The organism is Coleofasciculus sp. D1-CHI-01, assembly GCF_040218875.1.
In the GTDB taxonomy this organism is placed as follows: domain Bacteria; phylum Cyanobacteriota; class Cyanobacteriia; order Cyanobacteriales; family Coleofasciculaceae; genus Coleofasciculus.
In genome coordinates, this window is record NZ_JAVJQP010000135.1 from 1 (window position 1) to 48,794 (window position 48,794).

The following is a 48,794-nucleotide window of genomic DNA, read 5'->3' on the forward strand; positions in this document are numbered from 1 at the left end:
TATCCACCGTAACCCACCAAAATCTGCTGTCTTCATCTCCTTTGTTCACAGATGAACCCCTTCAGATATTCAAGTGAACATGGCACATCAAAGAGATAATCGCCCCAAAAGAAATAAGGATAAGGGGTTGACGCGATCGCGAAATTTAGGTATTATTTCATCATGGGAAAATATGCCGACCTGTAGGGTGGGTTAGGTGGGAATCAATTAACCCAACCAATCCTTTAATTCGCTATCCACAGTAACCTACCAAAATCTGCTGTATTCATCTCCTTTGTTCACAGATGAACCCCTTCAGATATGCAGGTGAACATTATCCATCAAAGGGATAATCGCCCCGAAAGAAATAAGGATAAGGGCTTGACGCGATCGCGGATTTCAGGTATTATTTCATCATGGGAAAATATGCCGACCTGTAGGGTGGGTTAGGTGGGAATCAATTAACCCAACCAATCCTTTAATCCGCTATCCACAGTAACCTACCAAAATCTACTGTATTCATCTCCTTTGTTCACAGATGAACCCCTTCAGATATTCAGGTGAACATGGCACATCAAAGGGATAATTGCCCCAAAAGAAAAAGAATTAGGGCTTGACGCGATCGCGCATTTTAGGTACTATTTCATCATGGGAAAATGTGCCGACCTGTAGACCCCTCTTAACCGGAACCCGTAACTCGCCCCTACAGAGTTAAAAAACACAGAACACATCACACATAATGTCATCGAAAATAACCAGACATGCATGATGGAAGGGTGTAGAGAGGGGAATAACCAAGAACATTTATTCCTTATTCGCAATTTCAATAAAATCTTCAATCGTCTTAATCGTGGGATCACCCGCTAAATACCCAATCCCCCGATGTAGATGAAGGCGAAACTGAGTAGTCAGAGTATCCTTATCACACCCTAAACCATCATTATGACAGCGTTGTTTCAGCGCAATTAACAAAATATCAGCCGATTCGCCACCAAACACCCGCCATGTCATTTCCACATTCGAGTCAGCCGGAATCGGGACAGGTGAAGGTTGAGTCGGTTCCGCCAGAGAACGGCAAAACGCCCAGCGGCAAAGAATATTCCACTGATCAATTTTAGTGTAGCGTTTGAGCTTGGTTAGTTGGTCTTTGGCTGATTTGGAGAGTTTAAAGCGTTCAATTTCCATTTTTCAGGGAACAGGGAATAGGGAACAGGGAACACCTCGACTTCGCTCGGTGTGTCACAGAGAACAGGGAATAGACAATTCATCATATCAAAATGACCACCGCAATTCCATTCACCTCAAATGAAATGACTACAGGCGATCGCTCTGTTGGCAATAACCACGATTCACAACATACCCCGTTACTCTTTCTCCTTCGCTACTGACACATCTGTAGCTTGACTCAATGTCGTTTTGGCTCAACTTGTCAAGTTTTGATAACTTCAACTATTCCTTCCTCCCCAAAATGTTCAAATTTTCCAATCAGAGTCTTGTCTCAACAAAACGTTATAATTGCTCGTTTTTGACCCCTTTTCCCGAATAATCTACTAATTTTCAGGGGTTACGGCGATTGTGAGTAAAATGTGCGGTTTTCAGGTATAGTATTTATGGTGGGTTTTTTGTAAGTTTCAATCATCTAGACAAAGCTAAAACCATTGAATTATCGTGGAACTTTGTATAATTTCTAGTTTTTGCCTCACTGCCAATGTTCCCTTGAACGCATGTATTTTTTTAAACTTACGATAAAAATCATGACCAAGACTTGACAAAAACACAGATTACAAAGTTACAACAGCTTGGTTGACGCCTATTACCAGGGGTCAAAATAAGGCGCGTGGGTGAGATTAATGAATGATGTTAAAAAAATTACCGTTAAGTCCAACCGGATGGCGAAATTTACTGATTGCCGTAATCATACTGGGGATAGTTTTCCGCGTCTATAACCTCGATCGCAAGGTTTACTGGTACGATGAGACAATGACCTCGATGCGAATCTCTGGGTATACCCAAACCGAAGTTATCCAGCAGGCATTCGACGGTGAGGTGATTCCAGTTGCAGCCTTCTTAGAGCGGTATCAGTATCCCACGCCAGAAAAAGATCTCAATGACACGATTAACGCCTTAGCCGGAAATCCCGAACATTCGCCCCTCTATTATCTAATGGCACGGTTCTGGTTGCAACGCTTTGGTCATTCCGTTGTCACCATTCGCCTCTTATCCGTATTAATCAGTTTCCTGGCATTTCCTTGTATGTACTGGTTATGTTGGGAACTCTTCGGATTATCGACAGTAAGTTGGGTTGGTGTTGCCATTATAGCGATTTCCCCGTTCCATGTCTTGTACGCCCAAGAAGCACGCGAATATAGTTTGTGGACAGTGACTATTCTATTATCAAGTGCGGCATTATTGCGAGCCATTCGATTAAAAAGCTTACCGAGTTGGGGAATTTACGGAATAACTGTGGCGCTGGGACTTTATACTCACCCCTTTTCCGCCTTCGTTTCTATTGGACATGGTATTTATGTTTTAGTCACTGAAGGATTTCGTTGGAGTCGCCAACTAACGAAGTATTTATTATCATCTCTAGTCGGGCTACTCCTATTTTTACCCTGGTTAGGGATTGTGATTAGCCATTTCCCCAAATTCGTAGACAATACCGCCTCGGTTAACTTGAATCGAGAAGGATTTTTACCCTTATTTTGGGGATTAAATCTGAGTCGAATTTTCTTTGATGTGAATCAAGGAACCAGCCCATTTAGTCCACTGCATTATCTGAGTGCTTTATTAGCTGGCTATGCGCTATACTACCTTTACCGCAAAGCCCCCCTCAACGCTTGGGTGTTTATTATCACCTTAATTGGGGTTACCGGAATCGCCCTAATTGGACCCGATGTCATTTTAGGCGGGCGTCGTTCTAGTATTACCCGATACGCCGTTCCCAGTTATTTAGGAATTCAGATAGCAGTAGCGTACTTGCTCACCGCCAAAACCACCGCAATCAACGGTGAGACAAAGCATCTAAAGCGCTGGCAATACGGCGCGATCGCACTCTTATTTTGTGGTATTATCTCCTGTATCGTCAGCGCCCAATTTCCGGTATGGTGGCACAAAAGTCATAGTAAAAGTCGATATAATCCCCAAGTGGCTGAAATTGTCAATCAAGCCAAAAATCCCCTCGTGGTTAGTGATAAAATTCCGGGAATTATGTTTTCTCTCAGTCATTCCCTGCATCCAGACGTTCATCTCCAGATGGTTCTCCCCCCTGGAATTCCCCAAATTCCCAATCAATTTTCCCCCATCTTTGTCTATCGACCCACAGAACCCTTGAAACAAGGAATTCAAACCAATCATCAACTAACCGAAGAACCCAACTCCAAATCCTGGTTATGGAGAGTAGAATAGTTTGTTTGTAGTTGCGCTTTAGCGCCCTAATCCTTTGCCCCCATTCCCTCAAAGTCTAGCCAAAAAATATTATAAGTTAAATCGTACCCCCTTAAGGCTAGTAAACAATGCCTAACATCAAACTCATTGGGTGTCGTTCCTCAACCCAACCTACAACATGATTCACCATGGATACTTTAATTATCATCATCACCGCTTTAATCGTATTTGCCCTCGGCGCATCTATCGGCAGCTTTCTCAACGTCGTCGTTTATCGCCTACCCGCCAACTTATCCATCCTGTTCCCCCCCTCCCGTTGTCCGCATTGCTTACACAAACTCGGCAAACGAGAGAACATCCCCATCCTCGGTTGGCTCTGGTTAAAAGGGCGCTGTCGTCATTGTCGTAGTCGCATCTCTTGGCGTTATCCCCTAGTCGAAGCCATCACCGGATGCTTATTTTTATTAGTTTTTTTACACTATAGCTTAAGCATAGAAACCTTTGGGTATTGGACATTTTTAAGCTGGTTATTAGCCCTATCCTTAATTGATCTCGACACCATGACACTCCCCAACTCCCTCACCCAGTCCGGATTAGTTGCAGGTATAGTCTTTCAAGGCGCATTCGCTTTTTTCCCAACCGCTCAACTTTCCGAGATATCGGCTCAACTCATGACCGGAATTGGCGGTGCAGTGTTGGGAATTTGGTTATTTGACATCATCACCCTAGTCGGTTCTATCATCTTTGGGCAAACCGCCATGGGCGGAGGAGATGCCAAACTAGCCGCAATGATGGGGGCTTGGTTGGGATGGAAATATTTACTATTAGCTGGGTTTTTAGCCTGTGCAGTCGGCGCATTTGCTGGCGGCGGTGCTATGGCGATGGGTTGGCTGAATCGGCGACAACCGATGCCCTTTGGACCATTTCTAGCTTTAGGTGCAGGATTGACAGTTTTTTGGGGAGAAGCTATTTTATCAGCTTATCTGCGGTTATTTTTTCCCTTATCATTTGCCGTTTAAGAAGTAGGGCTTGCTGAATAAGTATAGGGGTGAGGAAAGGGAATAGGGAACACCTCGGACTTCGGCGTGAGCGCGGCAACTGAGCCTGTCGAAGTTCAGTCGAACGCTTCGCTCAGTAACACGCTCAGTAACCCGCTCGGTGTGTAACAGGGAACAGTAATGATTTGTCCCGTTTGCCGAATAGAGAAAGAGTAGAGTATAAATAACGGGCAGAATCATTGAATTTACCATTTTAATTCTTTCTTAAGAGTCTTTTCTCATCCCATGGTATTGGCAGAATTTTTCATTCCCCACGGACATTGCTACCTCTGGAAGCCAGAATTAGTTGGGTTACACCTAATCTCTGATTTTCTCACCGCATTGGCATATTTCTCCATTCCCCTAACGCTAACTTATTTTGTCACCAAGAGAAGCGATGTCCCATTTAACTGGATTTTCTGGTTATTTAGTGGGTTCATCATTGCCTGTGGTACGACCCATATTATGGAAATCTGGACGCTTTGGCATCCGAATTACTGGTTATCGGGTGAGATAAAAGCCGTGACTGCCCTAATTTCGGTGGTAACCGCAGCAGAACTTGTCCGACTACTTCCCCAAGCCCTGACAATCCCCAGCACCGCCCAACTCGAAGCCGAAATTAAAGAACGTCAAAAAGCCCAAGCGGAACTCTTGAAGGAAAAAACCCACCTTGCCCAAGCTCAAAAAGTTGCCCATGTGGGCAGTTGGGAATTTGATTTAGCCACCCAAAACATTACTTGGTCTGATGAAACCTTTCGCATTTATGGACTCTCTCCAGGACAACCCACACCCACCCTAAGAGAACATCGACAAAAAATTCATGCCAATGATAGAAAAGCTTGGAAAAAAACAGTTCACCAACTCGTTCGGGGGAAATCGTGCCAACTAGAATTTCGTATCCTGCACCCTGATGGGTTTATCCGCCATCTTTTCGCCCAAGGAGAACCGATTTTCAATGCCCAGGGTCAGGTGCATAAACTATTCGGTACTCTACTAGATATCAGCGATCGCGTCGCAGCGCAACAACGGGAACGGTTATTCGGGGCAATTGCCTTACGCATTCACCAATCCTTAGACTTGGATGAAATTCTTGACACCACCGTCACCGAGGTGCGACAGTTCCTAGAAACAGACCGAGTGTTGATTTACCGCTTCAATCCAGACTGGAGTGGGCAGATTGTCGTCGAGTCAGTGGGGGAACCCTGGACAGCCGTTCTGAATACAACTCTAGATGATCCCTGTTTTGGCAAAGACTACGCTCAACTTTATCAGCAAGGTCGAGTTAGTGCGATCGCTAATATTTATACCGCAGGTTTACATCCTTGTCATCTCCAGTTACTTACACCCTTCCAAGTCATCGCCAACTTAGTCGTGCCAATTATTTTAGGTGACAAACTTTGGGGATTATTAATCGTCCATCACTGTCGTAGTCAACGGCACTGGCAATCCTACGAAATCGAGCTATTACAGCAATTAGCCACCCAAGTCGCGATCGCACTCCAACAATCGGAGCTATATTCTAAAGTACAGGCGGAACTCATCGAGCGGCAACGCATAGAAAAAGAACTACGAGTCAGCGAACAACGATATCGTTCCGTCGTCACCGCCATGTCTGAGGGCATTCTACTCCAGCAAGCCGACGGTCAGATTATTGCTTGTAATCTCAGTGCTGAAAACATTTTAGGACGTTCTGCTCAACAGATACTCGGACAAATCGGGATGAACTGGGGGGGACAAATCATTCAGGAAGATGGTTCTCCCTTCCCCAGCCAAAACCATCCCGCGATGGTAACCTTACGCACAGGAAAACCCCAAGTAAGAGTAATTATGGGAATTTCCCCACCCGAAGCATCACTCCTACCTTGTCCAGTGAACGACTCACCTGTTGCTGGAAACAAGGCAAAAAGCGGAGGGCTGAAATTACGACACAAGGAGCAAATATGCCAAGAACAAAGACATGATATCACCTGGATTAGCATGAATTCTCAACCTCTGTTTAATCCCGGAGACAGCCAACCCTACGCCGTTGTCACCTCATTTTCCGACATCACCGAGAGCAAACGTTCCCAAGAAGCCTTGCACTTAATCACCCAGCAAGAACGAGAAAGAGCCTTGCAACTCGAACAAGCCTTGCAGGAACTCCAACGCACCCAAGCCCAACTGGTACAAAATGAAAAAATGGTTAGTTTGGGGCAACTCGTGGCAGGGGTGGCACACGAAATCAACAACCCCACCAGCTTCATCTACGGCAACATCACTCCCGCCTCCGACTATACTCAAGACTTACTGCACCTGATTCAACTCTATGGCAAACACTATCCCGAACCCGTTGCCGAGATTGCCGAATACATAGATTATATTGACCTAGAATTTATTGCCACTGATTTCCCCAAACTTCTCGCCTCAATGCAAGAAGGCGCTCGTCGCATCAGTGAAATTGTCCAATCCTTACGCCACTTTTCCCGACTTGATGAAGCCGAGTGCAAGCAGGTGAATCTCCATCAAGGCATCGATAGCACTCTGCTAATTTTAAAACATCGACTGACCCAACAGGGAAATCGTCCTCCGATTAAACTGGTTAAAGACTATGGTCAACTGCCGTTAGTCAAATGTTATCCGGGTCAACTCAATCAAGTGTTTATGAATATTCTAAGCAATGCCATTGATGCCCTTGACGAAGCTCATAATCCTGCCTATTTATCAGGACTTCCTTCAGCCAACAGAGGAAATAGCAATCACCTATCCCCAATAAATAATCACCCCTCACCGATGATTTTGATTCACACAGAATTCGTTGAACCCAATTCGGTAATTATTCGTATTGCTGACAACGGTGCTGGCATCAAGGCAGAGGTTCAATCTCGAATATTTGATCCGTTCTTTACGACCAAACCTGTCGGTCAAGGAACTGGTTTAGGATTGTCGATTAGCTATCAGATTGTTGTAGATAAACACGGGGGACAGCTTCAATGTCATTCCCATCATCCTCAAGGAACAGAGTTTGTAATTAAGCTACCTGTCAATAAGTCATAATGACTTAGTAATCTCACCCGTTTCTCGGCTGGATCAGGTGCAAAATCTGAGATAAGTAGTCAGACAAAAGAAAACGGTACTGTATTAAGTTTTGTACATCAACCTCAAACCCTTACTGTTCCCTGTGAGACACCGAGCGAAGTCGAGGTGTTCCCTAATCTCAACCGTTCACGTTAATTGTGTCCATCTACTTAACTGTAGTTTTTTTGTAGTATAATACATAAATCTGTAATCGGGAAATACCCAGAAGGATAACTCTATGTCTGAACAGACACTGAGGAAATCAATGAATTTAGACTCATTAGGCTGGAGTGAATTTTTTGCCAACAGCCTCAATCCCCAATGGCAAGAAAGCTACACCATTGGTCGAATTGCCCTAGAGTACAAAAATACTTATCGTCTCTACACCGAACAAGGCGAACTTTCAGCAAAAGTTATCGGCAAACTGCGCTACCAAGCAACTGGACGCCAAGACTTCCCGGCTGTAGGGGATTGGGTGGTGATTCGCCTCACCAATGAAGGTAAACAGGCGATAATTCATGGCATTTTGCCCCGGAAAAGTCAATTTTCGCGGAAAACCGTTGGCACAAAAACCGAAGTCCAAATTATTGCCACCAATATCGATACGATATTTTTGGTCTCTGGTTTGGATGAGGATTTTAATCTGCGGCGCATTGAACGCTACCTGCTTCTGGTGTGGGAAAGCGGCGCGAATCCTGTAATTGTCCTCAATAAAGCGGATTTAGGCGAGGATATTGCTGAAAAGCGAGAGGCTGTTGAAGCGATCGCTTTTGGTGTACCTGTGATTATTTTAAGTGCAGTCAAAAATCAGGGATTAGAATCCCTAACACCTTACCTAAAACCCGGACAAACTGTTGCTTTACTCGGCTCCTCAGGCGTCGGCAAATCGACGTTGGTGAACCAGTTAATTGGTCAAGTCGTGCAAGCGGTTGGAGAAGTCCGTTCGGGCGATTGTAAAGGGCGACATACCACTACCCATCGCCAATTGATTCCCCTGCCTTCAGGAGGTTTGCTGATCGATACTCCAGGGATGCGGGAACTTCAGATCTGGGCAGACGAGGAAAGTTTAGCCGATACCTTTACCGATATCGACACCTTAGCCCAGCACTGTCGTTTTCGTAATTGTAAACACCAAGACGAACCCGGTTGTGCTGTGCAACAAGCCTTGGAAAATGGCATCCTTGATGAGCAGCGTTTCCTGAATTATCAAAAACTGCAAAAAGAACTTCACTATTTAGCCAGGAAACAAGACCAAAAAGCCTCCTTAGCCGAGAAGGAAAAGTGGAAAAAAATCACTAAAGCCCTGAGGAATCAACACAAACACTGATGCCAAATCGCAGAACATCATAGCGCCCATTTAGGGGCGGGTTTGACAACTATCGCTTCTGGTTTACCCAGATGCGACTAAACCCGCCCCGACTTTCCTTAAAAAAAGAGATCACTCTATTGACAATAATTTCTGCTAGTATCATGAGCGAGGTGACGTTTAGCTGAAGTCGCCTGTTAACTCACAGCCGAAGCGTCTAATAAAGTAGCCTAATCTCAAAATTACAACTATCGTTAGACAGAAAAAAAGATCCTTCTCAGGTTAGATGAATTGTGCCAATTTTCAGCCAAGACTATGAATGGACTATAAATAGCCGACCTCAGAATAAATTGGTGTGTCTAATGTGACATTGAATGGGGACACCTAGGATGGAATCCCGGCAAGTCCGCTCAAGAAGTTCTTTGGGGATATCGAGCCTGAATCAATGTGTTTATTTATACCCATTTCAATTAGACTATCGGCATTTTAACAAGGAGTTAGACGTTCATGGAAAACGCTAAAAATATCAACGATAACTTAACCGTAGCCACCAATCAGGTGACGCCGGAGCAATTGCAACAAGCGGCTCAAGAGGGGGTGAAATCGGTATTGAATCTGCGATCGCGTGAGGAAGAGGGGTTCGCTAGCGATGAAAAGCAGCAAGCCGCCGCCGCCGGATTGCACTATGTCAATATCCCCGTTAAACCCGACGCCCTAACCGAGGAACTGGCAAGCCAAGTTCTCCAACAAATCGAGGAACTGCCCAAGCCAGCCGTAATTCACTGCAAGAGTGGGTTACGTTCCGGGATGATGGCATTAATGTATGTGGCAACTCGCGAAGGAATGACCGCAGAACAAGCCATGGAAAAAGGCAAAAGCATGGGCTTTGATTGTGAGAAATCCCCTCCAATGAAAGAATTCTTCAAAAATTATATTTCACAGCATTCACAAGGGAGTTAATCCTGAATCGGAGAAAGAATCATGGCATTAGTTTTAGAACAAATTAACACCGAAGGATTGGCGCAGCTATCCTATATAGTGGGAGACGATAAAGCGGGTGTCGCCGCCGTTATTGATCCGCGCCGCGACGTCGATATCTATTTGCAAATTGCGAGATCGCGGGGTGTGAGAATTACCCATATTCTGGAAACCCATATCCACGCCGACTTTGTATCCGGCGCATCGGAACTTCAAGCCCGTACTGGCGCAACAATTTACGGCGGGAAGAGTAAAGATTATCAATTCCAGATACAGCAACTGAGTGAGGGAGACGAGTTACAACTGGGTACAGTTACCCTCCGCACCCTGCATACGCCGGGACATACGCCAGAACATATCTGTGTATTAATTCATGATGCTCACCAGGGGAAAGAACCCTTTGGCGTACTCACAGGAGACACGCTGTTTAATCTAGATGTTGGGCGTCCCGATTTAGTCGGTACAGGAACCGAGAAAAAACAGGCGGCGCAACTGTATCATTCATTATTCGACAAACTCGTCCCATTAGGCGATCGCGTCGAAGTTTATCCCTGTCATGGTGCGGGTTCAGCCTGCGGTAAATCCATAGGCGATCGACGACAGAGTACAATCGGCAATGAACGGATTTTTAGTGACGCCTATAAACAGCGAACCGAAGCCGAATTTGTCGAGTGGATTTTGAGCGATATGCCAGAACCCCCCACTCACTATTCCCGCTTAAAGAAAGTGAACGCTAAAGGGGCACCGATTAAAGGGTGCGTGCCAACATTGCAACCCTTATCTCCTCAAGAATTCCAACAGAAAATGGCAGATGAAAACACCATTGTCATTGATACCCGTTCCATGCTGGCATTTGGCGGCGGACATATTCCGGGTGCGATTAACATTGCCCTGCAATCTGCCTTTCCTACCTGGATGGGTTGGATGATTGAACCCGAAAAAACGCTGTTATTAGTCGTAGAAAGTGCGCGGGATTTATCGCTTGTTACAGAACAGTTATTCCGTGTGGGTTACGATAAATTAGCCGGATATCTCCATAATGGGATGAAAAGTTGGCAGAATGCGGGGCTACCCTTGCAGCACCTGGGTGAGTGGACGGTGCATGAGTTGAATCAGCACAAGGAAGACTCAAAGCTGACGGTGTTAGATGTGCGAACCGATAAAGAATTTCACAGTGGCTGCATCCCTGGCGCTGAACATATTTATGTCCCTCATCTTGAAGAAAAACTGGATAAGTTAGATAAAAATAAAACCGTAGCTACCTACTGTGGGAGTGGATATCGGGCATCTATTGCTGCCAGTTTGCTGCAAAAGCATGGGTTTAAGAAAGTTATCAATATTCCCGGTTCATGGAGTGCCTGGAAGAGTGCAGATTTACCTGTGAAACAACCAGCATAAATGAATTAGGATTAGGCAAACAAAACGGTAGGGGTGCACGCTCCGTGCGCCCGATTTAACGATGCCATCTATTCCTTAATTTTAGTAGTTGTAGGTTGGGTTAACATAGGAAACCCAATAAAGTTAAGAGTCATTATCTGAAATATTGATTAAAGAATACACCGCTCAGTTAACATCGGTGGGTTGCGGCGGATACTCCATTAAATGATTATCGCTTCGATTTAGATGCCGCCTAACCCACCCTACGTTACTTGCTTCCCCTGCTTCCCCTGCTTCAAGAACTCCCTACCCCCACCACAAGACTTATTCAGCAGCCCCTATTTAGGCTGGGCAAGAGTGATATATTAACAATCGGTGGTCAATTTGAATTGAAGCCGAGAGGGAATCATCTTGACAGAAGAACAAAAGCTGATTGAAAAACTACAACGCATTGAATCCTTATTTGCAGGTGCAACTACAACGGGGGAAAAAGTGGCGGCGGCGAACGCCCTAGACCGTATCCGCGAAAAGCTCACCGATGTGCAAAAGCTTGATCCGCCGGTGGAATACAAATTCACATTGACGGATATGTGGTCAAAGAAGCTATTTTTAGCGTTATTACGTCGTTACGGGATTGAACCCTATCGCTATTATCGGCAAAAATATACCACAGTAATGGCTCGTGTTCCGGTTAGCTTTGTGAATGAAACCCTGTGGCCCGAATTTCAGGAGTTGGATGAGACGCTGCGTTCCTATTTAGAGGAGGTCACAAATCGCGTGATTTCCACGAGTATTTATGCGGATAGTTCGGAAGCTGAAGTTCGGCAGGGACGTTTAAAATGTACAGAATTTAACGAGTAATGGAGATAATTATGATTAGGCAAAGGCTAAGGAGAGACAATTTTAAATCCTGTCGTTTCTAGGATTACCTCAGAACCTTTACGGACAATAAGTCTTGTTGAACTCTCCGCTGTTTCAGGACGATCTGGATTATCGATTGGTTGTTCAACGTATTCGCGGGAGTCCTCGCCCTCAACTCTCGTAGGGCGAGGAGGGATAGCGGGATGCCGGAAGAATGGAGGCATCCAACTCTTTTTACGCTACGCATAAGCCATTATTTCTCCTGATTAACTTGATCTTGCTGGGTACAAATTGCCCAATACGTTTCCAGGTGTAGTCGCAAACGGAAACATTTTTGGTCTTTTTGGTATCGGTGAATCCGCTGACATAGCCAATGTAGACTTTCCCAGCTTTCTCTGCTCTGACCAAATCACCAATTCTCACTCCAAAAGGGGTAATCGTTCCGCCCTTGCGCTTCCTTGCCCCCGACTTATCCGGTACTTCAAAGTGTAATTGACGGCGGAAGAACCCATACTCCTTCCCCCGCTTCACTGCACCGAGGCGGGTGATGATTTTAAATGGGGAGGGGGTCACGTTAACGTTACCCTTATGGGTGTAACCGTGGGAGTTAGAGCCAGTAAATGGGACATACTTGATCAAGTACCCGCAAGCCAACGTCACCCCATCAACCGCGTGGGTTTCCGGTTTAGCTATGGACTTGTTAACCAAGTCCTTCTCTAACCCTAGTTGGGTTCGGAGTTGGGATGTGCCGTTTCCATCCTTTTGCCAACCGTGCCGGACATAGACGGGGGCAATTTTTTCCATTTGGGATATTGCCCAATTCTGACCCGTCATCACCGGAGAGAAGCCCTTGCCCGACTTGGCACGTTTACGTTTAGTTTGGTCGATGTCGGCTCTAACTCGCTCATACCCAATGGCAGTTACCGGGAATATCGCCGCCAATTCTTTGACTACCCTTAGCTCCAACTGCCGTGAGGCTTTAATAGATGGGGGAAGTTTACACTGTTTGCGGTTATCAAAACGGCATTGCCGATAGTTGCGTTGCTTGAACGGAACGTCCCGGTTAATCCGCCGCCCTCGTCGTCCCCGTCGCAGCATAGCACGGGTTTCCATCCGTTTTTTAACCCGCCCAAACGGGAGGATCAGGTGTAGTTGTAGTAGAGTGCATTTAGCCGACTGAACCCCGACACCGGAGTAGGACTTACCCGGATCGACCCCTACCGCAATTGGTTGTACTTCCTCAGCCGATGGTGGCGTGGTGAGTTGGACGTAATAGACTCCCAGATCTGACCATTTCCCCACTGCCTTGCCCTCTTTTATCCACCGTCTAGCCCTGGATGGTTTAGTGGGCATTAGTGGTTTTCCTTCTTTGCTAACAACCGGAACACGATTCATAGATATAATCCACTCGTGTAAATGTTTACGTCTCTTCAGGCATTGATAGGGGTGTGTCCTGGATTTACCCAGTGTTTAGAGATTCCTAGACCTACATTTAAGCTGAACTAGAGAAGCGTTCAGCAGTGGTTGTCCCCTACCAACTCATGCCCTATTCATGACTTCCTGGCAGGTTCCCTCTGCCAATCCCCGTCCTCACGAAGTAGGGCGGGGTTCATGAATTACATACAAATAATCCCCATTTCTCCATCCTATTGTACATAGTCCATCGCGACAGGTCACTTTACCGCCTGTTAAATCAATACAGTTGCCTTGGGAATCACATCCCCGATAGCTCAGATTTCCGGTTCCATTCACTCCTGACCAAGACTCTCGATTACTAATCGTGATTGTCCACTCACCATTACTTAATGTTTGTGAGTTTCCTAGATTTTCAGAGTTTCCGTCTCCAATAGTCTCCATTTTAGTAATCAGAGACTCTATTCGGGTCTTGCCACAGGGTTCAATACTTTGGCAATCATTAACGGGAATTCTCTCATAAAAAAGGCGTACTTTTTGATTGAGAAATAGGTTGGAGTTGGCACAGATCTCAAACGTTGCACCGATTTCATGTTCACTATTATTTTCATCAACCAGAGTAACGTAACACATTAGGTCACCATTAACCATACTTTTGACTCTACCAACGGTTGGGTTATCGCCAACGATTGAGGGTTCAGAACCAGAAGTAGTTTGGCTAAGGTTCGCCGCTAATTTGTCCGTACTGCTTTGGGCTGTACTGACGGACGCTTTAGGCTCAGAGGGAGAGGGAGAATGACAGGCGATCGCGAATGCCAACACCAGTCCCGATATAATGATAGTTTTCACGAGTGAATTAGCTGTATTACCTCATTGTACTCTAGTTTGAAGGGCAAAAATCATGAATTCTAACAAAAAGCTTCCCAGTGTTTCTATTTCCGATTCCCTCTACCAATCTCTGACAACCTACCAAGATAAAAAGCAACTTGACTCCCTTGATTCGGCGGTTGTGGAAATCTTGACTCAATTTTTCCAGCTAGGCGAAGAAGCCAAACGCTATGCTACCGTTGAACAATTGGATACCCTCGCCGAAAAAGCTGACCGCCTCAGCCAACAAATCGCGGCACTGAGTCAGGTAAACGCTAATAATATCCCAACCCAACCATCCGCGATCGCATCTGAGGTATCTGAGGATTGGAAAGACATCGAGGATGAACCCGATGAAATTCTCTATGATTTCCTTGAGTATCAGTAATCCGTTAGTCTCCCCCTTTTGAAGGGGGACGTAAGGGGGATCTAATAGGGGTATGGGCATCCGGTGAGGGCTACAACTTACAATAAATATATGGTTGAAGCTATTATTGTTTTAGTAATTATTGTTGGGATTTGTGCTGGGGTTCTCTTAAGTCCACTTCTGACTAAATGGCGACGGAACCGCATCCAAAATAAATCGTTTCCTCGGCGTTGGCAAACGTTTACCGAGCAAATCTTGCCATTCTATCACCGTCTACCTCAATCCCGACAACGAAAACTCCAGAGTTACATGGCTGTTTTTTTAGCTGAAAAACAGTTTATTGGCTGTAGAGGATTACAGATTACTGAAGAAATAAAACTGACGATTGCGGCTCAAGCTTGTCTGCTTTTACTGAATGATAGCGGTGACTATTATCCCAATTTAGTGTCAATTCTGGTTTATCCCAGCGCGTACCGAGTCAAACCCACGAAACGAATCAGTGATTATATTATAGAAGAAAGAGATGAAGTGAGACTGGGGGAATCGTGGACACGAGATCAACTTGTCCTATCCTGGCAACAAATCGAATATGATATCCAGAATTGGCAGGATGGACATAATGTGGTTCTCCACGAATTTGCTCATCAGCTCGATCAAACCGATGGTATGATTAACGGTGTACCCAAGCTGGATTCTCAAGCTGATTATCAGATGTGGGCGCAGGTATTTAGCCAAGAGTATCAGCAATTACAACGCGATGCTCAACGCGGGAGAAAAACAGTGATGAATAAATATGGGGCGACTGATCCGGCTGAATTTTTTGCTGTAGCGACAGAGACATTCTTTGAAAAACCTGCTCAAATGGTGAGGAAACATGCTGCACTTTATCGGCAATTGAAACACTATTACAAGCTAGATCCATTGGAGTGGAAGCTCTCCCAGACTTAGGGTGATAATAATGATAAAAAATATTTTCATGAGAATAATCTATGAATACATTAATTATTTTTGCTGAAGTTAGCATCGTAATTGTCATTTTCTTGGTTTTGATTTGGTTGGTGGGTAAGTTGTCAAAACTATTGATTAAATACCCACTCTTTCACATTGAGGCGCAACGAGTCAAAATGATGCGTCGGAACATCACCGGATTGCTGATCCTGACTGGCTTTGTGCTGTGCCTTGCGATTGTCGGTGTTAATGGTTTCTTGATCTATCAAGGGAAAGACATACAAAAATATACACTCGATCTGATTGGGCTTATTCCACCCAGATTTTGGCTAACATTGGCAGTTGGCATCGCTCAAAGTATCGGTACGGTAATTTTAGCGGCGATCGCTCTAGTCTTGATCCAATATTGCCTCAAACTAGCGAACACTCGCGCCAAAAATATAGATAGCAGCACTACCGATGACGAAAGTATTGACGCTTTTTTTGGCGAACTTTATAAAAGAATAAAATGGGGCAGTTGGCTGTGGATAATCGGTTGCTGTAGTCTGTTTTTAAAATTACCCGCCGTCATTTCTGACTATATTTTTGTCGCCCTAAGCATCTATTTGATCATTGCAGTTGGATTACTCATCATTAAAGCGGCGGCGGCGATCGTAGATATCCTAGATGCTCTCAGCATCAGATACTCTAGCCCGGATAACCTATTAAGATTTTACGATCGCCTACGCCACCTCATCCCCTTTTTGAAGCGGTGTTTGGAATTAATTTTATACACTTGCATAGCGATATTGGTAACTCAGCAGATTCAATTAATCGCTAACTTATCCGATTGGGGGCTGCGACTTATCAAAATCATCACCCTGATATTCTTGAGTCGGGTGTTTTATGACGTGGTTTATTTACTAGCAGAAGAATTAGTCTTTAAAGAGAAACATTTGACCGAGCGGCAAAGAAGCAGACGCTTAACGCTGGTTCCTCTATTTCGTAGCTTATTGCAATACTCAATTTATTTCACCGTTGGGGTTTCTATTCTGTATACTCTCAATATTGATCCAACTCCCATCCTAGCCGGTGCGGGTATTATTGGTCTAGCGGTAGGATTTGGTGCCCAGGAACTGGTTAACGATATGGTTTGTGGCTTCTTTATTTTGTTTGAAAACTACTATTTAGTTGGGGATTATATTGAAGCCGGGAACGTGGAAGAGAAAGTCGTCGAGGGGACGGTGGAGGCGATTGAACTGAGAACAACTCGTCTTAGACATCCTAATGGTCAATTACAGATTATTCGCAATGGTGCGATTGGCTCAGTGGTTAACTACTCCAAAGAATACATTTTTGCTGTCGTGGAAGTTTGCATTTCTTATCATGCTAACTTAGCCCAAGTTTATCAAGTTGTTGAGGAAGTCGGACAAGAATTAAACGCCAATGATCCCGATGTCCTCGAACCCACACAAATTGATGGTGTAGAAAGTCTCGGAGAGTCTAACTTGTTGCTAAAGACATTGACGAAGGTTAAGCCAGGAAAGCATCTTCAAATCCAGCGCACTCTACGGAAGACGTTTATGGATACCTTGCGCTCCGAAGGAATTCTACTTCCGGCTCCGATTAAAAATGAAGAATAATGGATAGATTTATGGTTAAATCGCGCACAAGTCGGTCATTCGTATCAACTTAAGGTAAATAGCTCTTAGAGTGGGGGTGTAGGGGCGGGTTTTACAGATAACTTATGGCACCCAACTGATAACTTGAATAAACCCGCCCTTCTCTCATAGCTGAAAATTAGAATGGGTAAGGGTTATGGCTTAAGTGGGCACGGGCGCAAGCCTTGCGCCCCTACGGGGCTAATCCATTAAATTAGCTGTACCAAACCATTAGAATGGTTTAAGCTTACTGAGTTGAGTGTCATTGTAGGAGAGTGTCATTGAACAACTTCCAAGAAGCCAAAGCCCATTTCATCGCCTCTCATCGCCATCCGATCAATCAGAGGCTGCACCACCTCACCAACCTACTCGCGATCGCAGCCGTTATCCTACTATTCTACGATTGGCGGTTGACCTTGATTTGCGTCATCCTCACCCAAGTCTTTGCTTTGGGGGGACATGCGTTCTTTGAGAAGAATGAACCCGCGTTTCGCAAATATCCGGGTATCACTATCCTCGCTTCCCTATCTTGGTCATTCGAGAACTGGTTTGGCTTGCGTCCCGCCAGGAAGGGGTGATTGGGCATAGTGTAGAGACGTAGCATGCTAAGTCTGGGAGATGGGGGAGATGGGTAATACCAAATCCCTTGGGCATTTTTTCCTTCTACCCAGGCGAGCCATTATCCGGTTAGAATTCTAACCATAAACCGCTCTAACCAAGCGGGCTAACAATAATATTACTGTCTGCGGAAGGCGGACGGCTGCCTGTGGACGCTGAGTAAGACCAATAAAAGGTAACTTTTGGAGGCGTCGGCGGATGAAACGGGAAATCCCGAAGACGAATAAGACCGTCCTTGCTTGCTAGTTGGAAGCCCCAACTTCAGCGAAGCAAGTTGGGGTACTTCACGCCTTCATCAACAAGTTGAGGAGTGACAATGTATCAAGACTTGCTAGTGATCGATGCGGATGCTCATAAGCTAGAGAATCCGATGATTATGCGGGATTATCTAGAACCAGAGTATCGCGATCGCGTCGGTTTGGTAATTGATAGTCTCGGTGATCAACGGGCAAAGATTGTAGACTTCAATCCCGAAACCGGTAAAAATGACTTTTTGCGGATGTTTCCCCAACCTCAGGGATTAGGGAAAGGTGGCTTTCGCAATCTGCATCCAGATACCACATTGGGTGCGATGTTCAATCGGGTGCGGATTCAACACATGGATCAAGAGGGGATTGATGTCCATGTTATCTTTGGCACACTGAATCTGATCTTTTCCAGTATTCTGGATAAAGACTTTGCGATCGCACTCTGCCGCGCCTACAACAGTTACATGGCAGATGATTGCCGGGGTTATGATAATCGCCTCAAACCCATTGGGGTTATTTGTCTTCAGGATGTAGATGAAGCGGTTAAGGAAATGCATCGCTGTGTCAACGAACTGGGGATGATTAGCGTCGCCGTTGCGCCCAATATGCCGATTCCCCATCCCAAAGCCCCCGATGCATTCCCCGAAATTCGCACCTGTAAAGCAATTAGCCATCCTGACTTCCGTCCGATTTTACAGGCGGCGGTAGACTTGGATATTGGTTTAGGAATTCACGGTGGACCCGGTTCCTACATGGTGGGCGGAATTGCGGATCATCTAGAAACCTTTGTCCTCAACCATATTTTTGTTCAGCGCAACCAGCAACAATTGGCATTAGCCCGGATGGTATTTGATGGGGCGTTTGAACAATTCCCCACCCTGCGGGTTGGCTTCTTAGAAGGCGGTTGTGGTTGGCTACCGGATTTAGCCCATGCGTTCCATGAACATTGGGAAAAGCGAATTCGCGACTTTGACCCCAAACATCCCTATCGCCCCTCTTTGATGGAATTCACCAAATTGATGATTCAGGAAAAAGGCGGTCGGGATAATGTCAACATTATCTCTCAGGCGAAAAACCTGTTTGATTTGTTGTGGAATGCGGCACATGATCCGACCAAAATTGAGGATGCTAGCTTGTATGAACATTATGACTTGCGTCACCGTGATCCCTTCGAGTATTTTGAACGGGGTCAAATTTTTACCTCCTTTGAATCCGATGATCCGGGTCCTGCGTATTTGCCCGTGGCGATGGGTGAGATTGGTAAGCATTTAACCTGCTTTTCTGGAGATTATGGTCACTGGGATGGTGTGCTGCACGGCTGTGTCCAGGATGCTGCAACCGTTGCCGATTATGACCGGGAACATCTGGGACTGTTGTTAGGCGGGAATGCGTTAGCCTTATATGGCGATCGTTTACGTCAATCCTTGCCCGAAAAACCCATGGTTGGTAGCGTTTAAAACAATAGGGCGACCCGATTAGTAGAGACGTTGCATGCAACGTCTCTACAAAAAGGATTTAATACACATCATTGGGACGCTGATAATACTCTTTGTGCAACGGGATCACCAATATCTTATCCACCCGATTGCCATCCATATCCATCACTTGAACGCACCCCAGCTAAATTAAAAATTCTAGCAGGGGATTCTTATGCTAGGCTTTACTCAGCTCCCAAAGAGTACTGAGCGTCACTGGCGTTCGCAGCGTCTGGGAGGAGCTTCTGCCTGCCCAGACCCTAGTGAATTTACTATTGGTTAATACCGCGTACCAATATCTGGCACCGATGTTGTAGGAAGCGGATAGGTCAGCGTTGTAGCGCTTGCCATTTGGGAATACGGCTTGGGAATACTTCTTGTTACTCCGCTTAATTTTCCCACTACCGTCAAAGGCGTAAGCACTGGTGTATTTAGCGTTGACTTTACATACCTTTGCGCCCAACTCAGAGAATTTCTGAATGGTTAGCTCAACTAATTTATCCTTGCACCATTGGTGAAAGCGCTGTTTCTGCAAAGACCCATGCTTCCCACCCTTAGCTTTCCAATTCGATAAGTCCTCAAACACAATCACGTTAACTTGATGTTTTTGTGCAAACTCAACAATCTGCCTAGAAACCGTTTGAGCAATATGTTTGTTGATGTTTTTAGACTTTCGATACAAACCTTGGCAGAAGCCTTTAGGTAAATCCTGGTTGGTAATTTTCCGAGTTAGTTTGGACTTAGTCGCAATGCGCTGCTTACGTTGGTCGCGACGGTCTATGTCTCTAGCCGGATTGAGGAATTTCCTAGCTTTTACAGTACCGTATGAGCCAACTATTGAGCAGGTGGCTGTTGTGTTTATGCCAATATCAATAGCACAAACATAATCTGAATCAGGTAGAGATTGAGGATTAACCTCAACGGACATGGAAAGATGAACACTTCGCTTATTAGCAACCAGAGCAGGAGACAACAGTTTTGCTCCCTCTCTGGTGTGCCGACTTTTTCCATGCTTTTTGATGGAAACACCTTGCATCCAAACCCAATCAGCACCATTCCATATTTTCAGCTCTACTGCATTGAAGTTGGAATGGTACTTGATTTGCTGACCCTTGTACAAAGCTGGATAGCTATTGCACATTACGGTTAACCTGGGCGATTTGTCGTAACGATGTTTTCGCTCTCCCCTCTTCCAAGCATCCCAGCGAGTAACGAAGCTGCTAACAATACCCAATGCTTCCTGAATAGCAGCACGTCTTAGATAACTGGGAAATTTCCGGAATGAAGGATAACGACCAATACTTTTCTGGAAATACCAATAGTATTTAGGATTAGGATTATCCCCTGTCTGGTGAACCAGCTTTTCTAGAGCATTAACTCTTTCATTACTGTTCAACCCAGACAGGTTGCCCCAATTCCAATAGCTAATAAGTACTAATGGCTTCAGAAAATGTCGGTATTCCGCTACGGTCAAGACGGCTAGTCGGCGCTGCTCTTGCGTCATAACCAATTGCCAAACATCGGTTCTGATGTTTGACTCTTTTTGAGGCTTTTTTCGCTTAGATTGCTTTTTAGCTTTTTTCTTAACCACAGCTTCGACCTTGGCGTGGATAAATGTCATGTCATGTTACCTTGGGAATGCTTGGTTGTCAACTCTTGATTGGCTAACTGTTGCAGGCGTACCTTGCGAGCGGCAACAATCGCCATCTCTGACATAGCTAAAGATACCATTGAGTCCGATTAGCAAGAGGACAAAGACAATTTCGCGAGAGACAAAGGACATGAGTGTAATGGCTGGGAATGAGAGAGGATGTATTCTCAGGTTCTAGTATCAAGCATGACTTGAGTTCTGGGTTTTGACTGTTCCAGAGGTGATGTGAGAAGCGTCTGGGGTTTGGTGTCGGGGGTTCTTTTGACTCACTCCTATCTAGGGGAGGAAACCTGTCCTGACCAAGGTTTGAGGAGGGCAATAGCTTAGTTTTTTTAACGCAGAGGGGCGCAGAGGGGTTGAGCGGTAGATTGACTGTGGGGTGAATCAGGTTGGGGATTTAGTGTAGGGGCAAGTTTCACGATTATTATTTCTTTTTGACCTAGCTATAACTGAACCTGCCCCGACCAAGGCTTCTACAATAGGATAAGTCGATGGATGGCGGCTTGGGTTGTCTAGTTCTAATAACGTGCGGTGAATCATGGCATTCTCTTCTATCATTCGGACTCTGGAGCGATCGCCCCTGACGGGTGAACTCCTCTCTAAACTGAATCGTCAGTCGTTTTTGCACCTGAATGGGATTGCCCGTCTACCTAAGGGATTAGTCTCATCTGCCATCGCCCAAGCCGCAGGGCGCAATCTTTTGGTTATCTGCGCCACGTTGGAGGAAGCCAGTCGCTGGGCGGTGCAACTGGAAGCCATGAACTGGCAAACGGTTCATTTCTATCCCACCTCGGAAGCGTCACCCTACGAACCTTTTGACCCTGAATCGGAAATGACTTGGGGACAACTGCAGGTATTAGCCGATTTGGTGATTGATCATTCGTCAAATCCTGATCAGGGTAACCCACAAACTTCAACGGACAATGGACAGACAAAGCACAACGGACAACTGGCAATTGTCGCCACTCATGCGGCACTCCAACCCCATTTACCACCAGTCGCCGCCTTTGCATCCTACTGCCTGACAATCAACCGAGGCGTAAGTTGGGATATTAAAGACATCGATAAACAATTAGCACGCTTGGGTTATGATCGAGTGCCACTGGTGGAAATGGAAGGTCAGTGGAGTCGGCGCGGTGATATTGTGGATATTTTCCCGGTTGCTGCCGAATTACCTGTGCGTTTGGAGTGGTTCGGGGATGAACTCGAACAACTGCGCGAATTTGACCCTGCAACCCAACGCTCCCTAGATAAAATTGAGCAACTGGTACTCACCCCTACTGATTTTAGCCCCATTATTACTGATGCCCTCAGTGATACCCAAGCCCAACAGGTTCAAATCCATCTACAGGAAGAGGAACAGGCACTCTGGCAAGCGGGGGGACATCTGGAAGGGAGTCGTCGCTTCTTGGGGATTACGTTTGATCAACCTGCTTCTCTGTTAGATTATTTGCCCGATAATACAGTAATTGCTATTGATGAACCTGAACAATGTCGCGCTCATTGCGATCGCTGGGTGGAACATGCTCAAGATCATTTAGATACATTAGCCCATCCTCTTCCCCCTCTGCATCGTCAATATGACCCAGACGCGCTATGTAGAGACGTTGCATGCAACGTCTCTACAGTCTATTTATCAGAACTAGCAGAAGCCACTAATGAGACGGCGGTGAATTTAGCCAGCCGCCCGATTCCCGCCACACCACACCAGTTTGCCAAACTTGCAGAAATTGTCCGCCGTGAACGCGATCGCAAGTTTTCGGTTTGGTTGGTTTCGGCTCAACCCAGTCGTTCGGTTTCTCTGTTACAGGAACATGATTGTCCGGCTCAATTTGTTCCCAATCCCCGTGACTATCCGGCGATTGATAAACTGCAAAGCCAGAAAACACCTGTGGCGGTGAAATATTCCGGATTAGCGGAATTGGAAGGCTTTATCCTGCCTACGTTTCGCTTGGTTGTAATTAGCGATCGCGAGTTTTTTGGACAGCATACTCTCGCCACCCCCAGTTATGTGCGGAAGCGACGCCGTGCCGCATCCAAACAAGTTGACCCAAATAAGTTAACGCCTGGGGATTATGTGGTGCATAAAAACCATGGCATTGGTCAATTTGTCAAGCTAGAAAGCCTCACCCTTAACTATCAAACCCGTGAATATTTAGTCATCAAATATGCCGATGGCTTATTACGAGTCGCCGCCGATCAGGTTGGGGTTTTGTCACGCTATCGCCGTGCCGATAGCCGTGCGCCGCAATTGAATAAAATGTCCAGTAAAGCCTGGGAAAAGACCAAAAATCGGGTTCGCAAAACCATTAAGAAACTGGCGGTTGATTTACTTAAACTCTATGCCCAGCGCAGTCAACGATCCGGTTATGCCTTTCCAGAAGATTCGTCCTGGCAAGATGAATTAGAGGAATCCTTCCCCTACCAACCCACCCCCGATCAACTCAAAGCCGTGCAAGACGTAAAGCGAGATTTAGAGAGCGATCGCCCCATGGATCGCTTGGTCTGTGGGGATGTGGGCTTTGGCAAAACCGAGGTAGCTTTGCGGGCAATTTTTAAAGTGATTATCTCCGGAAAACAAGTCGCCTTCCTCGCCCCAACTACGATTCTTACTCAACAACATTACCACACGTTAAAAGAACGCTTTGCCCCATATCCAATTCATGTGGGATTACTGAATCGGTTTCGTACCGCCCAGGAACGTAAGGAAATTCAGCGCCGCCTTTCTACAGGCGAACTAGATGTTGTTGTCGGTACCCATCAACTCTTAGGCAAAACTGTCAAATTTCGCGACTTAGGCATGCTAGTCGTCGATGAAGAACAGCGCTTTGGCGTGAATCAAAAGGAGAAAATTAAAACCCTAAAAACACAAGTTGATGTCCTTACCTTAACCGCCACACCGATTCCCCGTACCTTATATATGTCCCTCTCTGGGGTGCGGGAAATGAGTTTAATTACCACACCCCCTCCCTCCCGTCGCCCGATTAAAACCCATTTAGCCCCGTATAATCCAGAAGCGGTTCGGACTGCAATTCGCACTGAATTAGATCGCGGGGGACAGATATTTTATGTAGTTCCTCGAATTGAGGGAATTGAAGAAGTCGCCACTAAACTGCGGGAAATGATACCTAGTGCGAGACTGGCTATCGCCCATGGACAAATACCTGAAGGGGAATTAGAAGCGACAATGCTCACCTTTAGTAATGGGGAAGCGGATATCCTGGTTTGTACCACAATTATTGAATCCGGGTTAGATATTCCCCGTGTCAATACCATCCTGATTGAAGACGCCCAGCGCTTCGGGTTAGCCCAACTCTACCAACTGCGAGGGCGAGTCGGGCGTTCCGGCGTGCAGGCACATGCTTGGTTATTCTATCCCAAACAAGATACTCTATCCGACGCCGCCCGCAAGCGTTTACGGGCGATTCAGGAGTTTACCCAGTTAGGTTCCGGGTATCAACTGGCGACGCGAGATATGGAAATCCGGGGAGTGGGAAATCTCCTAGGGGCGGAACAATCGGGACAAATGGATGTGATTGGCTTTGATTTATATATGGAAATGCTACAAGAAGCCATTCGCGAGATTCAGGGACAAGAAATTCCCCAAGTGGATGATACCCAAATTGACTTAAATCTTACCGCCTTTATCCCCGCTGATTATATTCCCGATTTGGATCAAAAGATGAGTGCGTATCGGACAGTAGCAGCAGCGAATTCCCATTCGGAATTAGTCCAAATAGCCGCCGATTGGCATGATCGCTATGGTGCTTTACCTGCACCCGTTGAGCAATTATTACGGATTGTGGAACTGAAGCAGGTGGCAAAGTCTGTAGGGTTTAGTCGGATTAAACCTGAAGGGAAACAGCATGTCCTTTTGGAAACGCCCATGGAGGAACCGGCGTGGAAGCTATTGCAAGAAAACCTCCCCGAACATTTGCGATCGCGCTTTGTCTATTCTCCTGGTAAAGTAACAGTACGGGGATTAGGAGTTCTCAAAGCGAATAAACAGTTAGAGAATTTAATCGACTGGTTAAGCAAGATGAAAGGAGCCTTACCCGAAGCCGTATAAATGTTGAATGTGTAGGGGCGGGTTTAGGGAATCACGTTTGACTATTGATGATAACATTTGTACAAAACCCGCCCTGACCATAAGACGAATGACATAAGACAAATGACAAATGACAAATGACAAATGACCAAATGACAAATGACATAAGACAAATGACGAATGACCAATATAATCGCTATTATTAATGGAAAGGGAGGTGTTGGCAAAACCACAACCTCAGTCAACTTAGCCGCCGTACTCGCGGAAAAAAAACAGGTTTTGTTAGTAGATACTGATCCCCAAGGTTCAGCCAGTTGGTGGGTAGAACGAAGTGAGGGAGAAATCGGGTTTGATGTCGCCCAAGAAACTAATCCTCAACTGTTGAGTCGTCTACAAACCTTGAAAGACTACGAATTAGCGGTTGTGGATACACCCCCCGCCCTGCGTTCAGACGCCTTGACTGCGGTAGTCGCGATCGCAGATTATATTATTTTACCCACACCTCCGGCACCCATGGACTTAGCGGTTTTAATGGAAACAGTACGGCGTGCGATCGCACCTGTAGGAACCGCCCATCGGGTATTGTTAACTCGGGTAGACTCTCGCCGTCGCCGGGAAGCGTTAGAGGCGCAAACCACACTCCGGGAACTCGGTGTTCCTGCATTCCGAACCTTTATTCGGACGTACAAAGCCCACGAACGCGCCGCATTGCAGGGGATACCGATTACTCAATTGGGGGGAGAAAATGCCCGTGAAGCCCAAGCCGATTATCGCCGGGTGGCGGATGAACTACACCATCATTGGGGATGCTAATGACCAAAAAAAAGTTAACTGATTTGCTGCGGGAAGAGGTGGAAAAATCGCCATCTTCCCATCAGCAACCTATTGAAGAGTCTAACGAACCGAATCCAGATACAGAGGATGAATCAACCATGGCTACCCGTCGAAGAACCAGTACGAGTAAATCTTCAACTCCCACCAAAGCTGACCTTGAAGCCACGGTTGCGGAATTGAGACAGGCACTCGAAGAAGCCCAACAACAAGAAACCACTCTGGTTAATTTAAAAGATAGTTTAGCCCAAGCGGAGAAACGAGAACAGGAGTTAAAGGAACAAATTACCGACTTAGAAACCCAATTCCAGCAGCAACACGAATCTGTTGAAAATTTGCAAAATGAGTTAAAAAAACTTGATCACGTAAAGAGTGAATTTGATGACGCCAAAAAAGCTGCTGTTCAACTCGCCCAAGCCAATGAGAAATTGCTGCAAGAAGTGGAGAGTCTCAAGCAAGAGAATGAATCGCTTAAAGCCACTCAAAAGCGACCGATAGAACCCGCGCAACCTGTTGAAACCAAACGTCCTCCCGCTAGATCTCCCGCCCGCCCTCTCGGACGCCCGATTCAAAAGGAAAGTGAAAGACCTGCTGATTTTGCGAATAAGACGTGGTTACTTTGACAATTTCATTTTTGGCAACGGGAATCAAGCTTCTCTGCGGGTGGAAGCCTTCTCCTCAGCCAACAGCGGCTTTTTCGTAGCAAGCCTTTGCCAACTTCGCATCGTCTAAAGACCGACTATATTTCTAGTTTTAGTCCATTTTAATGGACTTAAGCTATAAGCCAAGAACTTGAGTTCTTGGCGGGTGTTGGAACTTACTGACAAAGGTGAAAAATATCAGTTTCAACGGGGTCAGGGCGGGTTTTGTTGTTCATTTATCGGTGACTATCTAATTGAATCCCTAAACCCGCCCCTACATTACTTCAAACTGCCCCGAAAAATACCCTTTAACAACTTGCAAAATCCGTTCAGCGGCGTAACCATCCCCAAAGGGATTAACAGCGGTAGCCATCACCTGATACACCTGGGAATCTCCCAGTAATTCACTGGCGACAGCGACAACTTGACTGGGATTCGTTCCCACCAATTTCGCCGTTCCCGCCTCTATCGCCTCGGGGCGTTCCGTAGTTTCCCGCAACACTAACACCGGTTTACCTAAACTCGGCGCTTCCTCCTGCAATCCCCCCGAATCCGTCAGCAACAGATAACAGCGTGCGATCGCGCCCACTAATTCGCCATAATCTAAAGGTTCGGTCAAAAAGACTCGCGGATGATTACCCAAGATTTGTTTCAGGGGTTCTCTAACCGTCGGATTTCGGTGTAACGGTAACAATAACGCCGTATCCGTAAACTGTTCCAACAGTTGAATAAAAGCTTGGGCAATATCCTCTAACGGTTTACCCCAATTTTCGCGCCGATGAACCGTGGCTAACAACACCCGATACTTGTCCCATTCTAACCCTGGAACTGGACATTGGGGTTCCTGCTTAGCTACCGTCAGTAACGCATCAATCACCGTATTTCCTGTCTGGTGAATCTCCCCCACAATCCCCGACGTTTTCAGATTCTCCACCGCCTTAGCAGTTGGCGCAAAATTCAGTTGGGCTAACTGAGAAATCAACCGTCGATTCGCTTCTTCTGGATAAGGATTAAACAAATCATCCGTTCGTAACCCTGCTTCTACATGACCGACAGGAATTTTTTGATAAAATGCCGCTAAAGTCGCCGCAAATGCTGTCGTCGTATCCCCTTGTACAATCACCAACTGTGGGTTAATCTCGGCAAACAACTCCTCCAATCCCCGCAAACTTCGACAGGTAATATCCGTCAGCGTTTGCTTGGCTTGCATAATTTCTAAATCGCGATCAGCTTTAAGTTGAAATAGCCGCATCACCTGATCCACCATTTCCCGATGTTGACCCGTTAAAATCACCTGAGTCTGGAACAGATTACAGGCTTGAAACTGTTGGATCACAGGCGCAAGTTTAATCGCCTCTGGGCGAGTACCCAAGGTAATACAGATTATTGGTTTATACGTCATAATTCATAAATCCTACGTCAATTGTAGGGGCGGGTTTAGGAACTCGATTATAGTGTCACCGATACCCTTTGAACAAAACCCGCCCTAATCATCGCCAATAACTGCTCACAGGTTTGAAACCGTTGGATCACAGGTGCAAGTTTAATCGCCTCTGGGCGAGTACCTAAGGTAATACAGATTATTGGTTTATACGTCATAATTCATAAATCATACATCAATTGTAGGGGCGGGTTTAGGAACTCAATTATCTTGTCACCGATAACATATCAACAAAACCCGCCCTCACTCACCGATAACATATCAACAAAACCCGCCCTCACCGATAACGCCTTAACAAAACCTACTGGCGTGACACAGCTAAAATAGTGGAATAGATTGTAGGTTGGGTTTCGACTTCGCTCAACCCAACAAAAGATAGGGCTGAAGCCCTTACTACAAGCCGAATATAATCTACAAATTGAGTAACTTACCCCCAGCTTTGATTATCACCGCTGAATATGATCCCCTACGAGATGAAGGAGAAGCCTATGGGATTCGCTTGCAAAAAGCAGGTGTACCTGTAAGAATGACTCGCTATGATGGTACAGTTCATGGCTTTATTGGCATGGCACACATTCTAGATCAAGGTCGAGAAGCGCTAGCAGAAGCCGCCGTCGCCCTCCAGTCTCAGTTCAATTAAAATCCAGAATCCAATTGTGTCGTAAAGAGTTATCAAACCCTTACTAAACCTAGCTGGCTTGGCGATTCACGAGTATGACATAGAGACATAAGACAATCCCCGCCATTAACTTTAGTTGTCCCCACCTACTTATTATGAAAATAGCATCATTCGTGTCTCCCGCGATCGCAGCTAGTGTGATCCTGTTCCTCAACCCCGGATATGCAGCCCTACTCAACACCTCGGTTCGCTTAGCCGGATTCTCCCCGGATAATCGTCATTATATTCATCTAGAAAGTTACCGGGATTCAGTCACAGAAGTTCCCACGGCTCATCTGCAAATTATCAATATCCCCAATAACTCCTGTGTCAGAAATGGTTGTCTGCGAACAGACTATAATCGCGATGCCTATAGTCTTAGCAATCAAGCGGCTGAAAACGACTTGCTGCAAGACACAGTAACCCTCCGACAAGATTTGGGACTGAATCGGCTCAAAGTTGGCATTAAACTCCCTGTCATCGATAGCACCCGTCAGCCAGACGACAGCGAAACTGTTACATTTCGCTTAAACAACCAGCCGTTACAACTGCGTCTAGAGCAAAGGCGTATCCCCTCCGTCTTATCTGGAGGCACATCTCCAGTCGAACGGGCGTCCATGCGCTTAATCATCAATTATCAGAATCAGCGCTTAACTCTGGGTACTTTGAACAACTATCGAGATGCTGTGAAAGGCTATCGGATTCGAGAGGTGCGGCTATCTCCTAACCGTAGTAATATCGTAGTTCTCCTAGATATGCTGCAACCGACTCACGAGGATGTCGTCAAAACCACCTTAGTGCAAAGCTTTTCTCTAAAGCCATTTGAGAATTAGTCTCATACCGACACCCTACCCCCTACACCCTGGTATCACATCGGTTAATCTGGATTGAGACTAGAGTCGCTACTCTCACCAATTTAAACTTATGTGTCTAGAGGTTATGAACTGAAAAGAAACATTAAAAAGCGTTACAAAGGGTTGTACTTTTCTGAGAGAGTAGTAAATTAGTAATTGAAGCGAAAGAGAAAGCTTCAATGACAGATATTAATGTCACTTGAAAATTCAGAAAGGAGGGAAGGCTAAAACTCTGTTAAATCTAATATCTGTCTTATCCGAGACACAAATTCTAACAGCAACACTCAACGCGAAGACTGATACATCCTCTAACTAGAAATGTAGGGAGCAATGCATCTGAATTATCGGATTTAGAGCAACTCTATTTAGGATTAATTACACAGAGGAAGTCACTCAGAGAGCAGGTTGAGTGTTGTTGTTGTGTATTAAGGTAAAACCCTTTCATACCCTTGCACCGCTATCAGCGAAAATGTATCATTGCTCCCCCAGCTTCCCCAGCTTCCCCAGCTCCCCCAGCTCCCCCAGCTTCCCCAGCTTCCCCAGCTCCCCCTCACCCCCAACACTTAATTAGCGTTCGACTGGAAACAGGTTAAGATTTTCATACAGGCGTTCTTTCAAGTCACGCCGCCGCATCAGCCGTCAACCTTGTTTCCCAATGACCCTTATCCGCGTTCCCCAATCCTGGGAAATCCCCGAAAACCAAATCACGCCTGAAGCCGTTTACTTCAATCGGCGTCGCTTTCTCAAAACCCTAGTCGGTGCGAGTATTCTCCCCATCCTGGGATGTCAAGCCTCCTCTGACTCAGAAACCAATAAGGAACTAGCCGCTACCCTCAATCAACCAACGGTCAAACCCCTTAACACCAATCCCGCATTTGCGAATGTTGACCGTCCCATCACCAATCAGTTACTGGCGGGACAATATAATAACTTCTATGAATTTGGCAGTGGCAAATCGATATGGCAAGCCGCCCAAGCCTTACCGACAGACGAGTGGAAGGTTGAAGTCACAGGATTAGTGAAAAATCCCCGCACCTACGATTTAGACGATTTACGCAAAAAATTCCCCCTCGAAGAACGCATCTATCGCTTCCGTTGTGTGGAAGCCTGGTCGATGGTATTGCCATGGCTAGGATTTCCAATGCGATTATTAATGGAAGAGGTAGAACCCACCTCTAAAGCCAAATTTGTCCGGTTTACGTCTTTCGATGATCCTCAAATTAGAATCGGTCCAGCGTGGTCATTCAGTGGTAAACTACCTTGGCCCTACACCGAAGGATTAACGGTAGAGGAAATGGCGAATGACTTGGCATTTTTTGCCGTGGGGATTTACGGTCATTTTCTGCCGAAACAGCATGGGGCACCGATTCGAGAGGTTGTGCCATGGAAATATGGGTTTAAGGGGGCTAAGTCTATTGTCAAGATTGAATTTGTTGAAACTCAACCCGCGACATTTTGGAATACGTTAATTCCTTATGAGTACAAGTTTGAGGCAAATGTCAATCCGGATGTGCCGCACCCACGTTGGTCTCAAGCGACGGAAAAGTTTGTTGGCAAAGGACCCAATTTTTCCTGGGAAAGACGGGAAACGCTTCCCTATAACGGGTATGGGGAATATGTGGCACAGTTGTATCCCAGACTCCGCACTTAAAAGTAAAGTTGGACAGCAATAGTGTAGAGACATATCCTGGCACGTTTATCAATTGGAGGTACACAGACAGATCCCCGACTTCGTAGGAGTTGTCGGGGATCTTGCTTAAGGCTGTACTTCATCAACCACCAAATCTGCTGTAAGCTGAACTTCTGCATAGGCGATCGCATCCTCTGACAGCTCAATCAAAAGTGCATCTACATCTTTGCTGTATCTAATTTTTTTCATAACGGGGCGATCGTACTTCTTTTGATAACCACTATGCACTAGATACCCCTTGGCTTTTTCTTTCTGCTTCGCTACTGTTATGCTTCCCTTGATGTCATTTCGGCTCAATTTGTCAAGTTCTGATAACTTAAACGATTCTTTCCTCCAGAACAGTTTAAATTTTTCAATCAGAGTCTCGTCTCAACAAAACGTCATAATTGCTCATTTTTTACCTCTTTTTGGGAAAAAGCTACGAATTTTAAGGGGTTACAGCAATTGTGAGAAAAGTGTGCGATTTTCAGGTATACTATCTATGGTGGGTTTTTTGTGGACAAAACTAATTCAGACACAGCTAAACCCCTTGAAGCTTCGTCAAAACTTTGTATAATTACTGGTTTTTGTCTTACGCTCAACATCCCCTTGAACGCATGTATTTTGTTAAAGTTACAATAAAAATTATGACTAAGTATTGACAAAAAAACAGAAGTGATTAAGTATACCACCCGTTGATATTAATCCAGAGGAAACACCGGGTTTACCTCACCCATTAAATGGTAAATACGATTGCGCTTTAAGCCTTGATGATATTGATTTCATCTCGCCGATTATTTCAGTGGTTGAAGTTAAAAAAAGTAGTCTATCTGATGGGTTAGGGCAATGTGTCGCGGAAATGTATGCCACTCTCAAGAAGTTTCAGCAAGATCAAGTCTACGGCATTATCACAGATGGGGAAGTCTGGTCTTTTTTATTGCTAGAAAACTTGACACTCTCGGTTAATGAAAATAATTATTACATTAGCAAGGTTGCCGATATTGTTGATCGGATTGGTTATATCGCCGAAAAATTTAAGAAATAAGCATTCCCTCGAACCAAGCCAATCAAATGGTCAATTGTCGGGGCGGGTTTAGGTTTAGGGACTAAAGCTAATGAAGAACCGATAAATGAGCAACAAAACCCGCCCTTGTTTAAGAGCCTAAAGAAAAATCCCACGTAAACTAATAAAGATAATCGCCCCTAAACTAGCGGCTGCGGGTAGCGTAATCAACCAAGCCAGGGCAATCGATTTCAGGGTTTGAAAGCGAACCGTGCGCCAATTCTGAATCAATCCAATACCCACAATACCACCCACTAAAGCATGAGACGTTGAAACTGGGAAGCCGAAGCGGGAAGCGAGTAAAACAGTTGTCGCTGTGGCAATTTCGGCACAGAATCCACTACTGGGTTGCAACGGGATAATATTTTCCCCAACCGTAGTAATCACCTTTTTGCCCCAAACAGCTAACCCTGCAACGATACCAGCACCACCAATGATCAGAATCCACAACGGAATATTAAATGCGGTGAGTGGAACCGTACCCGTGGCAATGATATACGCGATCGCCGCTAAGGGAGCGATCGCATTCCCGACATCGTTGGAACCATGAGCAAATGCCACAAAGCAAGCGCTGAGAACTTGAAACCGCGCCAGTTGTTGCTCAATCGCTGAGGGAAAGGGAGACACAGCATTAGGGGGTGGGACAATATTCGCTTCAATTTCCGCTTTCCCAGTTTCCCCGTTATGAATACCTTTTTTTCTCGATTCTTCAGTATTAACAGGTAGAATTAAGGGGCTACGTTCCAACTGACGCCAACTAATCAGACTCAGGACAATAGCCGCAACCGAAACCGTAATAATCGGTAAATCATGGACAGGAATAGGCAAAGCATAAAAGAAAGGACGATTAAATAAACTTGGCATCACAATCGCGCCAAAGATACTCAAAAGAATAGCACTTAGCCAAGGAATCCATTCCCGTAACTGAACCATTGGATTTGTGCGCCTTAAAATTGAGGTATTAATAATACTGTAAAATACGGCGGCTAAAATACCACTAACAACAGGTGTAATAATCCAGGTTAACGAAATACGACCCAAGGTTCCCCAATCTACCGCCTGCACCCCAATCGCCACCCAACAAAATCCTGCGATCGCGCCAATTACAGCATGAGATGATGCCACAGGTAATCCCAGACTGGTGGCAATTTGTAACCATAAACCACAAGCGAGTAATACAGACATCATTCCTACTAATAACACCTGGGGCGTTTGGGCAAATAACGTCGGATCAATCACTCGCGTGGCTAACGTTGTCGCCACCCCTTGACCAAATAAAACCGCACCCGTAAACTCCAAAATCCCTGCAATAATTAGCGCTTGCCGTAGCGTAACCGCTTTTGAGCCAACTGACGTTCCCATGGAATTCGCCACATCATTAGCGCCTAGATTCCAAGCGACATAGAAGGCAAGAATGGCAGTTAAACTAAGTTGAATTAGAGCTATTGAAATCACTCGTTATCCCTTATTTGTGATAATTTCCTGCACGGCTTGCCGATGGTAGTTATAGGATGGCTGGGAAAAACAAGCAAAAATCACTTGCTCGATGGTTCTATTTCCTTCCAAAACCTGCTTAACTGTACCTACAGCTATTCTGGCAGCTCGTTCCGGCGGAAACCCATACGCGCCCGTACTAATTGCTGGAAAGGCAATACTACGAATATTATTTTGCTCAGCTAATTCCAAACTCCGGTAATAACAACTGGCTAACAAAGCATCCTCGCCATGATTACCATCCCGCCAAACAGGTCCCACGGTATGAATCACCCAATCGGCTGGTAGATTGTAACCCTGAGTAATTTTGGCATCACCTGTTTCACAGCCATTCAACCCTCGACATTCTGCCAACAAACCGGGTCCAGCCGCCCGATGAATCGCCCCATCCACACCACCGCCACCTAGCAGAGAGGTGTTTGCCGCATTGACAATCGCATCGACGCTTAACTGAGTGATATCCCCTTCAACGACATTTATTTTACCTGTTATCATGACTATTATCCTCCTGAGAAATAATACTGTTTCATTGGATTCATCACAGATCACCGATAGGTAAGCTCAGCAGTAGGGGGAACAGTTTTGGTGGTGTTGTAATAGGCGCGATCGCGTCTGGGTTAAGATCTGTAGAAAACCAAGACTCAGTAGACTCAGCCGATAAATGATACCATTAGCTACTCAACCTTCCCATAGATCATGCTCTGGAACCGTCTACCTTATGACTTATTTCTGGGAGGCTTCTTCAAGATTGAACTGACGCTCTAGCATAGTATGTTACCCACACCCTTACCATCTCAATCAAGAATGGATCAGCGCTGGCACAAATTCACGGAAATATTACAACGCCTGCATCAAGAAGGCATATACATTCATTCTGAACAATTAGCAGAATTTCTGTTGGCACATGGATTGCCCGTTGATTTGTGCTATGTCCCAGAACATTTGCACTCTAAAGCCATTCCAATCAATCAAAACTATCAGGGCGATATGGTATCCCTAGCTGAACAACCCGAACCCGATTGGGATTATTCCTGGATGAACGAAGTCCAAACGCCCATCGTCAAAAATAATCCCTGCTATAAAATTTAAGGAAAAAATAGCGATAGCTCCTCACATTTCCTGTGTCCAAATTCTCTAAAATTATAATTCAAGTCCGCTCAATTCCTCTGCTACCTGGAGCGGTATCCTCTGCGTACTCTGCGTTAAAAAAATATAATTCATACCACTGGACTTGATCTGACCGGGTAATCCTCAATTCACTTTCGCTTAACTCCTGACCCCTTACGACTACCTTTTCCCTTCCCTTTAGGTTGCTTTGATTCTGATGTCGGCGCAATCATTGGCACCGTAAAGTGAAACTGACAACCTTGGTCTTTACCCGCCGAGTCTGCCCAAATTTTACCGCCCCACCCATTGACAATTTGACGGCAAATTGCTAAACCCAAGCCTGTGCCACCTGTAGTCCGTCGCAGCGCCCCTTCTTCTTGATAAAAGCGATCAAAGACATCCTCTAGGCGATTCGGTTCAATCCCTCGCCCGGTATCGGCGACAGTCACTTTTAACATCGAATTACCATTGGTTTGAATCCCAATAGTAATTTCTCCTTGGGAGGAGGTAAATTTGCAGGCGTTGTCTAGGAGTTTGGCAAGGGTTTCTACCAGCCACTCACCATCGGCTTGGACTAAAGGCAGATCTGTGGGAACGTGAGCGATAATGTTCGGTCGCCGATCCTCTGACCAATGGACATTAATCCGGCTGAGGGCTAACTCAATGCACTCTTGTAGAGAAATGGCTTCTACATTCCATTCCACACGACCACTTTCCAGGCGCGAGAGGGTGAGAAAGTCTTGCACCAGTTTTCGCAGGCGTTCAGCGTCGTCAAGGGCGGTATTCAGCATCACCTGACGCAATTCTGGCGACATATCCGGTTCGCTGGCGAGACTTTCTAGGCAAACCTGAATCGTGGACAGGGGAGTGCGGAGTTCATGACCCGTGATTGCCACTAAGTTACTACGAGTCCGGTCAAGGGCGGCGAGTTGTTGGTTCAAATCTTGCAAATTCGCATAAGCTTCAGCTTGGATTAAGGCGACACCCACTTGAGTTGCGATCGCTTCGACGAGGGCAAGTTCTTCATCCTTCCACCGATAAGGGGTTTCGCCGCAGTGGTGTAACTCAACCATACCCAATAACCGACCCTGATAGAGTACAGGAACCATGAGCCACGATCGCATGCCAAAGGTTTGCACCAATTCCTTTAACTTAGAGGACGGGGAATTAGCCCTTTTGCTGGATGTCTGGTTCAGCCGAGGATCATGTTGGGTATCTTCTACGGAAATGGACTCTTGCTGTTCGACAATGGCTTGAAACAGAGTATTGTCTTTTAGGGGCCAAGGGCTACCTAGGGTGGAGCAAAGGAGCGTGCGATCGCGCCCTCGGGTTTCCAGGTACTCATGGGTAATCGTGGCTTGAGTATCCGTGGCTTTACAGCGGTAAATGAGACAACGACAAGAACCCATGGCTCGCCCTAACTCTTGCACCGCGATTTCCATAACTTCATGGGGATCGAGCGATCGCCGAATCGCTGTGCTAATCGAATTCACCAAACGCTCGCGTTGTTCTTGAGCCGCGATCGAGCTATAGGCTTTCAGCAGTTTATACTGACCCGCTTGTAAGTAAGTCACTAGCCGTTGCACAAACGGATCGGGATTGGGTGAGTCTTCCGGATTCAGATTTGAGGGTTGAGTTGAGCCAGAACTGATATACTCAGCTTTTGCCTGTTCGATTTTATCCGCTAACTCAGGTCGATAGGTGGCAATGCGATCCAGAAGCAACTCGGCGGCTTTGGCACTAACCGTCCGGTCAAATGTCCAAATTCCCTCAAAACGCCGAGACGTATCCATCTCCCCATTGGCGCTATTGGACACAGACGAACGTTTTTCTCGACAGATCAGACAGTTGGCATAGTGAGAACCAATCACCACTAAATGCCACTCGTGACTTAGGGCATCGCCCGGATCAAATGCCACGGTTTCGTGGTGATCTGAGCTATTCTTGAAATCCGTTTCTGGTGCGGCTAAGACATAGACATGAGGTGTCCGTTGGGCAATGCGCCGATAGCGATGGGCTTCCTGACGATAGAAGCGTTCTCGCTGAAAACAGGCGATAACCAACGGCTGCTCCGAACCAGCTAAGACCTGATCTTCCATCGCATGGGAGAGTGCGGTCAACGACGCTTTGAAATATACTTGTTGCCTCAGGTGGGGCATGGCTTGGAGTAAGTGAGCCAGCACCGAAGTTTTGATGATCATTCAAATAAGCGATAAGCAGTGTTTAGCTTGAGCTTGGCAACAAACCCTTGACAAATCCCCTTTTTTATGATTTTTATTTGCCATAATCCCCAATTGCTCGAGAGCAATCGGCAGGTATAGGGGATGCCATTCAGCAACGCGATTCGGCAAAGAACCGCTGTGGGTCATAATCGAGTTGATAACTTGTCCTATCAACCTATCGTACAAAAAAGAAGGTAACTTCCACCTAGCGAATCCGAGAAAATTCCTCTCTAGACTCCGGGGAAATGTCCAGGTGAGCGAATGTCTCGAACCCGATGTAGAGCAATTTGAAACCTCAAAGCCGATTTTAGGATGCTGGTAACGCTGAGGGTTCCTTGGTAAAACTGGAACGCTAGAATGCTTTAACTACTGAGAAACAAAATAAATTTCTTTTTACCCTGATTTTGTGGTGGAGTTACTTTCGCTGAGTGATAAGTAGGTGGACACAATTAAAGTTAGCGGTGGAGATCGTCATTCGTCATTCGTCATTCGTCATTCGTCATTCGTCATTCGTCATTCGTCATTTGTCATTCATCATTCGTCATTTGTCATTTGTCATACTCGCTATCCTTGAGAAGCAAGCTAAGTCCGTTGCAAGGGTTTGAGGCTTGTTAAGATAACTTCATAAGGTTGAGTTTATTTCCACCAACCTCCTTAGAGAATCGTATTCGTCTGGCTTGGTTGATTAATCGGAGGACTAAAAGAATGAGAATCCGGCAAACCTTAACCAGAAATAGATAAAAGTAATATTTTTATCAACCTAAATCTATATTTATTATGTCAAATTGTTTCCAGGTTGCTGGACATTAAAAACAAAACTTATTTAATAGTCTGGAGTTTAATCATTTTTTACTTAGTTTAGTTCCGATAGCACAAGTACCTAATGTCAATAAACCCAATAGCGGTGATGTTTCAGGAATAGGAGTTTTAAATTTTTTAGACTCAATGAAATTCATATAAGCTTTTTGATTGTTAGGGTTAAAAAAAGAATTCTCTGAACTCTGGAAAAGATTAAAACCGTAGGCGTCACCAACAGCCAAGACTTGACCACTATTGGCAAAAGGCTGAAATTCCACCATCGACCTGATTGATCCATTTGTACCAATCAGCATCCCTCCAGTGGGAGTAATATCGGTTACCATTGGGTCAATATCAGTGGCTAAGGATGTACCAAATGTTTGACCTCTTAGGTCGCCTAATGCGCCGACAGTAGTTGGAGAAACTGTATTTTTAAACGTGCCACCTGTAGGAGAATTGACACCACCGACAATACCTGCATATCGTGAACCGATCCCTAGTGATTTCAGTACCGAATTAGCCGAATTCTGTTCAGAAGGACTTGAATCAGATTCAACAATCACAAAACCACCCGTTTTGACAAAATTTCTCAGCACAGTACTTTCAGTGGGTGTCAGAATCGTTGAGGATGTTCCGTGAAAGAATATATCAACGTCAGCAAGATTTGCCTCGGTTAGGGTTGATACTCCTGGAAGAATAGTATGTGAACGCTCCAGAATACTTGATCTAAATGCACCGTATAGCAATGCACCCTTTCCGTCATTAAATAAGTCACCACCACGCTGATTAGCGCTGTTCCAACTTCTTAGGGTTAATGCACCTGCTGAAGTTCCTGCTAAAGCTTCTATAAGGATAGATATTGATAAAGTTATTGTTATTAATAGTTTATTCATGGTAGTAATGGTATAATCAGCTTCTTAATGTTCAGGATACATAAATTTAGAGTTTAACTCTCTAGTTTTTGGTCATATTCACAAACACTTTACATAGAGCAATGAATGAAGTCATTATTGATTTAAATGAGTATTAAGCACAAATTTACATAGATGAGAGATGACACCTGTCACTTCATCTACATTGATGAAACTATGCCAATATTTGTAAAAAAAGTTTATATTGTTTAAATAAACTTAACTATCTTAACCAAACAAACCATCATATTTATAAGATAAACTTATCAAGCCCCATAGATTTTATCTTCACACAATATTTAAAACTTACCCCTTGACAAAGGACAAATGACAAAGGACAAATGACAAAGGACAGACAAAGGACAAAGGAATGAATAAACTGTTGCCAGGTTTCTCCGAAGGGTTCCCTGTAGCGCTAAGAGTATGGTTAGTGTTTTTGCTATGTCTGGTTTTACTCGGATACTCAGTTCCCTTCAGTATTGTGGTGGGCGCTGTTGGGGGAATTGCTAGCGGCTGGGTTGTGGCTTGGTGGAATAGTAAAGATGAACCAAAGGAAGCACCCTCTGAACCCCAAGATGAGCCAGAGGAAGCCCCCGTCAAGTTAAGTGGATTAACCTTGGCGAAACAGCGTCGAGATGCTAGAGCGAGGAAGCGTTCCCAGAAAAACTCCACTCCATTGACGGGATTATTAAACAGAAGTAAGTAGAGCCACCTCGATAGAGCCAAAAATCCATACAAAATAGCGAGCGAGACGCTCGCACTACTGTTCTATATTCCCCGTTTCCTGTTCCCTCCCCTCACCGCAACACTTATTCAGCAAGCGCTAAGTGGTAAATTCAGATGCCACAATCATAGAACCAATTCCTTTATTGGTAAAAATTTCTAAAAGTAGAGCGTGGGGGATTCGACCATCAATAATATGAGCCGCCCGTACCCCCTGAGCCAGCGATCGCACACAACAGTTAACCTTAGGTATCATACCGCCAGCAACAACGCCCGATACCATTAACTCTCGTGCTTGTTGAATATCCAGCTTAGCCATGAGAGTGGAAGGATCTTTGTAATCCTGCAAAATCCCCGGAGTATCAGTGAGCAGAATTAACTTTTCCGCCCCCAAAGCGGCAGCAATTTCGCCAGCCACGGTATCGGCGTTGATATTATAGGCTTGACCTGTCTCATCGGCTGAAACACTTGACACAACTGGGATGTAGCCACTTTTGACCAAGGAGTCCACCAATTTAGTATCAACACTGCTGACTTCTCCGACAAAGCCAATCCCCTCGCGCCCTTCTGGACGAGCTTTGATTAAATTTCCGTCTTTACCGCAAAGTCCCACGGCTAAACCCCCAGCCCGGTTAATCAGAGAGACTAACTCTTTATTAACTCGACCCACGAGTACCATCTCCACAACATCCATCGTGGGTGCATCCGTTACCCGCAACCCATCCTTAAACTGCGGTTCAATCCCCAGCTTATCCAACCAGCTATTAATTTCTGGACCGCCACCATGAACCACAACGGGACGAACGCCGACACAGGATAAGAAGACAACATCCCGAATCACTTTATCTTTGAGGTTGCTATCCTTCATCGCCGCCCCCCCATACTTAACCACAACCGTTCGTCCTGCAAACTGCTGGATGTAAGGTAGGGCTTCACTGAGTATCTGCACACGGGTTGCTTCGGCTTCCCGGATTAAATCGTGATCGTTTTCTTGTACCATCGACAGGAACTGGAAGACCAATAAGATATCCCAAGCAGTTTAGATCATTTTTTTATCAAAAATCTCCCCCTGCTTCCAGACGTGCCATGGCACGTCTCTACATTGCTTCCCCTGCTTCCCCTGCTTCCCCTGCTTCCCCATCTCCCATCTTCGCCAAAATCCTCCACGCCAAAATCCTCCATGGGATAGAGTTGATTGCTACTCCTGAGAAGGATGCGATCGCGGCTAGATTGTCTTTGAATAAAGGGTGGAAGCGTTAACTTCTAAGATTTGCTAACTATTGAGAGAGGACATTCATACATGTTTATTAAACACTATCGTAAAAGCTTACCTGCCAGTGCGATCGCCTTAGCGCTGATGGCGGTGCTACTTCCCTCCTGCGCCGACACCACACAAGACGTTGTCACCGCAGGACAAGAGGAAGAAAACGTAACGGCTGAGGAAGTCGAGGAGAACACCGAACAACTATTCGGTCAAAGCGTGAGCATCAGAGGCGAAGTGAGAGAGGTTCTGGATAATGTCACCTTTACCCTCTCAGAGGATGAGCTTTTTGGTGATGAAATTATCGTGGTCAATACCTCCGGTGAACCCTTTATGCTGCCAGAAGAGGACGATGTTGAAGTCCAAGTCACCGGTGAAGTGCGTCAGTTTAATATGGTAGAGTTTGAGGAAGAATTCGACTTAGACTTCCAATTCGATACCGACTACGAACAACAGCCTGCGATTGTCGCTGAATCACTGGCACTTGCACCCAAACCCGGAGAAATTACCGAAGATCCTAGCCAATTCTACAATCAAACCGTGGCTGTAGAGGGTGAAGTGGAAGAAATTATGAGTAACAATACCTTTACCCTTGATGAAGATCAGTTAGCTGGTGGCGGTGATTTGTTAGTCTTCACCTTAGTCGCACCGGAGAGAACCATGGTTGAAGGGGAAGATGTTGTCGTGACGGGTGAGGTGCGTTCCTTTATCGCGGCTGAATTTGAGCGGGATTATGATTTAACCTGGGATTTGGATGTCAAACGCCAACTAGAAGCCGAATACGAGAATAAGCCTGTATTCATTGCTAAATCCATCTATCCCTCTGCTCAATAATAGTTAATCTGGTAGTATTGGTTATAGCAGTAGACACATCTATTAGGACAAAAGAACTGTTGTAGAGACGTTCCGGCGGAACGTCTCTACCTAAATGATGTATCCTTTTTCCCCGTCATGTAACGTGTCACACTAGAAGTAGCGATTCCGGAAAATCGAGAGGAAGCTTGGGCTATGACAATCTCCACTGAGAAAAAAGTTTGGACAGATGAGGAATTTATGGCACTGTCCAAAGATGGGCATTGTTATGAGTTAGTAAACGGGGAGCTTGTGAATATGGGCAATTCAGGGATGGAGCATGGCGGAATTGGCTCATTTCTGGGGGGGCTTCTGGCAATCTATGTTCGGCAACACAAATTGGGAACGGTTTGTGATTCTAGTACAGCGTTTACCTTAAAGAACGGCAACAAGCGATCGCCTGACGTCTCTTTTGTCTCTAAAGAACGGCTCAAGGGTTTAAAGCGTCCCCCTCGTGGGTTCTTTCAAGGTTCTCCTGATCTGGCGGTGGAAATTCTTTCTCCCAACAACACCGTTGAAGAAATCCACGACAAGATTGTGGAATATTTTGACAACGATACTCGCTTAGTTTGGGTGATTCATCCCGATGAAAAATATGTTCTGGTTTATAATTCGCCCGAACCCGATCGCTTACTTCGTCCTCAAGACGCGCTAGAGGGTGACGCGATCGTTCCTGGCTTTTCCATGTCGGTTGCTGAACTGTTTGAAGAGTGGGATTTTTAGCGATCGCTCAATTTTGATTTTCTACATAGAACTCAGGTCTTTTTTAGATCCCAGACTTATTGAAGAAGTCTGGGCAATAAAAGTTCACACTTTAGTTGTAGAAAAAACCTATGAATTATGGATTAAAAAGTAAGGTTTCTAATTCATAATTCATAAGAGTTAAAGAAAGTCTTAGATGTCTTGATTTTCTGGCGGCTGGCTAACCTGGCTTTTCACAGAGGTAGAAGCACCAGCCTAATTCACCTGCGGCGATTGCCTCTTGGGTTTTCTGAAAAGCAGCGCTCAAATCTGGATATTGCTCCTGAGCCAGCTCGGACACCAATTTGTAGCTCTTTTCCAAATGTTCACTTAAATCCTTGACCTGCAACACGTTAAATCCTAGCTCAGTGAGGTTTTCGGCATAGGATTCGCGGCTAAATGTCGGCTCAAACAGCAGTCGCTCATAAACGTATTTGCGGGTAGCCGCGCTGACTTCCTTGACTGGCGTGACCAAATCATCAAACAAGAAAATACCTCCTTCTTTGAGAACACGGTAAGCCTCCGCCAGAGCCTTCTTTAGTTCAGGGATGTGGTACAGAGCGCCTTGACTCCAGGCATGGGTAAAGGAACCATCTGGAAAAGGCAGATTAGTGGCTGATTTCTTTTGGAAGTTCAGGCGCAGAGACGGAAAATTACTAGCCTTGCGTCGAGCATTGTCGATATAATTGCCACTGAGATCGATACCGACGACCTCACATCCTGTCTGTTGAGCCAGCCAGATAGCTGCGTTGCCATTTCCACAAGCAACTTCTAGCACCCGAGACTCGGCAGTAATACCGCTTTGTTCCAACATATATTCATCCCAGCGCTTGCAGGCGGGTACAAAGTCCTCAGCCTGAGCCTCGGCTAAGTTGTTGAAATAGCCCCAGTGGAGACTCCCTTCTGGGTTCCAGAAGTTACGGAAACGTTTGTCTCGTTCCTGATCATCAAACAACGCCTCGGTGTCAGATTCTGTAAATCGACTTGGTGTCATGGTTTCCTATGCTGATTTAATTTAGGCTATTTACCCTAAAAAGCATACAATGTATTCTGGATTCTGGGACTCGTTAAGTAGACATTACATTTTATAAACTTAAGTGAATCCAATGCGATCGCTATTCCATGGTTTGAAGATACTAGCAAAAGGTTAAGAACATGAGCATTTTTACAAGAATTGAGTCGGAAGTCCGCAGCTACTGTCGATTATTTCCCACCGTCTTTACCAAGGCAGTGGGAGATCATTTAATCGATGAGAACGGGCGCACCTACATAGACTTCTTGGCAGGTGCTGGTGCTCTCAACTATGGGCATAATAATCCCAAACTCAAAAAGCCCCTCCTAGAATACATTGAGTCAGATGCCATAACTCATAGCCTTGATATGTTCACCGCTGCAAAGGGGAGGTTTCTCGAATGTTTCGAGGAGATAATCTTAATACCGCGAGGACTCAACTATAAAGTTATGTTTACCGGTCCTACGGGAACCAATTCAGCCGAAGCCGCGTTGAAGCTTGCCCGTAAAGTGACAGGTCGAAAAACCGTTATCTGTTTCACGAAAGGATACCACGGTCATACCTTAGGCGCTCTAGCAGTAACCCCGAATCCAGTCTATCAAAAAGCCGCAGGGATTCCCCTTGGTAATGTGTTAACGGTTCCCTTCGAGGAGCAATCTGGCAGCAAAGACGATAGTCTTAATCAGTTGGAAAAACTGATCGATGACTTGAGCCGAAATCAGGAAAAACCCGCCGCCGTTATCCTAGAAACCGTGCAATCTGAAGGCGGAATTAATGTGGCGAGTGTGCCTTGGCTCAAGCGCCTTGCCCAGATTACTCAAGAGCAAGGAATTTTGCTTATTGTTGATGATATCAAAGTTGGGTGTGGTCGAACCGGTCCGTTCTTTAGCTTTGAGCGAGCTGGGTTAAAACCGGATCTGGTTTGTCTGGCTAAATCCTTAAGTGCTTATGGAAATCCGATGGCTGTGGTGTTGATTCGACCAGATTTAGACGGCTGGCAACCTGGAGAACATAGCGGCACATTCCGAGGCAATAATCTCGCCTTTGTTACCGCCACGGCGGCTTTGGAAGCCTACTGGAAAACCGATGCTTTTTCCCAGGAAATCGTTGAAAAAGGTGAACTCATGAAGCAGCGACTCCAAGAGATGATTGCTGATTATCCTGAAATCGGCGGCGCACATCGAGGACTGGGTTTGATTCAAGGAATCGCCTGCAAGCTACCTGGATTAGCGAAAAAAGTTAGTCATGAAGCGTTCCAACGGGGTTTAATCTTTGAACCAATGGGTGTGGACAAAGAAGTGATTAATCTTCAGTCTACACTAACGATTGATTTTGATACGTTGAACCAGGGGCTAGATATTTTGGATAAAAGTATCGCGGCGGCGCTCTCAAACTGACTCGCTCAAACCGGCGGCGGCTAAAAGTTCTGTCAATACGTTGCCATGAAATTCCCAGGGAAAAGTCTCAATGGTAAAAGCTTGAACTGCCGTATCGCCATCTACTGCTGGTCCTTCATTGACAAGAGTTATCAAAATATGTTTATCCATCTCTAACGTGAATCCCTCAGTTAACCGAGATTTCCAGTCAACTCGCAGCAAAGCCAGAGCGGTAAGTAATCCCATTGCTCCCCAATTGCATACTCCGCAAACGATTAGGTGATGGCAAGGAATACTACAGGCAATTCGTTCTCCATGCTTGACGGTTTTGGCAATTAGATCTCTAGAAAGCTTGCCCATGCCGAGTTCATTGCCAAGATCCGCAATTCCGATGGAGATTACTTTAGGATGAGCAAACAGTAGTTGCAAAGGGGCTGTACAATCAGTGATATCATCTCCCCTGATATTATGGATAGAACCATCGTAACTAGGACCTGCTCTGTCAATGGCAATAACATGGGAAACCGGGGGTTCGGCACTTTGCCAGCATTTGAGAATAGAGGAAACAGAGGGATCTTCGGCACTGGCAGCATCCATAGGAACGACATCACAAGCAACGTCAGTCGATACTCCTGCTGCCCAAGCAGCAACCTTGACAGCATTTAAACATAAGGGATCGGTAACCAAACGCACCGGAACCCCAACTCTTTGAAGTCCCGCAGCTAGGTGAGCGCAACCGATGGGTCCATCTGTTTCTGCTGCTGGAGGAGTTCCGTGAGGAACAAAAAAACCTGTGATAATCGCCACATGGGGGGATGGATGTTCGGCGATGGAGCAAGCCGCAGCCAGTAACCCCCCCTTGGTAGCATGGACAAGTGGCTCTATCCTATTACCGACATCCCGTCCACAGATGGTTTCAATTTGTTCTATCCGAGTTAGGACTTCTGGAGAATTGTCAATGACAGCACTCATCGGCATTTATTTATATGCTCCTCTTGGACAACTTCGTTGACGACTTTTTCCAGGAGATTTAGCCCCTTCTCCAATATCTCGTCCGAAACGGTTAAAGGTGGGAGACAGCGAATCACCTGCCCCTGGGCACCAGCATTTTCCATGATTAGCCCTTTGGCAAAGGCTGTCCGGAGGATTTGATCAGCTAGGTTGCCATCTTGGCAGTCTAACCCCTGGATCATACCTCGTCCTCTGACAGAAAAACCTTTTGATCTGTTATTTTTGGCAATTGCCTCCAACCGGGATTGCATTCGGGCGCCTTTTTCTTTGACGGTGGCAGATAAACTGTCGTCTTGCCAATAGATATCCAAGGCAGCTTTAGCGGTGACAAAGGCGAGGTTTGGTCCTCTAAATGTACCACTATGTTGTCCTGGTTTCCACTGATCGAATTCGGGTTTAATCAGTACCAATGAAAACGGCAACCCGAAACCACTTAAGGATTTGGAGAGGGTAACAATATCAGGTGAAATACCGATGTCTTCAAAACTGAAAAAGGAACCGGTTCGTCCACATCCGACTTGGATATCGTCCACAATTAAGATGACATCATATTTACGACAAACGTTTTCGAGCGATCGCAACCACTCAAATCTTGCCACATTCACCCCACCTGCTCCCTGAATGGTTTCGACAATCACCGCAGCGGGAAGTGTTACCCCACTGCCTACATCGGAAAGGACTTTGTCGAGGTACTCTGTTGTATCAATAGCCTCACCCAAGTACCCATCATAGGGAATAAAGGTAACACCTGTGGTTGATATTCCTGCCGCTGCTCGCTGAGAAGCTTTGGCAGTTGTGGCTAAGGAACCCAGGGTTACGCCATGATAGCCATTAGAAAAGGCAATTACATTTTCTCGCCCTGTTATCTTGCGAGCCAGTTTCAGCGCTGCCTCTACTGCATTGGTTCCTGTTGGTCCTGGAAACTGAACTTTATAATTTAATTGCCTAGGTTCAAGAATAATGGCGGCAAAGGTTTCGAGAAATTCCTCTTTCGCCACCGTTGCTAAATCCAGACCATGAATTATACCATCAGACTCGATATAACGGATTAGTCGTTCTTTGAGTTGGGGGTTGTTATGTCCATAGTTTAGCGTACCCACTCCACAGAGGAAGTCAATATACTTAAATCCTTGTTTATCTTCTAAAATAGCGCCTTGTGCCTTCTTAAACACCGTGGGGAATAAACGGCTATAGCTTCGCACATTGGATTCCAATTCATTGAAGATTCTCATCCGATTAGTCTCAGTCTTTCCTATACGTTTTGCCAGCGTTCTTAAGCTTTGCCTAGAGTTGTCTGACTTTACCCGTGAAGTGATTATCCCAAAATACAAGGCAATTCTCCCCCCGAAAAAACCAGTGGAGGATTAGCCTAAGAAAATACGTTCTAGTTCTCTGGTTGCATCACTATAGGTGGTTCTGGCATGTGCCATACATTCGTTATCCCAAAGCAAACAGGAGTATTGTGCCATGCGAATCGCTAGGTGATTTTGCTCGTAATAGTCGATAAATCGGTCGGTAATTTCTGCCAAAAATGGATCGGGAGTAAAGGGCTTGAGGTTCTCTGGATCGGGGCTGTAGTCACCGTATTTAATATAGTTGCAAGAAAACCGTAAAATAGGCTTGTTCCCCGAAAATGATAAGATGGGATGAATGGCACCTTCGGTGCGGTTGGCATGGACGCCTCCAGAGGCACCAAAATAGTGCCGCGTCTCCATGAGTTTTTTCTTTTCTGCTTCGGTAAGCGTCTTGACAAATCCTTCTACATAAGCTAACGTGGTCATGCCACCACCACAATTCGCCGGCTTCTTGCACCAAAGCGCTAGATATTTCGGTGGGTTTTGATAATCGCTGGCTTCGAGGTGAGGCAGCAAAACCCGTTGACCTCGGGCGTCGGACAAGTTCACAAATTTAGATTCCCATTTGACGTGGAATATCTCTTGCCCGTATTGCCGTTTTAACGCCTCACCTGTGACCAATTTAGCCCATTCTATCCAGTTAAAACTGGGGTTTTCTGTTTCTACATAGATAAAGCTATTTTGCTGGAGAACTTGCTGCAACTTTGAAATTGAAGTTTCTGAGCAATCCACTAAATCTTTTGGCAAACCCGTCACCATAAATTCTGTATCCTATTTAACTGTTTATATTCACCAACAGCATTATACAGAGACAGGAAACTAGACCAAACAAAATATTAATATTTTGTTACAAAAAATCAAAATAAACTCAGTTTTTAGATCCACGTAAAGGTTGATATACAAGTAGAGACGTTCCGCCGGAACGTCTCTACCATAAGATTCGTCCTAACCGCTATGGCGATTGCGATATCACCTCAAAGGACTGCACTTGTAGGACTGGACCAATCATAGCCATCGTCATGACATCCTCTCGCACCTCTCCTTGTACCTTCACATTCAAGTTAGGTTGCTGTAACTCATCGGGGACATCCTGAAGTTCATAGGTTTCTCCAGCATCGGCAACCAATGCCCAAGTCCCGACGCCAATATCCTTGTGTTCGATTTTGCCAGTAACCGTAATGCTCATGCAAATCTCCCTTCTTCTTTAGCCGGATCTCGCATTCATCTACGTCTTGTATTCTTTGAATCAAGCGTAGATGAATGCGAGTCAGGATGTAAGTTGTTCACAAATTCCTTTTCTCCATAAATAGGGTTGGATAGAACGTCTATTTCTTCGTGTTTGCTCTAAATTAAGAGGTTGACATCGCACCTGAGTTGTACCAAATGGTCTACTATCTTTGTTAACTACTAGCACTTTTGTCATTGGTTTGAACTAGATGAAGTTCATCTCTTGCGAGTGGTTCACTTCGCCAATGTTATGAAGGGTTTATTGTTCTAGACACTCTTCCTACCCATCAGAACTG

The 48,794-nt window shown here is 45.5% G+C and carries 40 protein-coding genes and 3 pseudogenes; 25 read left to right on the plus strand and 18 right to left on the minus strand.

Going from position 1 to position 48,794, the window contains the following annotated elements; genetic code table 11:
• Positions 1-783: 783 nt before the first annotated feature.
• Positions 784-1,164 (minus strand): DNA sulfur modification protein DndE, encoded by a 381-nt coding sequence (gene dndE / locus RIB93_RS24080; RefSeq protein WP_446376404.1) that lies wholly within the window; start codon positions 1,162-1,164, stop codon positions 784-786.
• A gap of 669 nt (positions 1,165-1,833) precedes the next feature.
• Between dndE and RIB93_RS24085 the strand changes: the two genes are divergently transcribed.
• The 7 genes from RIB93_RS24085 (at position 1,834) to RIB93_RS24115 (ending at position 11,976) form a co-directional block, all read left to right on the plus strand.
• Positions 1,834-3,384: a glycosyltransferase family 39 protein gene (locus RIB93_RS24085; RefSeq protein WP_446376406.1), complete on the plus strand. Its 1,551-nt coding sequence runs from the start codon at positions 1,834-1,836 to the stop codon at positions 3,382-3,384.
• A gap of 167 nt (positions 3,385-3,551) precedes the next feature.
• Positions 3,552-4,382, plus strand: a complete 831-nt coding sequence (locus RIB93_RS24090; protein WP_446376408.1) for a prepilin peptidase — start codon at positions 3,552-3,554, stop codon at positions 4,380-4,382.
• A gap of 264 nt (positions 4,383-4,646) precedes the next feature.
• Positions 4,647-7,433: a GAF domain-containing protein gene (locus tag RIB93_RS24095; RefSeq protein WP_446376410.1), complete on the plus strand. Its 2,787-nt coding sequence runs from the start codon at positions 4,647-4,649 to the stop codon at positions 7,431-7,433.
• Positions 7,434-7,719: 286 nt separating this feature from the next.
• A complete protein-coding gene (gene rsgA, locus RIB93_RS24100; protein WP_446376412.1) occupies positions 7,720-8,781 on the plus strand; it encodes a ribosome small subunit-dependent GTPase A in 1,062 nt (353 codons plus the stop codon).
• Positions 8,782-9,267: 486 nt separating this feature from the next.
• Positions 9,268-9,720 (plus strand): beta-lactamase hydrolase domain-containing protein, encoded by a 453-nt coding sequence (locus tag RIB93_RS24105; protein ID WP_446376414.1) that lies wholly within the window; start codon positions 9,268-9,270, stop codon positions 9,718-9,720.
• Positions 9,721-9,741: 21 nt separating this feature from the next.
• Entirely contained in the window at positions 9,742-11,136 is a 1,395-nt protein-coding gene (locus tag RIB93_RS24110; protein WP_446376416.1) for a rhodanese-like domain-containing protein, read from the plus strand.
• A gap of 390 nt (positions 11,137-11,526) precedes the next feature.
• Positions 11,527-11,976, plus strand: coding sequence for a hypothetical protein (locus RIB93_RS24115; RefSeq protein ID WP_446376418.1), 450 nt, complete (start codon positions 11,527-11,529; stop codon positions 11,974-11,976).
• 234 nt (positions 11,977-12,210) lie between these two features.
• Here RIB93_RS24115 and RIB93_RS24120 read toward each other — a convergent pair whose 3' ends face one another.
• Entirely contained in the window at positions 12,211-13,371 is a 1,161-nt protein-coding gene (locus tag RIB93_RS24120) for an RRXRR domain-containing protein (RefSeq protein ID WP_446376420.1), read from the minus strand.
• Positions 13,372-13,566: 195 nt separating this feature from the next.
• Positions 13,567-14,238, minus strand: coding sequence for a hypothetical protein (locus RIB93_RS24125; protein ID WP_446376422.1), 672 nt, complete (start codon positions 14,236-14,238; stop codon positions 13,567-13,569).
• 52 nt (positions 14,239-14,290) lie between these two features.
• Here RIB93_RS24125 and RIB93_RS24130 point away from each other — a divergent pair, with 52 nt between their 5' ends.
• The 5 genes from RIB93_RS24130 (at position 14,291) to RIB93_RS24150 (ending at position 19,534) form a co-directional block, all read left to right on the plus strand.
• Positions 14,291-14,644 carry a hypothetical protein gene (locus tag RIB93_RS24130; protein ID WP_446376424.1) on the plus strand — a complete coding sequence of 118 codons (354 nt, stop codon included), beginning with the start codon at positions 14,291-14,293 and terminating at the stop codon, positions 14,642-14,644.
• Between the two features lie 90 nt (positions 14,645-14,734).
• Positions 14,735-15,571 carry a M90 family metallopeptidase gene (locus RIB93_RS24135; protein WP_446376426.1) on the plus strand — a complete coding sequence of 279 codons (837 nt, stop codon included), beginning with the start codon at positions 14,735-14,737 and terminating at the stop codon, positions 15,569-15,571.
• Between the two features lie 41 nt (positions 15,572-15,612).
• Complete coding sequence (locus RIB93_RS24140) at positions 15,613-17,193, plus strand: mechanosensitive ion channel family protein (RefSeq protein ID WP_446376428.1); 1,581 nt, start codon at positions 15,613-15,615, stop codon at positions 17,191-17,193.
• A gap of 299 nt (positions 17,194-17,492) precedes the next feature.
• A complete protein-coding gene (locus tag RIB93_RS24145) occupies positions 17,493-17,789 on the plus strand; it encodes an Mpo1-like protein (RefSeq protein WP_044207192.1) in 297 nt (98 codons plus the stop codon).
• Between the two features lie 356 nt (positions 17,790-18,145).
• On the plus strand, positions 18,146-19,534 hold the full coding sequence (locus RIB93_RS24150; protein ID WP_446376430.1) for an amidohydrolase family protein: 1,389 nt from the start codon (positions 18,146-18,148) through the stop codon (positions 19,532-19,534).
• Positions 19,535-19,730: 196 nt separating this feature from the next.
• On the opposite strand, the gene RIB93_RS24155 is transcribed toward RIB93_RS24150, so the two are convergent.
• A complete protein-coding gene (locus RIB93_RS24155) occupies positions 19,731-21,173 on the minus strand; it encodes an IS200/IS605 family accessory protein TnpB-related protein (protein ID WP_446376432.1) in 1,443 nt (480 codons plus the stop codon).
• A gap of 35 nt (positions 21,174-21,208) precedes the next feature.
• Positions 21,209-21,335 (minus strand): annotated as a pseudogene (locus RIB93_RS24160) (CNNM domain-containing protein); the annotation flags it as partial.
• A gap of 406 nt (positions 21,336-21,741) precedes the next feature.
• Here RIB93_RS24160 and mfd point away from each other — a divergent pair.
• From mfd to RIB93_RS24175, 3 genes are all read left to right on the plus strand, one after another.
• Positions 21,742-25,272: a transcription-repair coupling factor gene (mfd, locus tag RIB93_RS24165; protein WP_446376434.1), complete on the plus strand. Its 3,531-nt coding sequence runs from the start codon at positions 21,742-21,744 to the stop codon at positions 25,270-25,272.
• Between the two features lie 159 nt (positions 25,273-25,431).
• Positions 25,432-26,064 (plus strand): AAA family ATPase, encoded by a 633-nt coding sequence (locus tag RIB93_RS24170; RefSeq protein WP_446376436.1) that lies wholly within the window; start codon positions 25,432-25,434, stop codon positions 26,062-26,064.
• On the plus strand, positions 26,064-26,705 hold the full coding sequence (locus RIB93_RS24175; protein WP_446376438.1) for a hypothetical protein: 642 nt from the start codon (positions 26,064-26,066) through the stop codon (positions 26,703-26,705). Before RIB93_RS24170 ends, RIB93_RS24175 begins: the two co-directional genes overlap by 1 nt.
• Before the next feature lie 292 nt (positions 26,706-26,997).
• Here RIB93_RS24175 and wecB read toward each other — a convergent pair whose 3' ends face one another.
• Positions 26,998-28,125: a non-hydrolyzing UDP-N-acetylglucosamine 2-epimerase gene (gene wecB, locus RIB93_RS24180; protein ID WP_446376440.1), complete on the minus strand. Its 1,128-nt coding sequence runs from the start codon at positions 28,123-28,125 to the stop codon at positions 26,998-27,000.
• A 47-nt stretch (positions 28,126-28,172) separates the two neighbouring features.
• The gene (locus tag RIB93_RS24185) at positions 28,173-28,322 is read right to left on the minus strand and encodes a hypothetical protein (RefSeq protein ID WP_446376442.1); all 150 of its coding nucleotides are present in this window, start codon (positions 28,320-28,322) and stop codon (positions 28,173-28,175) included.
• A gap of 245 nt (positions 28,323-28,567) precedes the next feature.
• Here RIB93_RS24185 and RIB93_RS24190 point away from each other — a divergent pair.
• The 3 genes and pseudogenes from RIB93_RS24190 to msrP form a co-directional block, all read left to right on the plus strand.
• Positions 28,568-28,804 (plus strand): annotated as a pseudogene (locus RIB93_RS24190) (alpha/beta hydrolase fold domain-containing protein); the annotation flags it as partial.
• Between the two features lie 134 nt (positions 28,805-28,938).
• Positions 28,939-29,655 (plus strand): DUF2259 domain-containing protein, encoded by a 717-nt coding sequence (locus tag RIB93_RS24195; RefSeq protein ID WP_446376444.1) that lies wholly within the window; start codon positions 28,939-28,941, stop codon positions 29,653-29,655.
• Between the two features lie 676 nt (positions 29,656-30,331).
• Complete coding sequence (gene msrP, locus RIB93_RS24200) at positions 30,332-31,327, plus strand: protein-methionine-sulfoxide reductase catalytic subunit MsrP (RefSeq protein WP_446376446.1); 996 nt, start codon at positions 30,332-30,334, stop codon at positions 31,325-31,327.
• A gap of 150 nt (positions 31,328-31,477) precedes the next feature.
• On the opposite strand, the pseudogene RIB93_RS24205 reads toward msrP, so the two are convergent.
• A pseudogene (locus RIB93_RS24205) lies at positions 31,478-31,555 on the minus strand (DUF2283 domain-containing protein); the annotation flags it as partial.
• 592 nt (positions 31,556-32,147) lie between these two features.
• On the opposite strand from RIB93_RS24205, the gene RIB93_RS24210 reads away from it, so the two are divergent.
• The gene (locus RIB93_RS24210) at positions 32,148-32,390 is read left to right on the plus strand and encodes a hypothetical protein (protein WP_446376448.1); all 243 of its coding nucleotides are present in this window, start codon (positions 32,148-32,150) and stop codon (positions 32,388-32,390) included.
• A gap of 117 nt (positions 32,391-32,507) precedes the next feature.
• Here the strand turns inward: RIB93_RS24210 and RIB93_RS24215 are convergent, their stop codons facing one another.
• On the minus strand, positions 32,508-33,863 hold the full coding sequence (locus tag RIB93_RS24215) for an inorganic phosphate transporter (RefSeq protein WP_446376450.1): 1,356 nt from the start codon (positions 33,861-33,863) through the stop codon (positions 32,508-32,510).
• 3 nt (positions 33,864-33,866) lie between these two features.
• Positions 33,867-34,397, minus strand: coding sequence for an O-acetyl-ADP-ribose deacetylase (locus RIB93_RS24220; protein WP_446376452.1), 531 nt, complete (start codon positions 34,395-34,397; stop codon positions 33,867-33,869).
• Between the two features lie 276 nt (positions 34,398-34,673).
• Here RIB93_RS24220 and RIB93_RS24225 point away from each other — a divergent pair, with 276 nt between their 5' ends.
• Positions 34,674-34,991, plus strand: a complete 318-nt coding sequence (locus RIB93_RS24225) for a hypothetical protein (protein ID WP_446376454.1) — start codon at positions 34,674-34,676, stop codon at positions 34,989-34,991.
• A 167-nt stretch (positions 34,992-35,158) separates the two neighbouring features.
• On the opposite strand, the gene RIB93_RS24230 is transcribed toward RIB93_RS24225, so the two are convergent.
• Complete coding sequence (locus RIB93_RS24230; RefSeq protein ID WP_446376456.1) at positions 35,159-37,210, minus strand: DICT sensory domain-containing protein; 2,052 nt, start codon at positions 37,208-37,210, stop codon at positions 35,159-35,161.
• Positions 37,211-38,073: 863 nt separating this feature from the next.
• Complete coding sequence (locus RIB93_RS24235; RefSeq protein WP_446376458.1) at positions 38,074-38,922, minus strand: hypothetical protein; 849 nt, start codon at positions 38,920-38,922, stop codon at positions 38,074-38,076.
• A 388-nt stretch (positions 38,923-39,310) separates the two neighbouring features.
• Here RIB93_RS24235 and RIB93_RS24240 point away from each other — a divergent pair, with 388 nt between their 5' ends.
• Positions 39,311-39,646 carry a hypothetical protein gene (locus RIB93_RS24240; protein ID WP_446376460.1) on the plus strand — a complete coding sequence of 112 codons (336 nt, stop codon included), beginning with the start codon at positions 39,311-39,313 and terminating at the stop codon, positions 39,644-39,646.
• Between the two features lie 117 nt (positions 39,647-39,763).
• Here RIB93_RS24240 and argB read toward each other — a convergent pair whose 3' ends face one another.
• Positions 39,764-40,663 (minus strand): acetylglutamate kinase, encoded by a 900-nt coding sequence (gene argB, locus RIB93_RS24245; RefSeq protein ID WP_446376462.1) that lies wholly within the window; start codon positions 40,661-40,663, stop codon positions 39,764-39,766.
• Positions 40,664-40,749: 86 nt separating this feature from the next.
• Here argB and RIB93_RS24250 point away from each other — a divergent pair, with 86 nt between their 5' ends.
• The 3 genes from RIB93_RS24250 (at position 40,750) to RIB93_RS24260 (ending at position 42,499) form a co-directional block, all read left to right on the plus strand.
• Positions 40,750-40,923 carry a hypothetical protein gene (locus RIB93_RS24250; RefSeq protein ID WP_446376464.1) on the plus strand — a complete coding sequence of 58 codons (174 nt, stop codon included), beginning with the start codon at positions 40,750-40,752 and terminating at the stop codon, positions 40,921-40,923.
• Positions 40,924-40,963: 40 nt separating this feature from the next.
• Positions 40,964-41,758, plus strand: coding sequence for a hypothetical protein (locus RIB93_RS24255; protein WP_446376466.1), 795 nt, complete (start codon positions 40,964-40,966; stop codon positions 41,756-41,758).
• Positions 41,759-41,932: 174 nt separating this feature from the next.
• Positions 41,933-42,499 (plus strand): Uma2 family endonuclease, encoded by a 567-nt coding sequence (locus RIB93_RS24260; RefSeq protein WP_446376468.1) that lies wholly within the window; start codon positions 41,933-41,935, stop codon positions 42,497-42,499.
• Positions 42,500-42,698: 199 nt separating this feature from the next.
• Here RIB93_RS24260 and RIB93_RS24265 read toward each other — a convergent pair whose 3' ends face one another.
• On the minus strand, positions 42,699-43,511 hold the full coding sequence (locus RIB93_RS24265) for a class I SAM-dependent methyltransferase (RefSeq protein ID WP_446376470.1): 813 nt from the start codon (positions 43,509-43,511) through the stop codon (positions 42,699-42,701).
• 161 nt (positions 43,512-43,672) lie between these two features.
• Between RIB93_RS24265 and ectB (RIB93_RS24270) the strand changes: the two genes are divergently transcribed.
• Positions 43,673-44,926 carry a diaminobutyrate--2-oxoglutarate transaminase gene (gene ectB / locus RIB93_RS24270; RefSeq protein ID WP_446376472.1) on the plus strand — a complete coding sequence of 418 codons (1,254 nt, stop codon included), beginning with the start codon at positions 43,673-43,675 and terminating at the stop codon, positions 44,924-44,926.
• Here ectB (RIB93_RS24270) and RIB93_RS24275 read toward each other — a convergent pair.
• From RIB93_RS24275 to RIB93_RS24290, 4 genes are all read right to left on the minus strand, one after another.
• Positions 44,918-45,877, minus strand: coding sequence for a glutamate cyclase domain-containing protein (locus tag RIB93_RS24275; RefSeq protein WP_446376474.1), 960 nt, complete (start codon positions 45,875-45,877; stop codon positions 44,918-44,920). The two genes, ectB (RIB93_RS24270) and RIB93_RS24275, sit on opposite strands and share 9 nt — an antisense overlap.
• Positions 45,874-47,148 carry a diaminobutyrate--2-oxoglutarate transaminase gene (gene ectB / locus RIB93_RS24280; protein WP_446376476.1) on the minus strand — a complete coding sequence of 425 codons (1,275 nt, stop codon included), beginning with the start codon at positions 47,146-47,148 and terminating at the stop codon, positions 45,874-45,876. Before ectB (RIB93_RS24280) ends, RIB93_RS24275 begins: the two co-directional genes overlap by 4 nt.
• 132 nt (positions 47,149-47,280) lie before the next feature.
• Positions 47,281-48,030: a TauD/TfdA family dioxygenase gene (locus RIB93_RS24285; RefSeq protein WP_446376478.1), complete on the minus strand. Its 750-nt coding sequence runs from the start codon at positions 48,028-48,030 to the stop codon at positions 47,281-47,283.
• Positions 48,031-48,223: 193 nt separating this feature from the next.
• Positions 48,224-48,457, minus strand: coding sequence for a hypothetical protein (locus RIB93_RS24290; RefSeq protein ID WP_446376480.1), 234 nt, complete (start codon positions 48,455-48,457; stop codon positions 48,224-48,226).
• Positions 48,458-48,794: the final 337 nt, after the last annotated feature.

Coding starts and splice junctions, on each gene's coding strand:
- RIB93_RS24135 (WP_446376426.1), top strand. CDS start 14,735: ATGGTTGAAGCTATTATTGTTTTAGTAATTATTGTTGGGATTTGTGCT.
- ectB (WP_446376476.1), bottom strand. CDS start 47,148: ATGAGAATCTTCAATGAATTGGAATCCAATGTGCGAAGCTATAGCCGT.
- RIB93_RS24220 (WP_446376452.1), bottom strand. CDS start 34,397: ATGATAACAGGTAAAATAAATGTCGTTGAAGGGGATATCACTCAGTTA.
- RIB93_RS24170 (WP_446376436.1), top strand. CDS start 25,432: ATGACCAATATAATCGCTATTATTAATGGAAAGGGAGGTGTTGGCAAA.
- RIB93_RS24195 (WP_446376444.1), top strand. CDS start 28,939: ATGAAAATAGCATCATTCGTGTCTCCCGCGATCGCAGCTAGTGTGATC.
- RIB93_RS24290 (WP_446376480.1), bottom strand. CDS start 48,457: ATGAGCATTACGGTTACTGGCAAAATCGAACACAAGGATATTGGCGTC.
- RIB93_RS24175 (WP_446376438.1), top strand. CDS start 26,064: ATGACCAAAAAAAAGTTAACTGATTTGCTGCGGGAAGAGGTGGAAAAA.
- RIB93_RS24260 (WP_446376468.1), top strand. CDS start 41,933: ATGACAATCTCCACTGAGAAAAAAGTTTGGACAGATGAGGAATTTATG.
- dndE (WP_446376404.1), bottom strand. CDS start 1,164: ATGGAAATTGAACGCTTTAAACTCTCCAAATCAGCCAAAGACCAACTA.
- RIB93_RS24150 (WP_446376430.1), top strand. CDS start 18,146: ATGTATCAAGACTTGCTAGTGATCGATGCGGATGCTCATAAGCTAGAG.
- RIB93_RS24130 (WP_446376424.1), top strand. CDS start 14,291: ATGAATTCTAACAAAAAGCTTCCCAGTGTTTCTATTTCCGATTCCCTC.
- RIB93_RS24255 (WP_446376466.1), top strand. CDS start 40,964: ATGTTTATTAAACACTATCGTAAAAGCTTACCTGCCAGTGCGATCGCC.
- mfd (WP_446376434.1), top strand. CDS start 21,742: ATGGCATTCTCTTCTATCATTCGGACTCTGGAGCGATCGCCCCTGACG.
- RIB93_RS24105 (WP_446376414.1), top strand. CDS start 9,268: ATGGAAAACGCTAAAAATATCAACGATAACTTAACCGTAGCCACCAAT.
- RIB93_RS24240 (WP_446376460.1), top strand. CDS start 39,311: ATGAATAAACTGTTGCCAGGTTTCTCCGAAGGGTTCCCTGTAGCGCTA.
- RIB93_RS24110 (WP_446376416.1), top strand. CDS start 9,742: ATGGCATTAGTTTTAGAACAAATTAACACCGAAGGATTGGCGCAGCTA.
- argB (WP_446376462.1), bottom strand. CDS start 40,663: ATGGTACAAGAAAACGATCACGATTTAATCCGGGAAGCCGAAGCAACC.
- msrP (WP_446376446.1), top strand. CDS start 30,332: ATGACCCTTATCCGCGTTCCCCAATCCTGGGAAATCCCCGAAAACCAA.
- RIB93_RS24095 (WP_446376410.1), top strand. CDS start 4,647: ATGGTATTGGCAGAATTTTTCATTCCCCACGGACATTGCTACCTCTGG.
- wecB (WP_446376440.1), bottom strand. CDS start 28,125: ATGACGTATAAACCAATAATCTGTATTACCTTGGGTACTCGCCCAGAG.
- RIB93_RS24285 (WP_446376478.1), bottom strand. CDS start 48,030: ATGGTGACGGGTTTGCCAAAAGATTTAGTGGATTGCTCAGAAACTTCA.
- RIB93_RS24085 (WP_446376406.1), top strand. CDS start 1,834: ATGATGTTAAAAAAATTACCGTTAAGTCCAACCGGATGGCGAAATTTA.
- RIB93_RS24235 (WP_446376458.1), bottom strand. CDS start 38,922: ATGAATAAACTATTAATAACAATAACTTTATCAATATCTATCCTTATA.
- RIB93_RS24140 (WP_446376428.1), top strand. CDS start 15,613: ATGAATACATTAATTATTTTTGCTGAAGTTAGCATCGTAATTGTCATT.
- RIB93_RS24185 (WP_446376442.1), bottom strand. CDS start 28,322: ATGACGTATAAACCAATAATCTGTATTACCTTAGGTACTCGCCCAGAG.
- RIB93_RS24275 (WP_446376474.1), bottom strand. CDS start 45,877: ATGAGTGCTGTCATTGACAATTCTCCAGAAGTCCTAACTCGGATAGAA.
- RIB93_RS24155 (WP_446376432.1), bottom strand. CDS start 21,173: ATGACATTTATCCACGCCAAGGTCGAAGCTGTGGTTAAGAAAAAAGCT.
- RIB93_RS24120 (WP_446376420.1), bottom strand. CDS start 13,371: ATGAATCGTGTTCCGGTTGTTAGCAAAGAAGGAAAACCACTAATGCCC.
- RIB93_RS24250 (WP_446376464.1), top strand. CDS start 40,750: ATGGCACGTCTCTACATTGCTTCCCCTGCTTCCCCTGCTTCCCCTGCT.
- RIB93_RS24225 (WP_446376454.1), top strand. CDS start 34,674: ATGTTACCCACACCCTTACCATCTCAATCAAGAATGGATCAGCGCTGG.
- RIB93_RS24230 (WP_446376456.1), bottom strand. CDS start 37,210: ATGATCATCAAAACTTCGGTGCTGGCTCACTTACTCCAAGCCATGCCC.
- rsgA (WP_446376412.1), top strand. CDS start 7,720: ATGAATTTAGACTCATTAGGCTGGAGTGAATTTTTTGCCAACAGCCTC.
- RIB93_RS24265 (WP_446376470.1), bottom strand. CDS start 43,511: ATGACACCAAGTCGATTTACAGAATCTGACACCGAGGCGTTGTTTGAT.
- RIB93_RS24090 (WP_446376408.1), top strand. CDS start 3,552: ATGGATACTTTAATTATCATCATCACCGCTTTAATCGTATTTGCCCTC.
- ectB (WP_446376472.1), top strand. CDS start 43,673: ATGAGCATTTTTACAAGAATTGAGTCGGAAGTCCGCAGCTACTGTCGA.